The organism is Mesorhizobium sp. WSM4306, assembly GCF_007003975.1.
Taxonomy (GTDB): domain Bacteria; phylum Pseudomonadota; class Alphaproteobacteria; order Rhizobiales; family Rhizobiaceae; genus Mesorhizobium.
The window spans coordinates 109,882-165,251 of record NZ_VFTC01000010.1 but is presented as its reverse complement, the minus strand read 5'-3'; the positions used below and the strand labels follow the sequence as shown (position 1 = coordinate 165,251).

The following is a 55,370-nucleotide window of genomic DNA, read 5'->3' as shown; positions in this document are numbered from 1 at the left end:
GGCCCCGCTCACCCGACAAAGCAGAGACCAGAAAGCCTTTCGTCTCGTTGAGTAGCTCCACATGCCGCAACCGCGACGGCAGGATATCGCCGGCATCGCCAATCGCTGCGGCAGCACGGCCTCCGATGTCAGCCAGCAGTTCAGCCAAACCTGTCCCATCCATGGTCGAGATCGTAGCGTCATAGGCACCAGGCGGCGGTCCACCTTTCAGCAGATCGACCTTGGTTCCGATTCTCAAAGCCGGGATGTCGGCCGGGATGTCGCCGATCGCGGCCGGGTTCGCCAGATCTTCCAGCAGCAACACCAGGTCCGCCGTATGCGCCTTGGCCCGCGCCTTTTCGATGCCGATGGCTTCGACCTTGCCAGCCGCTTCCCGCAGGCCTGCCGTGTCAGTCACCCTGACCCGTACGCCGTTGAGATCCAGTACCACCTCCAGGAGGTCGCGTGTCGTTCCGGGCTCATCGGTGACGATTGCCGCCTCGCGCCGTGCCAGCGCGTTGAACAGGCTGGATTTGCCGGCATTCGGTGCACCGAGGATGACGACCTCGAAACCGTCGCGAATGATTTCTGCAGCATGGAAGCCGGCGATATGGCGGCTGATCTCATCCACCATGGCTCGGACATCCGACCAGACCGTATCTGAAACGGAGCCCGGCACATCGTCCTCATCGGCAAAGTCGATTTCCGCTTCGATCATTGCCCGCGCATGGATCAGACGCCGGCGCCAGCCGAGATAGAGCGCGCTCTGTTCGCCCTCGGCATTCTGCACCGCAAAGCGGCGCTGCGCTTCGGTTTCGGCGTTGACGAGATCGGCCAGCGCCTCCGTCTCGACCAGATCGAGCTTGCCGTTGAGAAAGGCGCGCCGGGTGAATTCGCCGGGCTCGGCATGCCGCACGCCATCAAAACCGGCGATGGTCTCCAGCATCCTGCCGGCAACAGCGCGGCCGCCATGGACATGGAACTCGGCGACATCCTCGCCGGTAAAACTGTTCGGCCCGGGAAAAAACAGCACCAGGCCGTGGTCGATCAGCGATCCGTCCGCCGCCCGGAGCTTGCGCAACGCGGCAACACGGTCCTTAACCATGCTTCCGGCAATCGTTTCGACAACGAATCGAGTCGTCGGTCCGGAAATGCGAATGACGGCAATGCCGGCGGGGAGGCGGCCGCTGGACAGCGCAACTATCGAATCGCCTGAAATCATTTGCCCGCTCTAGCCAATCGCCCTAGCTTGAAATTAATCCCGACACCGCCAAACCGAGCCAAGCCCGCCCGTGACCTTGCCTGCGCAAAACCTGCTTGCCGAAGAAGCCAGCCCCTATCTGCAGCAGCACAGCGGCAATCCCGTGCATTGGCGGGCCTGGTCGCCGGCGGCACTGGCCGAGGCCAAGGCTTTGCAGCGGCCGATCCTGCTCTCGGTCGGCTACGCCGCCTGCCACTGGTGCCATGTCATGGCGCATGAAAGTTTCGAAAACGACCAAGTCGCAGCCGTCATGAACCGGCTGTTCGTCAATATCAAGGTCGATCGCGAGGAGCGGCCGGACATCGACCAAATCTATATGGCCGCTCTGTCGTCGATGGGCGAGCACGGCGGCTGGCCGCTGACCATGTTCCTCAACCCCGACGGCAAGCCGTTCTGGGGCGGCACCTATTTTCCACGCGAAGCTCGCTATGGCCGTTCTGGCTTCATCCAGGTGATGGAAGCGGTCGACAAGGCCTGGCGCGAAAAGCGGGAAAGCCTTGACCAGAGCGCCGACGGTTTGACCAATCATGTCGAGGCCCGCCTGGCCGGCGTCCACGCCAAGGCGGTGCTCGACAAAGGGACGCTGAGCGATCTCGCCGACCGCATCGACGGCATGATCGACCGCGATCTCGGCGGCTTGCGCGGCGCGCCGAAGTTTCCCAACGCGCCGTTCATGCACACGCTGTGGCTGTCCTGGCTGCGCGACGGCGTCGCATCGCATCGCAACGCCGTTCTCATCAGCCTGGAGAAGATGCTGGCCGGCGGCATTTACGATCATGTCGGCGGCGGGCTGAGCCGCTATTCCACCGATGCCGAGTGGCTGGTGCCGCATTTCGAAAAGATGCTCTACGACAATGCCCAGCTGATCCGCCTGTGCAACTGGGCCTATGCCGCGACCGGCAACGATTTGTTCCGGATACGAATCGAAGACACGGTCGCCTGGCTGCTGCGCGAAATGCGCGTCGATGGCGGCGCTTTTGCTGCCAGCCTCGATGCCGACAGCGACGGCGAAGAGGGGCTTTTCTACACCTGGAGCAGGGATGAGATCGAAACCGTACTCGGCGACGATTCGGCATTGTTTTTCAAATACTTCACGCTCTCCGCGCCACCTAGCTGGGAGGGCAAACCAATTGTCCATCAGACGGATATTCAGCAAAGCCAGAGTGTGCCCGACCGGGACCTGCTGGTCCCACTCAAGACAAAATTGCTGGCGGCAAGGGAGCAGCGCGTTCGTCCGGGCCAGGACGGCAAGGCGCTGACCGATTGGAACGGCTTGATGATCGTGGCGCTCGCCGAAGCCGGCCGCTCGCTGGACCGGCGCGAGTGGATCGACGCGGCCGCAAAGGCATTCAGCCACATTGGCGAGGCCAGCCAGGACGGCCGCCTGCCGCACTCCATGCTCGGCGCCAAGAAACTGTTTCCGGCGCTGTCCAGCGACTATGCCGCGATGACCAATGCAGCGATCGCGCTATTCGAAGCGACCGGCGATTCGACCTATGTCGATCGGGCGAGGCAGTTCATCGACCAGTTGGATCGCTGGCACCGGGACAGCGACGGGACCGGTTACTACCTGACCGCGTCCGACAGCACCGATGTTCCGATCCGCATCCGCGGTGATGTCGACGAGGCGATCTCTTCGGCTACCAGCCAGATCATCGAAGCGCTGGTTCGGCTGGCTTCGGTTACCGGCGATCTCGATCTGCAGGACAGAGCGTGGCGCGTCGCCGAACACGCCATGGGCCGGGCAGGGCACCAGTCTTATGGCCAGGCTGGGATTGTTAACGCCTGTGCCCTGGTGCTCGAGCCCTTGAAGCTAGTTCTGGTCGACTCACCAGAGAGCCCAAGCCTCGTTCCGGTTGCGAATCGGAATCCTGACCCACGCCGTATCGATATTGTCGTGTCGATCGGAACGGAGGCGAATCGACCGACTTTGCCAGGTGGCATCCTGCCGCCGACCGATCGACCGGGCGCCTGGCTATGCACCGGGCAGGTTTGTCTGCCGGTCATTGCCAGCATCGAAGAACTCGAACGCCATTTGCGCCCAGAGCGTTAGATTCCGGCAAGCAGCCATGCTTGCTGGAGGCTGATTGGCGCGGTTGTCGCCTCAAAGAAAAACCCCATCCGGTTTCCCGGAATGGGGTTTCGATGCCTGGACCAGATAGGTCCGACGAACTGCTTACGTATTCATCGAATCGAAGAAATCGGCATTCGTCTTGGTCTGCTTCAGCTTGTCGATGAGGAACTCGATCGCGTCGGTGGTTCCCATCGGGGCCAGGATGCGGCGCAGCACGAAAATCTTTTGCAGGTCCTGCTTGGAGACCAGCAGGTCTTCCTTGCGGGTGCCGGACTTCAGGATGTCCATGGCCGGATAGATGCGCTTGTCCGCCACCTTGCGGTCGAGCTGGATTTCGCAGTTGCCGGTACCCTTGAACTCTTCGAAGATGACTTCGTCCATGCGGCTGCCTGTGTCGATCAGTGCGGTGGCGATGATGGTCAGCGAGCCGCCTTCCTCGATGTTACGGGCCGCACCGAAGAAGCGCTTCGGCCGCTGCAGCGCATTGGCGTCGACACCGCCGGTCAGCACCTTGCCGGATGACGGCACAACGGTGTTGTAGGCGCGGCCGAGGCGGGTGATCGAATCCAGCAGGATGACGACGTCGCGGCCATGTTCGACCAGGCGCTTGGCCTTCTCGATGACCATTTCGGCGACCTGGACGTGACGCACCGCCGGTTCATCGAAGGTCGAAGAGATCACCTCGCCCTTCACCGAGCGCTGCATGTCGGTCACTTCCTCCGGCCGCTCGTCGATCAGCAGCACGATCAGATAGCATTCCGGATGATTGGCCGTGATCGAATGCGCGATGTTCTGCATCAGCACGGTTTTACCGGTGCGCGGCTGCGCGTTGATCAGCGCGCGCTGCCCTTTGCCGATCGGCGCCACCAGGTCGATGACGCGTGGCGAGATGTCCTTGCTGGTCGGATTGTCGATCTCCATCTTCAGCCGCTTGGTCGGATAGAGCGGCGTCAGATTGTCGAAGTGGATCTTGTGACGGATCTTTTCGGGATCGTCGAAATTGATGGTGTTGACCTTGAGCAGCGCAAAATAGCGCTCGCCTTCCTTCGGGCTGCGGATCGGCCCTTCGACCGTATCGCCGGTCTTCAGCGAAAAGCGCCGGATCTGCGACGGCGAGATGTAGATGTCGTCGGGACCTGGCAGGTAGTTGGCATTGGCGGAGCGCAGGAAGCCGAAGCCGTCCTGCAGCACTTCGACCACACCGTCGCCGATGATCTCGATATCCTGTGCGGCCAGCTTCTTCAGGATCGCGAACATCAGCTCTTGCTTGCGCATGACGCTGGCGTTCTCGACCTCGAGCGATTCGGCATAAGCGATCAGCTCTGGCGGCTTCTTGTTCTTGAATTCGGTAAGTTTCATTTCTTGCATAGACGGACTCTGGGTGAGCTTTGGGAGAAAAATATCGGCGGGATGCGACAAATGCCGGGCGCGGCCGAAAATAATGAGGGGCGGCGCATGACGGGAAGGAAGACCCGTCTTTTATCGTCGGTCGGATCAAAGAGCAAGCAGCGTTTTAAGAGGCCTGATCGGCCTCAGAACGGCTTGACGACAACCAGGATCACGATGGCGATCATCAGCAATGTGGGGATCTCGTTGACGATCCGCCAGTGCCTCGCCGGTTTTTCGTTGCGATCTTCGGCGAATTTCCGCACCGCGCCGGCCAGATAGCCGTGAACGGCGGACAACAGCAGCACCAGGCCGATCTTGGCGTGAAGCCAGCCGCCCTGGAAGCCGAAGATTTTCCAGGCGAGCCAGAGGCCGAACACCCAGGTAACGATCATCGCCGGATTGATGATGCCGCGCAGCAGGCGCCGCTCCATCACCTTGAAGGTCTCCGACTGCACCGACCCTTTCTCGGCATCGACGTGATAGACGAACAGCCGCGGCAGATAGAGCATGCCTGCCATCCAGGAAATGACGGCAAGGATATGGATCGCCTTTGCCCAGGGATAGAAACCCTCAGGCGCGACAAAAAACAGAAGTGCGGTGAGAACCACCAGGACAACAATGCCGATGGTCATGCGCACCATTGCCTGACCCGTGCTGCTGACCGCTTTGCCCCTATTGTTCGACTGAGCCATCAGCGTGTCGCGCCCCGCACCTGCTTCACCATTGCCTCGACATGCGCCACCGGCGTCTCCGGCGTGATGCCATGGCCGAGATTGAAGATCAGCGGTCCGTCGCCCAGCGTCTTGAGGATCGCATCGACGCCATCGGACAGGGCTTTGCCGCCAGCCACGAGCCGCAAGGGATCGAGGTTGCCTTGCACGGCGCCACCGGCCTGCAATGCCTTCGCTGCTGCCAGGGGCACGGTCCAGTCGATCCCCAGCCCCGTTACGCCGGTCTTCTCGCGATAGCTCTCATAGCGGGTGCCGGCGCCTTTGGGAAAACCGATGATCGGAACATCAGGGTGGACGGCACGAACCTGCCGGACGATCTCCGCCACCGGCTGGACGCAGAACAGGTCGAACGACGCATCGTCGAGCACGCCGGACCAGGAATCGAAAATCTGCACCACGTCGGCGCCGGCTTCGATCTGGCGGATCAGATAGGCCGCTGAATGATCGGCCAGCACTTTCAGAAGCTGCAGGAACGCGGCCGGCTCGCGATAGGCAAACAGCCTCGCCGGCGCCTGGTCTGGCGTGCCGTGGCCGGCAATCATGTAAGTCGCCACCGTCCACGGCGCACCGCAAAACCCGATCAGCGTCGTCTTCTCAGGCAGTTTTGCCCGCAGCCGCCGAACCGTCTCATAGACCGGTTCGAGATTCACGTGAAACGTTTCGCTGTTGAGAGTCAAAATCTCCGTCGCCGTGATCGGCGTCAGCAACGGCCCGCGGCCCTCTTCGAAGCGGACGTCACGGCCCAGCGCATGGGGCACGACAAGGATATCCGAAAACAGGATCGAGGCATCGAAGCCAAAGCGTTCGATCGGCTGCAGCGACACTTCGACGGCAAGGTCAGGATTGTAGCAGAGATCGAGGAAGGATCCGGCGCGCTTTCGGGTCTCGCGATACTCCGGCAGATAGCGCCCGGCCTGACGCATCATCCAGAGTGGCGGCGGAAACGCTGCCTTGCCCTTCAATACGTCCAGCATGATCCGCCGCATCGAGCGTTCGCCTCTCCCAGGCCTCTTTCTAAATCAAATATCTTATTTCTAAGAATCTTCTGATTCTAAGAGTCTGTTGGTTGTGGTGGTTGTCACCTGTCCCGCTTCGCCTCTGAAAAGGCCAGCCAGCATATTGTCGCGCACTTCCCATTCGGGATTGCAGGAGAATGTGGATGACCGGGATTCGTTTACTGGAGTCAATGGCTTGACGTTCGCCTCGAGAAACGCGCTCTGTGGATGAAGCGCGGGCAACATCGTCCGTCCCCAAAATTGTCCCCAGCCGCCCGACGAAGCCGACAGCGCATCGAATTGTGGACAACCCGCCTTCTGATACAGTCGCTTCCAGGCGGTCGCCTTTCCGGTCCGCGTTTATCCACACAAGCCCACAGCCCCAGGTGCCCCCTGTGAACAAACCCCAAAGCTTCTTCCACCTGCACCTGATTTCCGACGCCACCGGCGAAACGCTGCTGGCGGCCGGCCGGGCAGCCTCGGCGCAATACAAGGATGCGCGCGCCATCGAGCACATCTACCCGCTCATCCGCACCGAAAAGCAGGTGGCGAAAGTGTTCGAGGACATCGAGGAGGAGCCGGGCATCATTCTTTATACGGTTGTCGACCAGAAGCTGGCGCGCGGCATAGACGAGCGTTGTGCCGCCATGGGCCTGCCTTGCGTCTCGGTGCTGGAGCCGGTGCTGACCGTGTTCCAGTCCTATCTCGGCACGCCGGCCGGCCGCCGCGTCGGCGCCCAGCATGTGCTCGACGCCGACTATTTCCGCCGCATCGATGCGCTCAACTTCACCATGGAGCATGATGACGGCCAGCTGCCGCTCAATATGGACGATGCCGACATCGTGCTGGTCGGCATTTCCAGGACATCGAAGACGCCGACCAGCATCTATCTCGCCAACCGCGGCATCAAGACCGCCAACATTCCGATCGTGCTCGGCGTACCGGTGCCCGAAAGCCTGGTCGCCGCCAGCAAGCCACTGATCGTCGGCCTGATCGCCACCGCCGAGCGCATCTCGCATGTCCGCCAGAACCGTATCCTGGGCAATAGCAGCACCTATGAAGCGTCGGATTATGTCGACCGCGCCCTGATCACCGAAGAGCTCGCTTATGCCCGCCAGATCTGCACAAGGCACAACTGGCCGATGATCGACGTTAGCCGCCGCTCGATCGAGGAGACCGCGGCGGCCATCGTTGCCCTCAGGGGGAAGAATAGGTAATTGGAATGGAATGCTGCGTTGGTGATGTCCACCGCTGCGGCGCACGAAACTCACGGCATGGATCCTAGGGTCTGCGCCGCGTCGCTTCGCTCCTGCTCCGCCCTAGGATGACGAATGAGAGGACCGATTCTGCCAATCTCCAACGCTTGTAATTAGCGTCACCCCAGCGTGCCTTCGTCATCCTAGGGCGGAGCAAGGAGCGAAGCGACGCGGCGCAGACCCTAGGATCCATGCCGTTACGCTAGCCGACGAGTGCAACGGTTTTCTACTTGGGTGAATATCTCGGCGGCAGACGGTAATCAGGCAAAAAACAATGACCGAAAAAATCATCCTCGCCTCCGGCAGTCCGTTCCGCAAAGCCATGCTCGTCAATGCCGGGCTCGACATCGAGGCGGTCCCGGCCGATGTCGACGAGCGCGCGCTCGAGGCGCCGTTGCAGGACAGCGACGTGTCGCCGGAGGACGTCGCGCTGATCCTCGCCGAGGCTAAGGCCACCGAGGTCAGCGAGCGCCGGCCCGGCGCGCTGGTTCTCGGCTGCGACCAGACTTTGTCACTGGGAGATGAAGTGTTCCACAAGCCGGCCGACATGGAAGGCGCCCGCCGCCATCTGCTGGCGCTGTCGGGCAAGACCCATCAGCTGAACAGCGCCGCCGTGCTCTGCCGAAACGGCGCTGTGCTGTGGCGCCATGTCGGTGTCGCCAGCCTCACCATGCGCAAGCTCGATCCTGCTTTCATCGGCCGTCATCTGGCCCGTGTCGGCGCCAAGGCGCTGGCGAGCGTCGGCGCCTACCAGATCGAAGGCGAAGGCATCCAGCTGTTCGAAAAGATCGAAGGCGACTATTTCACCATTGTCGGCCTGCCGCTGTTGCCGGTGCTGAAGGAATTGCGGGCGCTCGGAGCCATCGATGGTTGAGAAAAAAGCTTTTGTCACCGGCCATCCGATCGCGCATTCGCGCTCGCCGAAGATCCATGGCTATTGGCTGAAGAAATACGACATCGACGGCAGCTACCGCGCCATCGATGTCGCGCCGGCCGATTTTCCCGCATTCCTGACATCGCTGCAGGCCAATGACTACCAGGGCGGCAACGTCACCATCCCGCACAAGGAGGTGGCCTTTGCCAGGGTCGAGCGCCGCGACGAAGCGGCGGAGATGATCGGCGCCGTCAACATGCTGTGGCTGGAAGACGGCCTGCTGTGGGGCGGCAATTCGGACTGGATCGGCTTTGCCGGCAATCTCGACGAGCATGCGCAGGGCTGGGACAAAAACGGCCCGGCCGTGGTGCTCGGCGCCGGCGGGGCGTCGCGTGCAGTCATCCACGCGCTGAAAGTGCGTGGCGTCAGGGATATCCGCATCGTCAACCGCACCTTGGCGCGGGCGCAGGAATTGGCGGACCGTTTCGGCACCGGCGTCTCGGCGCATGGCGCGGTCGGCGATCTGCTTGCCGATGCCGGCCTGCTCGTCAACACCACGGCGCTCGGCATGCATGGCGATGCCACGCTGGCCGCCGATCCCGCTGGCCTGCCGGGCCACGCCATCGTTTCCGACATTGTCTATGTGCCCTTGGAAACGCCGCTGCTCGCCGCGGCGCGGGCACGCAATTTGAAGACGGTCGATGGTCTCGGCATGCTGCTGCATCAGGCCGTGCCCGGCTTCGAGCGCTGGTTCGGCGAGAAGCCGGACGTCACGCCGGAATTGCGGCAGATGATTGTCGCCGACATTGTTGCGAAATGATGGGCGCCAAACGATGATCGTGCTCGGCCTCACCGGATCGATCGGCATGGGCAAGTCGACGACGGCGAAGATGTTCGCCGACGCCGGCGTGCCTGTGCATGATTCCGACGAGACCGTGCATCGGCTTTATTCCGGCAAGGCTGCGCCCTTGGTCGAAGTAGCCTTTCCCGGCACCACCGTGTCCGGCGTCGTAGACCGTGCGAAATTAGGCGCGCGGGTGCTGGGTGACGCCGCGGCGCTGAAGACTTTGGAGACAATCATCCATCCGCTGGTGCGTGCCGACGCCGATGCCTTTCTGACAAGACACCGCGCGGCCGGCGCGCCGCTGGTCGTGCTCGACATTCCGCTGCTGTTCGAGACCGGCGGGCGCGCCCGGGTCGACAAGGTCGTCGTCGTCACCGCGCCGGCCGACATCCAGCGCGCCCGCGTGCTGGCGCGGCCCGGCATGAGCGAGGAGAAGCTGTCGGCGATCCTGGCCAAGCAGGTGCCCGACGCCGAAAAACGCCGTCAGGCAGATTTCGTCATCGACACGGGTGAAGGGATGGAGGCGGCACGTGCCGCGGTCAAGGCCATCATCGCCGAACTCTCTGGGCGCTGACGCTTTCCCTTCTCCCCTTGTGGGGTGAGAAGCGGTTCGCGCAGCGAACGAAAAGCCAATTGCTTGGCTTTTCGAGCTTCGAACGCCCTGAGCTTGCGAAGGGCCGGGCGGTGGCCAATCCACCCTGCCGGGTCCCCGCTGCTTCGCAGCGTCCCGGCGTTCGCCGGCCTTTCATCGTGCCACTGGCACGAAGAATTCGCCTTCGGCGAACCGGCCGCTCACCCCACAAGGGGAGAAGGGAAAAAGGGCATTACCCATTGCCATTTTGTTCCGCTCTATGATTCTACTCCCTTAGGAGTGAGCTGATTCTATGCGTGAGATCATCTTCGATACCGAAACCACCGGCCTCGACATGCGCGACGACCGCATCATCGAGCTTGGCGGCGTCGAATTGGTCAACCGCTTCCCGACCGGCCGCACCTTCCACAAGTTCATCAATCCGCAAGGGCGCGCGGTCCACCACGAGGCGCAGGCCGTGCACGGCATCAGCGCCGCCGACCTGGTCGGCAAGCCGACCTTCGCCGAAATCGCCGAGGAATGGCTATCCTTCACCGACGGCGCCAAGCTCGTCGCCCACAACGCCAATTTCGACATCGGCTTCCTCAACACCGAGTTCGGCCGGCTCGGCCAGCCGGTCATCGATACGGGGCGCGTCGTCGATACGTTGGCGCTGGCTCGACGCAAGCACCCCATGGGTCCCAATTCGCTCGACGCGCTCTGCCGCCGCTACGGCATCGACAACGGCCACCGCACCAAGCACGGCGCGCTGCTCGATTCCGAACTTCTCGCCGAAGTCTATATCGAGCTCATCGGCGGCAAACAGGCGGCGCTGATCCTCGAAACGGTGGCGGTGCAGGTCAATGCCAATGGTGACGTCGCCGACATCGACATCTCGATCGCCGCCAGGCCGATCGGCCTGCCCTCGCGGCTGACCGAGTCCGAGCGCGCAGCGCACGCCGGGCTGGTCGCAACGCTGGGCGAAAAGGCGCTGTGGCTGAAGGTGGCGGCGGGGTGATTTTCCGCGGGATTAACATCAACCCGTAGCGCCCCTTCGCGCCCCCCTCTGTCCTACCGGACATCTCCCCCACAAGGGGGGAGATCAGACGTCACACCGGCCTTCGCCAATCTCGAGAGTTGTATGGACAGGCGCGGCCGTCGAAGCTGCTGATCTCCCCCCATGTGGGGGAGATGCCTGGCAAGGCAGAGGGGGCGCTGTGCAGTCCTCTCGGCACGAATCCAACAAAAAGCCCGGCACAAGCCGGGCTTTTCAATCCATAGTGGCGAACCCTCAGCTCACCTTGACCTTCGACGCCGCCTGGTCTTCAGCCAGCTTCTGCTGGAACATCTGGGCGAAATCGATCGGGTCGAGCATCAGCGGCGGGAAGCCGCCATTGCGGGTGGCTTCGGCGATGATCTGGCGGGCGAAGGGGAACAAGAGCCGCGGGCATTCGATGAACAGGATCGGCAGCATGTGCTCCTGCGGGAAGCCGGAGATGGCAAAGACGCCACCATAGACGAGCTCGACATTGAACAGCACTTCCTGGTCGAAGGAGGCCTTGGCGTTCAACGTCAGATTGACGTCGAACTGCTTGTCGGAGAGCGGATTGGCGTTGACATTGACGTTGATGGCGATGCCGGGGGCCTTGTCGCGGCCGCGCAGCGAGTTCGGCGCGCCGGGGCTTTCGAAGGACAGGTCCTTCACATACTGGGCAAGCACGTTGAGCGACGGCTGTGCCGTTTCGCCGTTGCCGTTTGCGGCGCCGACCGGCGCGTCATCTTTGCTGGCCATGAGCCTTGATCCTTTTGCCTGGGCAGCAGAGCTGACCGAATTGAAATCGGGCGTTGGCTAGCATGGTCGGCATGACAAGACAAGGTTTGCCGCCTTGTGACCGGAAGGATCAAAACTGTGTTGAGTTTCAGGTCAGACCGGCATCACCTGAATAGCCTCAGTCGTCCTTCAGCCGCCGCCACGGCGAATTATGGTCGGGGCCGCGCTTGAAATCGTCTTCGCGCGAATAATCGCCGTCGTCGAGATCGATGACCTTGTCGCGCGACCTGCCCCGAAAACCGCCGGCGGTGAAATCGGTGGCGACGACGATGCGGCCCTTGAGCCTGCGCCAGGCAAGGTCGCGCACCGGCGGCAGGAACAGAAGCAGGCCGATAATGTCGGTGATGAAGCCGGGAATGATCAAAAGGATCGCGGCGACCACGATCATGGCGCCATGCGCGAGCTGGCGGCTGGGGTCGCCGCCGCCGGCCATCTCGGCGCGCACCCGCGCCATGACACCAAAGCCCTGGTGGCGGAGCAGAAGCACGCCGGCAAGGCTGGAAGCCAGCACCAGGCCGACCGTCGCCAGCGCCCCGATCTCGCGGCCGACAATGACGAAACCGGCGATTTCCAGCAGCGGGAGTGCAAGCACGAACAAAGGGAGGAAGGAAATGCGCAAGTCTTGACCGATCGTTTCCATGTTTTGCCGGACGGCGTACAATCGCCGCTGGCACTGAGGCCGTTAGATAGGTATGCCTGCCTTTGATTTGAATGATTGCGCCATGCGTTCTATATGCTTTGCATGTTGAACGCTATGCGATCGCGGCCCGGATTGGCCGGCGGTCCGGCCAGGTCAGGGATTGATTGGCGAAAGATATGGGATTCTTCGACTTCGGCACCATTTTCTTTCTGATTGCCGCAGTGGTGATCTTTTTCCAGCTGCGCAACGTCCTCGGCCGCCGCACGGGCAGCGAACGCCCGCCCTTCGATCCCTATACGGCCAGCCGCACCGACAAGGACGCGACCCAAAAGCCCGAAAATGTGGTTTCGCTGCCCCGCAAGCGCCTGCCGGGCGAAACGGCTGCCGAAACCTATGCGGCCATCGACGCCTTCGCCAAGCCCGACACCGACCTCAACAAAGGCCTGCGCACGATCAAGGACAATGATCCGTCCTTCGACCCGAAGGGTTTCGTCGACGGCGCCAAGATGGCCTATGAGATGATCGTCATGGCCTATGCCGATGGCGATCGCAAAACGCTGAAGAACCTTTTGTCGCGTGAGGTTTTCGATGGTTTCGTCGCCGCAATAGGCGACCGCGAGGCGAAAGCCGAAAAGATCCAGTCCTCCTTCGTCGGCATCGACAAGGCCGACATCGTCTCGGCCGAGATGAAGGGTGGCGAGGCGCACATCACGCTGCGCATCGTCAGCGAGCTGATTTCGGCGACCCGCGACAAGGCGGGTGCTGTCATCGATGGCGATCCCGAGACAGTGGCCGAGGTCAAGGATGTCTGGACCTTCGCCCGCGACACACGCTCGCGCGATCCGAACTGGAAGCTGGTCGCCACCGAGGAAGAAGACTGAATCTTTGCATGTCGCCCAAAAGTGGGCAGCGGTTTTTGGGATATCGACATGCAGGCAAACATGGCCAGTGGCGGGGCCGCGGTGTCGCTATCGTCCCTTTTCGTCGAGAAATCCTTTGATGATCTTCCCGGCTGGGCTGCGGACGATCACCTTGCCGCCTTCGAAGCCTTCCGCCGTTCGGCCTTTCATGTCCTGACCAAGCCTTATCGCACCGGTTCGCTCGGCGTCCGGTTCGATGCCTTTGCCGGCGCCTATGACGAGGCGCGTTCCGTTTCGCCGGCGAATCGGTCGGCAGCCAAGGATTTCTTCGAGCGTCATTTCGTTCCAGCCAAGGTTCAGGCTGAAAATGCGGGTCTGGTCACCGGCTTCTACGAACCGGAGGTCGAGGCTTCGCCGGTGCGCACGGAAGAATTCACGGTGCCGCTTATGGCGCGGCCGGGCGATCTGATCGACATCGACGGCGCCAACCGTCCCGAGGGCATGGACGAGTATCTGGCCTTCGCCCGTGACACGCCGCAGGGGCCGGTCGAGTATTTCGACCGTGGCCAGATCGAGCGCGGCGCGCTGGCCGGCAAAGGCCTGGAAATCGCCTGGCTTGCGGAAAAAGTCGATGCCTTCTTCATCCATGTGCAGGGCGCGGCGCGGCTGAAGATGACCGATGGTCGGTCTTGCCGCGTCACCTATGCCGCCAAATCCGGCCAGCGTTTTACCGGGCCAGGCAAGATCCTCGCCGATCTCGGCGAGATCCCGCTTGAAAAAGTGACGATGCAGTCGATCCGTGCCTGGTTCAGGGCGCATCCCGATCGCATCGACGAGATCCTCTGGCAGAACCGCTCCTACATCTTCTTTCGCGAAGCAGCGGTCGGCGACGCGACGCTCGGTCCGATCGCCGCCGCCAAGGTGCCGCTGACGCCGGGCCGCTCGGTCGCCGTCGACCGGCTGCTGCACACATTCGGCACGCCGTTCTACATCGATGCACCGACGCTGATGGCCTTCGAGCAAAAACCGTTCCGGCGGCTGATGATCGCGCAGGATACCGGCTCGGCCATCACCGGACCGGCGCGCGGCGATCTCTTCGCCGGTTCAGGCGATGCCGCCGGCGAGATCGCCGGGGTCGTGCGCAACAAGGCGGATTTCTATGCGCTGGTGCCAAGAGTTCTCGTTTCGGAGACGAATCGATGAGCAACCGCCCCGATAGGCTCAGCGAGGACGACCGGGTGTTGTGGAACCTGGTGGCGCGGACCGCCCGGCCGCTGAAGGACAGGATGGCGGTCGACATCCGCGACATCATCGCCGACCCCAAGCCGTCGCAGGCGCCGGTTGCAATCGCGCCGGCCGTCGCCGCCAAGCCGAAGGCGCAACATGTTTCGCACGCGTTGGACGAGCCGACGCTGGACAAGCTGAAGAACGGCCGGCTGCCGATCGAGGGCCGTGTCGATTTGCACGGCATGACCCAGGACGAGGCCTATTCGTTGTTGTTTTCGTTCCTGCACCGGGCGCATGCCGGCGGCATCCGCTATGTCCTGATCATCACGGGAAAAGGTTCGTCGTCGGGCGGCGACGGCGTCTTGCGGCGTGCCGTGCCGGCCTGGCTGTCGACCCCCGCCTTCCGGCCACTGGTCTCCAGCCACGACCACGCCGCCCGCAACCATGGCGGTTCGGGCGCGCTCTATGTGCGTCTCAGGCGGGTCAGCAGATGACGCCGTTCGGCGAAAAGATTCGCGCGCTGAGAATCGAGCGCGGTGTCCGTCAGAAGGATATGGCGCAGGCGATCGGTGTTTCCGCCGCCTATCTGTCGGCGCTGGAACATGGCCGCCGCGGCGCGCCGACCTGGACCCTGATCCAGAAGATCATCGGCTATTTCAACGTCATCTGGGACGACGCTGAGGAACTGGCGCGGCTGGCCGAGGCCTCGCATCCGCGCGTGAAACTCGATACGTCGGGGCTCAGCCCGGCGGCCACCGAACTTGCCAATCTCCTGGCCGAGAACATCGAGAAGCTGGATGAAGCCGAGCTTCGCCGCATCACGGCATCGATCCGGGCGGCGCTTGGACGCACCGGATAGGATGGCATGAGGCGCTTGCCGGCGTTCGCCTTGATTGGAGAGGCGATCGCCGGCGAGACGTTGCATCAGTTCTTGCCGGCAGTGCTGCCACGGCCGCCATTGTCGTGATGGTCGTGGCCATGGCCCTCGTGACCAAGGCAGCTCGAGTCGCCGGCGCCGCAACAACGGCCGGCCCACCAGTCGTTGGTCTGGGTGTTGGAACAGGTGATGGTCTGATCTGCCATGGCCGATCCGGCCAGGGACGACACCGCGACGGCGGCGAGGAAGGCAGTACGCAGGAAAGAAGTCATTGGAAGTCTCCGTGATTGGGTTCTGGTTACGGCTGTGTGTCGCCGCAGGAGACGGTTTGGTTCACGGGAGACTGCAACAAATTTTGGGCAGGCGGTTTGGGAGGCTCAGACTTTCGTCATCCACGGGCGGAGCGGAAGCGAAGCGAACGCGCAGACCCGAGGATCCATGCCGTGAACGACGAGCGCCACGGCGGTGCAGAAGATCCAGTGCCAGACAGGAAATCGCGCTCGGCTATTTCTGCGCTGCAGCGGTCTTGGTCGATGTCACGGCATGGAAGTGATGGATCAGGCCGTCCGTTACTTGATCCTACTGGACCGCGCCGACCAGCAGCTGCTGGCCACCGCGGATTGAGACCCAGCGGCCGGTGTTGTCGATTGCCTGCCGCTTGAGGAAGCGGTAGCCGGTGGCGTCCCAGATCTTCACCTTGTCGGTGAGATTGTCGAGAACGTAGTCGCCCTTGTCGGTGCGCACCGTCAGCACCGCATGGCCTTCGCCGTCCGGCTTGCGCACGACGGTGATCAGGAGATCGGCCAGCGACACGCCGAACCGGTAGAGCTGGCGGCGCTTTTCCAGCACATAGTCCTCGCAATCGCCGACGCCCTTGTCGGGATAGGCCCAGACTTCATCCTTGCCGTAAATGTCGTAATCGCTCATCGGCTTGACGGCGGCGTTGACCCTGGATGTCACGCTGATCAGCTTGCGCATGAAGGCGTCGGTCATCGCAGCCGGGTTAAGATTGCTTGGCCGGATCAAGCATTCGCCCGGATTGGACTTGCAGAAATCATAATGGCCGATCGGCTGCGAGGTCATGCCGCCGGTCGCCATGGCGCCGCCCGCCGATGCCGGCGCCGCCCAGCATCCCAAAACCGCAAGCCCTGTTGCCGCGCACAAGCGCAGCGTCCGTGCCATCGCTGAGGAAGTCATTGTCCCCGTTCACCCTTGTTGTTAACGAAAGGTTAAAGGGGATTTACAGTCCGTGTCAATTATGGGGGGAGGCAGATTTTCCGGCATGGTTACCCGCGCCCGCCCGACAGCGTCTATTGTGCAACAGAACGCCTGCGGCGTGCGAAGTCGCCCCGCTTCTGCAGGCAATGCACGCCACAGCTGTATCGAGCCTCAACCCTTGGCGGAGCGGACCAGCCTCGGTTTCACCGCAACGCGGTTCTGCCGGCCGTAGCTGGCGATGAAATCGACGATGCGCGGCACGATTTCCGAGCGGAAACGCGAGCCGTTGAAAACGCCGTAATGGCCGACGGCCGGCTGCATGTAGTGGGCATGCCGGTCGGCCGGAATGTTGGGGCAGAGGTCGTGCGCGGCCTGGGTCTGGCCGAGACCGGAAATATCGTCGTTCTCGCCCTCGACCGTGAACAGCGCGACGTTGCGGATCGCCTTGGTGTCAACGATTTCGCCGCGATGCATCATCTCGCCCTTGGGCAGGGCATGGCGCACGAACACCGTGTCGACGGTCTGCAGATAAAACTCCGCCGTCAGGTCCATCACCGCCAGATATTCGTCGTAGAAGTCGCGGTGCTTCTCGGCATTGTCGCCGTCATGCTTGACCAGGTGCATGAAGAAGTCCTTGTGGGCGATGATGTGGCGGTCGAGGTTCATGCTCATGAAGCCCGACAGCTGCAGGAAGCCCGGATAGACCTCGCGGCCGAAACCCGGCACCGGCCAGGGCGCGTTCATGATGACGTTGTCGCGGAACCAGTCGATGCCCTTTTCCTTGGCCAGAAGGTTGACCGCGGTCGGGTTGCGGCGGGTGTCGATCGGCCCGCCCATCAGCGTCATGGTCGAGGGCACGAAGGGATCGCCACGCTTTTCCATCAGCGCCACCGCCGCCAGCACCGGCACCGAAGGCTGGCACACCGCCATCACATGGGTGTCAGGTCCCAGCGCATGCAGCATGTCGATGATGTAGTCGATGTAGTCGTCGAGGTCGAAATGGCCGTCGGTCAGCGGCACCATGCGGGCATCGACCCAGTCGGTGATGTGCACGTCGGCATAAGGCAGCATCGCCTCGACCGTGCCGCGCAGCAGCGTCGCATAATGGCCCGACATCGGCGCCACGATCAAAAGCTTCGGGTCGGCCTTGCGCCCGGCAGACACGGACCGTTCGAAGCGGGTGAGATTGCAGAACGGCTTCGACCACACCGTCTTTTCTGAGACCTCGACACTCTTCCAGTCGACCACGGTCTTGGTCAGGTCGAAATGCGGCTTGCTGTAGCGGCGCGTCGTGCGCTCGAACAATTCAGCGGACGCAGCCACCGAGCGACCCCATGGCGTGTGCGAAAACGGATTAAGCGGGTTGCGGTAGAACAGCCGCACCGCATCGGCGTAGAGCCGCGCAGGCTGCAGGGCGGCATGGTTCATTTCGTAGAGCTGGTAGAACATCAGGTACTCCGCAGCTGCCGTGACCGAAGGGACGACGAGCAGCGCCGATCCTTGAATGTCTCGCGCGGAGGTTAACAAGATATTGCTGCGACGCAATACGTCACGTGGCGTGACATATGCAATTCTTTGGTCCAAGGCCTTGAGAATCCGCTTCGAACGGGGCCAGCCGGCTCAATGTGCAGCTGCGAAAGCGCGGCCGTCGGATATAGGATGCGTCCGGCCCGAATGGGCCGGACCTGGACAGATCAGACGCGCGCCATGCAGACGGAGGTATGGCCGGAGCCGATGAAGCCGAGCTGGCCGGCGGCGCCCTTCGACAGGTCGAGCACGCGGCCCTTGATGAACGGGCCGCGGTCGTTGATGCGCACGACGACGCTGCGGCCATTGTTCTGGTTGGTCACCTTCAGCCTGGTGCCGAAGGGCAGGCTGCGATGCGCGGCGGTCATTGCCGACGGGTTCATGCGCTCGCCATTGGCGGTCCGGGAGTGCAGTGCGTACCAGGAAGCACGGCCGCATTGGCCGGCGGCGGAGGAGGCGGATGCGCCGACCATCAGGCCAGCCGCGATCGTTACCGCGACAAGCGCGGTTTGGTTCTTCTTGTTCACTTGGGAGGCTCCTTTTACAGACCTCAGCCGGTAAGTGCTGAATAAGGCAGGAAATGCGGCAGGTATCTGGCGGTTCCGTGGCACTGGCACACGTTTGGAGTCACTGGGAAACAGTTTGTCAGGGGGTTATCGCGATGTGCCGGGGGTATTTCAGGCGGCTTTCGCGCGATCGTGCAGATACCTTCAGCAAGATAAGGTTTTAATATACAAGTAAGAACACGTGCGACTGGACCTCTTCCTTTCGCTCTTTCATCACTGCCATGACGCAGTTGACGATCGACTTGGGAAAGGAATCTCGGCCATGAGACTGTTCAGATATCTGCTGGCCTTGATCGTTTTGGCCATCGGCGCGCTGTGGACGCTGCAAGGCCTCGGCGTGGTCGGCGGCAGCTTCATGACGGGCCAGTCGCAATGGCTCTATATCGGCATCGTCACCATACTGGTTGGCCTGGTCGGGATGGTGTGGGCGAGCCGCTCGCGCAGTTAAGCCGAGTCTATGACGAAGCCTGCAGGCGGCTGGCGCCGTGGAAGCCGACCGCGAATTCATTGGCGATGTTTTCATGCGCCTGCGCCCGTTTGGTCCCTAGCCCAAGCCGCGGGAACAGAAGCTCGGCGACGCGGTAGGCTTCCTCGAGATGCGGGTAGCCGGAGCCGATGATGGTGTCGATGCCGATCGACTGATACTCGCGTATGCGCTCGACGATTTGCTCCGGCGAACCGACCAGCGCGGTGCCGGCCCCACCGCGCACCAGGCCGACGCCGGCCCACAGATTGGGCGAAACCACGAGCCTGTCGCGGCGGCCGCCATGCAGTTCGGCCATGCGCCGCTGGCCGACGGAATCCATCTCCTTGGTGAAGCGAGCCTGGGCGTTTTCGATCTGCGCGTCGGTGACATGGCTGATCAGCCGGTCGGCGGCGCGCCAGGCTTCGTCCTCGGTTTCGCGGACGATGAAATGCAGCCGGATGCCGAAACGCAGTTTCCGGCCGCGCCGTTCGGCCTTCTTGCGCGCCGCGCTGAGCTTTTCGGCCACCTGAGCCGGCGGTTCGCCCCACGTCAGGTACATGTCGACCAGATCGGCGGCGAGCTCCTGGCCGGCATCCGACGAACCGCCGAAATAGAGCGGCGGCCGCTCCTGGCTGGGCAAAAGATCGAGCCGGCCATTGTCGACACGGTAGTATTTACCGTTGAAATTGACACGCTCCCCCGACACCAGCGCGCGCCAGATGGTCAGGAATTCATGTGCCTGGGCATAGCGTTCGTCATGCGGCAGGAAGACGCCGTCGCCGGCCAGCTCCGTCGGGTTGCCGCCGACCACGACATTGAGCAGCAGGCGGCCATTGCTCAGCCGATCAAGCGCCGCCGTCTGGCGCGCCGCGAAGGTCGGCAGCGTCACTCCGGGCCGCAGCGCCACCAGGAATTTGAGCTTTTCGGTCAGCGCCGCAAGGCCAGAGGCGGTGATCCAGGAATCCTCGCAATTTTGCCCGGTCGGCAGCAGCACGCCTGGAAAGCCGAGCCGGTCGACCGCTTGCGCGATCTCCTTGAAATACGCGAACTCCGGCGGCCGCTGCTGCTGTTCAGAACCGAGATAGGAGCCATCGCCATGCGTCGGAATGAACCAGAAGAAATCGAGCGGCTTGGCTTGCGGGCTGATTTGGGCGGCCATGATGAAATCCTCAAAAACTAGAAACGGCAAAGACGCCGGGTGTTTCGCGCCCGGCGCTGCACGATAAATTTTCCGCCAGGCTCACTGCGACCAATACTGCCAGGCCCAGTAGAAACCCTCGTCGCGTGGCGGCAGGCGGTCGCGGTCGGCGTCGAGCTGCACCGGCGCCGGTGATTTTGGCTGCAGCTCCAGCCGAGGCTTCTCCCGCCAAGCGAGCAGCCAGTTGCCGAGATGGGCGAACAGCACGGCGGTGGATTGGGTCATCGTCATTCTCCTTCTGCTCCCGGTCAGTCCTTTCCCGCCCACGGAACCAGCTGACGCTCAATCCGGCGGATGATGAATTCCAGCACAAAGGCTATGGTCGCGATCACCAGAATGCCCATCACCACGACATCGGTGACCAGGAACTGGGCGGCCGACTGGATCATGAAGCCGAGGCCGCGCGTCGCCGCCACCAGCTCGGCCGCGACCAGCGTCGACCAGCCGGCGCCGAGCGCGATGCGCAGGCCGGTCAGGATCGACGGCAGCGCGCTAGGCACGATGACGTGACGCACCACCTGGACCCGTGTTGCGCCGAGCGAGCGCGCCGCATTAATACGCTCCTGCGACACGCCGCGCACGCCCGATGCGGTCGACAGCGCCACCGGCGCCAGCATGGCAATGGCGATGACCAGGATCTTTGACGGTTCGCCGATACCAAACCAGATGATGACCAGCGGCAGATAGGCGAGCGGCGGGATCGGCCGCAGGAATTCGAGCAGCGGATCGAAGATGCCGCGCCCGACCGTCGAAATGCCGATGGCGAGGCCGACGGGGACGCCGATGACGATGGCCGCGACCAGTGCCGCGAACACACGGCCGAGGCTGGCGACAATATGTTGTAGCAGAGTGGCGTCGACGAAGCCGTCGCGGGCGACGACAATGAATTTGGTCCACACGGCGGCGGGCGAGGGCAAAAACACCGGCGACACCAGCTGCAGGCGGGCCGACAGCGCCCAGGCCGCCAGCACGACCAGAATGGTAACGGCGCTGACCGCGCGGGAAGAGATCCAGCTGCGTTTAGGCCGCGGCCGCGACCACGGCACCGAGATGGTATCGGTTTCGCCGGCCTTGATGGTCGGCCGCTCATTGTACGAGGTGACGCTCATGCCGGCTCTCCTTCGAAGATCGCATCGGTCAGTTCGCCGCGCGCCGCGGCAAAGGCAGGGTCGGCCTTGATGGAGCGGATGGGCTCGCCTGAGGCATAGCGCCGGCTGAAACCGGTCTCGAATGTCCGCACCACGCGTCCCGGTCCGGGCGCCAGCACAATGATGCGGGTGGCCAGCACCAGCGCCTCCTCGATGCCGTGGGTCACCATCAACACGCCGACCTGGGCGGCGGTCCACAAATCGAGGAGCGTCGTCTGCATGCGCTCGCGTGTCAGTGCATCGAGCGCGCCGAGCGGCTCATCGAGCAGCAGGAATTCCGGTTCGGCGGCGAGCGCGCGGGCCAACCCCACGCGCTGGCGCATGCCGCCCGACAATTCCCAGATGTGCTTGTCGCCGACGCCCTCGAGTTTCACCAGCTTGAGCAGGTCGTCGGCACGGCGTCCTCGCTCCGCCTGCGGCACGCCGCGCAGCCGTAGCGCAAAGGCGACGTTTTCACGCGCCGTCAGCCAGGGAAACAAAGCATCGTTTTGGAACACCACGGCGCGGTCCGGGCCTGGACCGGTGATCGGTGAGCCGCCGATGGTGGCTACACCACGCGCGGGCTCGACCAGGCCGGCGGCGACATTGAGCAGCGAGGTCTTGCCGCAACCGGAGCGGCCGACCAGCACGACGAAATCGCCCTTGGCGACATCGATCGATACCCGCTCGACGGCCGGCTGGCCGTCATAGTGAACCGAGACCTTGTCTAGGACGAGATGGGGCATGGAACAGGCTCCGAAAGAGATCAGCCTGCCCCGAAACCGCTCCTCGTTTAGCGGCTCCGGGACAGGCAACACGCGGCGTCAGGGAAGAAGAAACCGCGCGTGTCACGAGAGCGCCGCGTGTCCGCCAGGGCACGCAAAGGACGCTTTAAAACTCAGGTGTCAGTTCGAAGCCAGGGCTTCGGTGACGTATTTCGACGACACGTATTTCGAATAGTCGGGCAGCACGGCGTCGATCTTGCCCTGCTCCTTGAGGAAGGCCGACGCCGCCTCGATCGCCTTGACCGTGCCGCCGCCGAGGAATTTTTCCGACGCCTGCTCTTCCAGCGTCGGGAAGACGTAGCCTTTGAGCAGCTGTGGCACTTCTTCCAGCCTGGCGCCGGTAAGCTTGGCGATCTTTGCAGCCTCCGGCGACGACACCGACCAGGCGTCCGGCTTGGCCAGGAACTGGGCATAGGATTCGCCGGTCACCTTGACGAAGTCGCGCACGGCTTCCGGGTTCTTTTCGGCAAAGTCGGTGCGCACGATCCAGGCGTCGAAGGTCGGCGCGCCCCAGGCGGCAACCTGCGAGGAGTCCAGCACCACCTTGCCGGAGGTCTTGATCTGGCCGAGCGCCGGATCCCAGACATAGGCGGCGTCGATGTCGCCGCGGGCGAAGGCGGCGGCGATTTCCGGCGGCCTGAGATTGAGGATCTCGACCGACTTCGGATCGACGTTTTCATGCTTCAGCGCCGCGAGCAGGCTGTAATGCGTGGTCGACACGAACGGCACCGCCACCTTCTTGCCGGCGAGGTCGGCGATCTTCTCGATGCCGGAGCCGTTGCGGGCAACCAGCGCTTCGGATTCGCCGATCAGGCCGACGACGAAGATGGTCTGGATCGGCAGTTCTCGGCTGGCGGCAGCGGCCAGCGGGCTCGAGCCGACATAGCCGATATCGACCGAGCCGGAGGCGACGGCGGCGATGACATCGGCGCCGGAATCGAATTTGCGCCAGTCGATCGTGGCCTTGGTCGCCTTTTCATAGGCGCCGTCAGCCTGCGCTACTTTCGAAGGTTCCACCACCGTCTGGTAGCCGATGGTGATCTTGAGGTCCTGCGCCTGGGCCGGGCCGAGGAAGGCCGCACCCGCCAAGGCTGCCGACGACAGGAGAATAATGCGTCGCGAAATGCTGGACATGAAAGGCTCCATGAAATGAGAAAAACCGGATGCCTGTTCATAGTCAGCTAATTCTATCGTTGTTGTAGAGTTAAATCCTTCCAAGCAAGACGCGCTTGTTAGAAAAAAGCCACCGGCCGATACCCGTCAATGAACCGTGATACTCTACACGCGACCGTGTAGAGCCGGCGCAAACCATCAATCCGCCGGCCCGGCTGGCCGGAAAGAGGCAGCTTTTCATGCTGGTACGCCTGACCCTGATCTGCAGCGGCGCAACGCCCGCCATGCGCAAGGGGTCGTTCCCCCTCGACGAGGCGCTGGAGCCGCGATCTTTGGCGCTGGCGGCAACGATGACCCTGCGCGGTGCCGACCGGGTCTGGACCGGCCCGGCGCTGCGCGCCCGCCAGACCGCCGAGGCGATGGGGCTCAAACCGTCGGTCGAGCCGCTGCTGGCCGAGCAGGATTTTGGCAGCTGGGCCGGCAAGGGTTTCGCGGAGGTGCAGGCGCTTGATCCCAACGGCGTCGCCGCCTGGCTCGGCGATGCCGAGGCCGCTCCGCATGGCGGCGAGTCGCTGGCCGATGTGGCGCGTCGCACCGCGAGCTTCTTAGACGACCTGATTCGGACGAGCGGCCACACCGTCGCGGTCACACATGCCAGCGTCATCCGTGCGGCCATCGTTCACGTCCTCGGTGCGCCCCTTGCGGCCTGCCGCAGGATCGATGTCGAGCCGCTCAGCCTGACCGATTTGCGCAGCGACGGCCACCGCTGGATGCTGCGCTCGAGCGGCATACCGGTGGCCAAACCCGCCAAGTCTGACAAGGTGCAACGCGACGGCGCCCAGTCCTGAGCGGAGGGTTGGGCCCCGCCCATACCGATCTTGGTCGCCCACAGCGAACGAGATTGCGCGCAGCGCCTTGGCTGAGCAAATCCATGCTGCAAATAGCCGCCGATTTGAAAACACGTTCCGACGGTTCGGGGGTAAGTATAGTAATCTTATCGACATTGAGGAATGGAGGAGACGATGCGCGGCCACTCTGCCACCATGATCGCTCGCGGCATCCGCCTGCCTTTGCGGCCCAGTCTGTGACCTTAACGGCACAAAGCCCCGCTAAAGTCCCCTCTGCGGCGTGAAAACGAAGCAAAATCAAGGTTTCTCGACTTGTATATCATGTCACTAGAATTTATGTCTCGAAGCAGCTTGCACGCGGAGGGGAGGCACGTCAGGCGTTTCGCAACCGATGGTTTCGAGCCATCGCCTGACAGGGAAACGTTCACTCTATGCTCACCAAAAAAGGCAAGTACGGGCTCAAGGCGCTGGTCCATCTGGCGCAACTGCCGGCCGGTCAGCTCGCCTTCGTCGGCGACATCGCCAGCGGCAACAACATCCCGAAGAAATTCCTCGACGCCATTCTCGGCGAATTGCGCAATGCCGGCTTCGTCCAGAGCCGCAAGGGCAAGGAAGGCGGCTATCGCCTGGCGCGCCCGGCCGACGAGATCAAGGTCGGCCATGTCGTGCGCGTGCTCGACGGACCGCTGGCACCCATCCCGTGCGCCAGCCGCACCCAGTATCAGCGCTGCGAAGACTGCAATGAGGCGACATGCCAAGTCCGACATCTGATGCTCGAGGTCCGGCAGGCGATCGCCGAGGTGCTCGACCAGCGCACGCTGGCCGAGATGCGCGACATCGTCCTCGACGACCTTACGGTCGCGAGGGGCATCGACGGCCTGCCGCTGACGCAAAAGGTCCTCGCCTGAATCTGAGCGTGCGCGCATGAGTGTCGGGCGCACCAATTCGATCATTGTAGTCGGCGGCGGCGCCAGCGGCGTCGTGCTTGCCGCGCATCTCCTCAAATCGCCCCACCCCGATCTGCGCGTGACGCTGATCGAAAAACGTCCGCATTTCGGCCAGGGCATCGCCTATTCGACGCTCTTGTCGGCACATGTGCTCAATGTCAGCGCGGCAGGGATGAGCGCCTATGCCGACGATCCCGGCAATTTCTGGCGCTGGCTGCAGGCGCGCGGCCTGGTGAGCCAGGAGCAGACGCCGCAGACACCATTCTACGCGCCGCGCAGCGTCTATGCCCGCTATCTCAAGGAACTTTTGGACGAACTCGAAGTGCGGGAAAAGGGAACCGGCCGCCTGCGCCTGATCCGCGAGGAGAGCCTGTCGATCTCGCCGACCTCTTCCGGCGTCGAGGTGACGCTGGCCAACGGCACCAGCGTGGTGGCGCATCTGGCGGTGCTTGCCACCGGCCATGACGAACAGCCCGGCGCCGGCCAGGGCCACGCCATCCGCATGGGCACCGAGGCCGACACCGCGCTCGATCCTGAAGCCCGCGTGCTGGTGCTGGGCACCGGGCTGAGTATGGTCGACGCCTTCCTGTCGCTCGAGCAGCGTGGCCACAAGGGCGAGATCGTCGCCGTGTCGCGGCGCGGCCTGCTGCCGTCGCCGCACCGCAAGGGCAACCCGATCAAGCTCGACGTCGCCGACATTCCGTTCGGCACCCAGCTGTCCTATTTCGTCGGCTGGTTCCGCGACCTGATCCGCGAAAACCAGAAAGCCGGCATCGACTGGCGCGACGTCGTCGATGGTCTGCGGCCCTTCAACCAGAAGATCTGGCAGAACTGGCCATCCTCGGCCAAGCGTCGCTTCGTCGAGCACACCAAAGCCTGGTGGGATATCCACCGCCACCGCCTGGCGCCGGAGGTGCATGCCCGTGTCACCGAGGCGGTGCGCACCGGCCGCATCCGGCCCGTCGCCGGCCGTGTCGTCGGCATCGAGGCGGGCGATGGCTTCTCCATCGACATCCAGTCACGCCACACGCAGGCGCTCGAGACGCTCCAGGTCGCCCGCATCTACGATTGCACGGGCATCGCCAGGGACATCTCGACGACATCGAACAGTGTCGTGCGCTCGCTGGTCGACCGCGGCCTGGCGCGGCCCGACCCGCTGCGGCTTGGCCTCGATGTCTCGGCCAAATGCGAAATCATCGCCGGCGACGGTTCGGTTTCAGCCAAGATCCTCGCCGTCGGACCGCTGACCCGGGGAACCTTCTTCGAGATCGATGCCATTCCGGATATTCGCGTGCAATGCGCGCGGCTGAGCAAGCAATTGCTGGGCTAAAGCAATTCCCGGAAAGACTATGAATCTGACAGATCCGTATTCGGCTCGACTGGAGAGTGCTTTCCGCGATCGCCCTATGGGCTACCCGGCGGCAGGCAAAAGAATGGCCGGTGCGGAGGATGCTTGGGTTGAAAGCGTGCCGCACCGGCCATTGCGGGATTAGGCTTGGATTTTGGGATCGTCGCCCCGCACTGGCAAAGCTACATATATATTAGCTGTATCTCAATTAAGACTGAAGTCCCTGCCGTAATGGGACGTCTGGACACCATTTCTGGGAAAAGTGTGAGCGCATACCCAGGGAAGTGCGTCAAAACCAAAGAGAGAGCGTTCAGCCGCCCAATGCCTCACACACCAGGCGCGCGGTCTCTGTGCCGGAAAAATTCTGCTGGCCGGTGATCAGATTGCCGTCGCGCACGGCAAAGCCGCGCCACGGCCCGCCTGGATGTAGTTGGCGCCGATCGCTTTTAGTTCATCCTCGATCCGCCATGGCATCAGATGCTTGCCGCGTTCCAGCGCGCCCATCGCCCAGGTCGCGCCCCGCGCCGACGAGGCCGTGTTCGACAAGCTGACCATGTCGGCTTTCGATTCCACGTCGCTCTGCTTTGCACTCCGCGATTGCGGCGGCAACGAACGAGATGGTGCGTTGGGGCGGGGGGTTGCAGCTGTCGAGATAACCAACGAGGTCGCACCCTACGACGCCCCCCTCTGTCCTGCCGGACATCTCCCCCACAAGGAGGGAGATTGGCAGCTTCGACCTTGGCGCCTTCTTTCGACGTCGAAAATTAGCGAAAGCCGCCGCGACATCCGATCTCCCCCCAAGTGGGGGAGATGGCCGGCAGGCCAGAGGGGGGCGCTGTCCCGCGACCTTGCAGCGACTTTGCGCAGCGGCACGGCTGGAATTTCATTCCGCATCTGGCCAGTTGATTGGCACGATCTATCTTCTTTCCAACTGTAAACGGCTGGAAAAGAGGCTACGTTTGCCGCTCTGCCGGCTGAATCAAAGAAGTAGAGCATGATGTCGTCCGAAATCCGCTCCGCACTTTTCGGCATCATGCTCTTGGCGGTTGCTTGATCAGGGAGCTTCGATATGAGCGAGCACAAGATCGCTGCTTCAGGCAGCACCCCCTCGGACGGCCAATCACGCCTGCGTCCGCCCTATGCCTCGGTGCTCGACCTCATCGGCCAGACGCCGGTGGTCGAACTGACCAAATTCGACACCGGAAAATGCCGGCTGTTCATCAAGCTTGAAAGCCAGAATCCCGGCGGCTCGATCAAGGACCGCATCGCGCTGTCGATGATTGCCGCGGCCGAGAAACAGGGCAAGCTGAAGCGCGGCGGCACCATCGTCGAGGCGACCGCCGGCAACACCGGCCTCGGGCTTGCCCAGGTCGGCATCCCCAAGGGCTACCGCATCATCCTCGTCGTTCCCGACAAGATGTCGCGCGAGAAGATCCAGCATCTGCGCGCGCTGGGTGCGGAAGTACGCATGACGCGTTCCGATGTCGGCAAGGGCCACCCCGAATATTACCAGGACATGGCCGAAAAGATCGCCGCCGAAACCCCCGGCGCTTTCTACGCCAACCAGTTCGCCAATCCGGCCAACCCGCTCGCGCATGAGACCACCACCGGCCCGGAAATCTTTGCCCAGCTCGACGGCAATCTCGACGCCGTGGTCGTCGGCGTCGGCTCCGGCGGCACGCTGACCGGGCTTGGCCGCTACTTCGCGAAAGTCTCGCCGAAGACCGAAATGGTGCTGGCCGATCCTGTGGGATCGGTGCTGGCGCCGCTGATCAAGACCGGCAAGATGGAAGAGGCCGGCAGCTGGACCGTCGAAGGCATAGGCGAGGATTTCGTGCCGCCCAACGCCGATCTGTCGCTGGTCAAGAAGGCCTATTCCATCCCCGACAAGCAGAGCATGCTGGCCGTGCGCGACCTGCTTTCCAAGGAAGGCATTCTTGCCGGCTCGTCCTCCGGCACGCTGTTGTCGGCGGCCCTGCGCTATTGCCGCGAGCAGACGAGCGCGAAGCGCGTCGTCACCTTCGTCTGCGACAGCGGCAACAAATATCTTTCGAAGGTGTTCGACGATTTCTGGCTGGCCGAGCAAGGCCTGGCCGAACAGGAGCAGCATGGCGATCTGCGCGATCTCGTCCTGCGCTCGCACCGCACCGGCGACACCGTCTATGTCGGCCCCGACGAAAGCCTGCTCAACGCCTATGGCCGCATGCGCCGCTCCGATGTCTCGCAGCTGCCGGTGCTCGACAATGGCAAGCTCGTCGGCATTGTCGACGAAAGCGATATTCTGGCCAAGGTCGACGGTCCCTATGACGGCCGCTGGGACCGTTTCAACGGCCCGGTGCGCACGGCCATGACCTCCAATCTGCACACGCTGCAGGCCAGCCAGACACTGGATGCGCTTTTGCCGGTGTTTGACCGCAACGAGGTCGCCATCATCTTCGATGGCGACGAGTTCGTCGGCCTGATAACCCGTATCGACCTGATCAACCATTTGAGGCGCGCACGATGACCGCTCACACCCCGACGGGCAAGAACCGCCTGGCTTTCTCGACTCGCACCATCCATGGCGGCCAGAGCCACGACCCGCTGACCGGCGCCGTCATGGTGCCGATCTATGCGACGTCGACCTACGGCCAGCAATCGCCCGGCGTGCACAAGGGCTTTGAGTACGCCCGCAGCCAGAACCCGACGCGCTTCGCCTTTGAGCGCGCGGTGGCCGATCTCGAAAGCGGCAGCAATGCCTTCGCCTTCGCCTCCGGCCTGGCGGCGATCTCGACCGTGCTGGAACTTCTCGACAGCGGCGCGCATATCGTCGCCACCGACGACATCTATGGCGGTTCGTTCCGGCTAATGGAGCGGGTGCGCAAGCGCTCGGCCAATCTGCAGGTGAGTTTCGTCGACTTCACCGACCTCGCCGCCGTCGAAGCCGCGATCCGCCCGGAGACAAAACTGCTCTGGGTCGAAACGCCGACCAACCCGCTGCTGCGCATCGTCGACCTCGAAGGCGTTGCAGCACTTGCCAAGCGCAAGGGCGTTCTGACGGTCGCCGACAACACGTTCTGCAGCCCCTATATCCAGCGGCCGTTGGAACTCGGCATCGACATCGTCGTCCACTCGACGACAAAGTATCTCAACGGCCATTCCGACATGGTCGGCGGCGTCGCCATCGTCGGCGACAACAAGGATCTCGCCGCCCAGCTGAAATTCCTGCAGAACGCCATCGGCGCCATCTCAGGCCCGTTCGACAGTTTTCTGGCGCTGCGCGGTATCAAGACGCTGGCGCTCAGGATGGAGCGGCACTCGGCGAACGGCCTTAAGATCGCGCAATGGTTGGAAGCGCGAAAAGACGTGCGCCGCGTTGTCTATCCCGGCCTCGCCAGCCATCCGCAGCACGCCATTGCCAAAAAGCAGATGCACGCCTTCGGCGGCATGATTTCGGTCGACCTCGACCGCGACCTCGCCGGCACCAAACGCTTCCTCGAACGCACGCAATTGTTCACGCTGGCCGAAAGCCTCGGCGGCGTCGAAAGCCTGATCGAACATCCGGCGCTGATGACGCATGGCTCGATCCCGGCCGAGAAGCGGGCAGCCATCGGCATCTCGGATTCGCTGGTGCGGTTGTCCGCCGGCATAGAGGATGGCGATGATCTGATCGCCGATCTGGATCAGGCGCTGCGGGCCTAAGGCCCAGCGATCGCAAGATGCAGATCGGCCAAAGAGACCATCAGCGTCATCGGATCGAGCGGTGAGGGATTGAACCCGAGCTTTGTGTAGAAGAGCCGCGCATCCTCGGAAAGTGCATGGACCAGGATGCCTCGAATGCCGAGCGTGTCAGCAGCATTCATGATGCGCCGCGCAGCATCTTGAACAAGCGCCATGCCTAAGCCCTGACGCTGATGAGACACGTCGAGAGCAAGCCTGGCGAGAATGGCGACGGGGATAGGATCGGGCATGTTGCGCCTGAAACGACCGGGCGCATGGCTGGCGGCGACCCCTCCGGACGCCAACGCATAGTAGGCCACAACAGAACCGTCATTCAGGCAGGCGACAAACGTACGTGTGGCGCCGCTGTCCTGATTGGCCAGCGCCCGACGTTTTAGCCAATCGTCCAGAACCGGAACGCCGGACGAAAACGATGACACGTTGTGGGTGCGGTCCAAAGGCACCGGCGGTCGCAGCGTCATTACTGCGTCACGCATCCCTTTGATTTTGGAAAATCGATCCGGATCTTAGGGCTCATTCGCCCGTCTCCCATGGCGCGCGCACGTTCATCAGCTTGGACAGGCGCTTGTCGGGCTTGGCCGGCGCATCCAACAGGGCGAGGAATTCCGCATAGGCCTCCGGCGAGACTTTGATGAGGGTACGGTCGAGCAGCGTATCCTCGGCCATGCGCCGCGCTGCATCGAGGATAAAATCCGTCCGCGTCTTTCCGAGCGCGCGCGCTGCCTCGTCGATCAGGCCACGCTCTTCGGGCTTAATGCGGATATTCAGCGTGCTTCGCTTGGAAGCTTCGGTCGGGGATTCGTGCTTCATGATTTTAGCCATAGCCGACTGTAATGACATTGTCATTATATTTTGAACCGCGCTGTCGTTAACACAATTTGAAGGGCTTGCTTAACCCTTCGCCGCTATGTCCCGCCCGGGGAGGCGTGACAGAGTGAGTGTGATGGACAACAGCCCGGAAAAGCGCAGCGAATGGCGCGCGATTTTTTATGTGCAGGCCCGCGTCGCCATCCTGTTTGTCCCGGTCGTCGTCAGCCTGCTGATCATCGCCACGCTTGCCGGCAACGGGCGCGATGCCGATGCCATCGACCGCACCGTCACCGGCTCCGTGCGATAGGCGCGTTCATAGCCTGGATAGCCATAGGACTCTCATGGGACGGACCCGGCGGTCTGTGCTAGGCTATTTGTCGCCTTCGGACGTTGCCAGATACCCAATTGAGGTCGTCATGAACGAAGCCGACTATGCGCTTGGCTATGCGGAGGCAGAATTGCGCCGCCTGACGACGCAAGCCCAACTGATCGATCCGATAACGCGACGGTTCCTCGATGCTGCCGGAATAGGAAAGGGGATGCGCGTTCTCGACATCGGCAGCGGGGCGGGCGATGTCGCGTTTCTCTGTCGGGAAATGGTAGGGGCGACCGGAGAGGTTGTCGGCACCGATGTTGCGGTTTCCTCTGTCGAACGGGCTGCGTTACGAGCCAAGGAGGCCAACACAAGCCGGGTCTCATTCAGGCATGGCGATGCGGCCGAATTGAATTTTGAACAGCCGTTCGACGCCGTGGTCGGCCGTTATGTTCTCCAGTTCATGCCTGACCCGGCACGTTCGCTCAGGCGCATCGTGCGCCATTTGCGACCCGGAGGGATCATCGCATTCCACGAACTGGATTGGGATGGCGCCCGATCGTCTCCATCGTCGCCGACCTACGATCGAGTTTGCAACTGGCTTGGCCGGACAATCGAAGCAGCGGGCGCCCAAGTACGCCTTGGCACACGTCTCGCGTCAGTGTTCGAGGATGCTGGGTTGCCTCCACCGAACCTGAGGCTGGAGGCAGTCATCGGTTCTGGGCCAGGGGCGCTGGAGGTCGCGCATCTCGTGACCGATCTTGTTGAGACGCAATTGCCGACCATGGAAAGGCTCGGGATTGCCGCATCCTCCGAAATCGACCATGCGACGCTATTAGACCGCATTCTTTCCGAGGCTGGTCGGAGCGGCACATTGATGGGCCGATCCGAGGTGGGGGCTTGGACCACCAAACCGGATTAGTCCGAGCGAGCCTCGACAGGCGCGGTGCGACGATGCACCTGGGCGCCGCCTCAGAAAAACTTCGGGATCGGGCCGTTCTGCGGCGTCACGTCGCCCTCAAGGTCGATGAACACCTCGTCGACAAAGCACCAGGCCCAGCCTTCCGGCGGGTCGTAGCCTTCGATGACCGGATGCTTGGTGGCATGAAAGTGCTTGGTGGCGTGGCGGTTGGGCGAGTCGTCGCAGCAGCCGACATGGCCGCAAGTCCGGCAGAGCCTGAGATGCACCCACATCGAGCCGCTCTTCAGGCATTCTTCGCAGCCGAGCGCGCTCGGCGTCACCGCCTTGATGCCTGTCGTGTGTCTGCATTCATCCATCATGCTCTCCTGGCCAGTTCGGGCGCTGCTGCGTTGGTTCGCGCGAGATAGGCATGCAAGGCCGCCACCACCTGGGCGCCTTCGCCAACGGCGGCGGCGACCCGTTTGACCGAGCCGGAGCGCACATCGCCGATGGCGAACACGCCGCTGCGGCTCGTCTCCATCAGCCCCGCGGCGACGTCGGCGCCGGTGCGCACGAAACCCTTGGCGTCCAGCGCCACATTGCACTCAGCCAGCCAGTCGGTGTTCGGGTCGGCGCCGATGAACAGGAAGAGATGCTGGATCGGGCGGGTCTCGACATCGCCGGTCGCCTGGTTGCGCCAGCTGAGCGCGGTGAGATTGCCGCCTTCGCCTTCCAGCGCCTCGATCTCGGTCTCGCCCAGCACCTCGATGTTGGGCTGCGCCTCGATGCGCTCGACCAGATAGCGCGACATGGTTTCCCTGAGGCCGCCACGGCGCGCCAGCATCGTCACCTTGCGCACCTGGCTGGCGAGATAGACTGCCGCCTGGCCTGCCGAATTGCCGGCGCCGACTAACGCCACCTCTTGGCCCGCGCACAGCCGCGCCTCGATCGGCGAGGCCCAGTAATGCACCGAGGTGCCCTCGAATTCGGCCAGATTGGCGATGTCGAGCCGGCGGTAGCGCGCGCCGCTGGCGATCACCACGGCGCGTGCCCGCAGGCTTTCGCCGTCGCCGACGGCGAGCGTGTAGCCGTCGCTCGCTGCGCCGAGCAGCTTCGCCTCGTCGGGAATGACCATTTCGACGCCGAATTTCTGCGCCTGGTTGTAGGCGCGCGCCATCAGCGCCATGCCGGTAATGCCTGTGGGGAAACCGAGATAGTTTTCGATGCGCGAGGAGGCGCCGGCCTGGCCGCCAAAGGCGCGGCAATCGAGCACGATGGTGGACAGCCCTTCGGACGCCGCATAGACCGCCGCCGCCAGCCCCGCCGGCCCGGCGCCGACAATGGCGACGTCATAGACTATGTCTGAGTCGATGGGCCGCAGCAGGCCGAGGCAGCGGGCGAGTTCGGTTTCGCCGGGATTGTGCATCAGCTTACCGTTGGGACAGAGCACGATCGGCAGATGGTGCTGGTCGACATGAAAATGCTCGATCAGTGTTTTGGCGCACGGGTCGCTGTCGGAATCCAGCGCCCGGTGCGGCTGGCCGCTGCGCCGGAGAAACCCCTGCAGCCGCAGCGTGTCGCCATTGCCGGCGGGGCCGATGACGACCGGCCCGCTGCTGCCGCTTTCGAGCAGACCGACGCGGCGCAGGATCAGCGCGCGCATGATCCGCTCGCCGAGGCTGGCCTCCTGCACCATCAGGTCGCGCAGCCGCTGCGAGGGAATGACGAAGGCCTCGACCGGCTCCCTGGCTTCGGCATTGACCAGCGACGGCCGGCTGGAAAGCTGCGCCAGTTCTCCGATGAAATTGCCGGGACCATGGGTGACAATGGTCTCGCGCCGGCCGGGCCTGATATCCTGGGTGATGTCGACCGCGCCCGACAGGATGACGATCAGCCCCGGCGCCACGGAGCCGGCGGTGACAATATGCTCGCCGGCGGCATAGGAACTCGCCTCGCCGAACCGGCGCATGCGCTCGATATCGGCGTCGCCCAGGATGGGAAACATCTGGTCGCGGCGGGTGACGGTGATCGGCTGGGCGGATGGGGCCATGGTTCGGAGCGTAGCGTCATGGGCGCCGGGTTTGAAGCAGTTTGTTGGCAGCCTGACCGGAAGGGCAGGGTTGGCCCCGCGACTTCGTCTGCAGGAGGAGCAACGCTCCTTCTGAGGCCAAATAGACCGGCCGCCTAGGCAGCGTGAGCAGGTGAAGCGTCTACGACAAGCTCAACCTTCTGGGCGTGCTCGGCAGCTATGTTGACCAAAGCGGCAGCCGTTTCCTGGGGTGTCCACCCTTGAGCCAATGCCGCCGCCACCAGCTCTCCAAATGCCGCCTCCAATGCGACTTCACAATTGATCTCCCGATCTTTGCACGTCTCGGACAGGAGCGGCGCTTGCACGGATTGCGTCATAAGTTTGCACCTCGAATGCCGGTCTTACCGGAGCCCCAAAAAACTCAGTATGGCGATGATGATAACGACAGCCCCAACGGCCCATATGATCCTGTTCACGACGGCTCTCCCTGTTCAATCCGCGATCTCAAACAACAGCCAGACGTGCTCCCTGTTCCCAAAAGGCCTGCCCATACGACCATTGCGCGCTTTGTCGGACTTAAGTCCTATGCGCCGAACGAGGCTTGGACTGTCTGGTGACCGGCAGACGCGGGTGGCGCTGGCTTCCCTGGCCAACCGGACACGGAGACGCATTCGTCTCGAAGCCGCTCCGTTCAGACTGAAGTCCTAAGCCACTACGACTGAATACCCCGAGCAGGAACAAAGGCTTACAGCCGCCGTTGCCCCTTGAGAACTTAAAAGGAGGAAGACATGGCTGACGGACCAACTGTTGTGAATTCTGGAGGGGGCGCAGGAACGGCGGTAGCGGTTGTTGTTGCCATCGTCGCCATCCTTGCCCTGCTCTTCGTCACCGGCGTCATCAATCTCAATGGCGGCGGTGGGGGACAAGACATCAACGTGAAAGTCGACGTGCCTAAGGTTGAGGCGCCCGCCTCTGCTCCCAAGGCCGAGGCGCCTGCCTCAGCGCCCAAGGTTGAGGCACCTGCGCCCGCGCCGGCGGCTCCAGCCCCGGCTCCTGCCTCCGGCGGTTGAGCCGATAGGCTGCGGCTCCAGCGCGGGAGGAGCGCTGGAGCCAGCTTTTCACCGGGGAACAAGACAATGGATGATCCACACAACAGCGTATTGGAAGCTCGGTGGCTTCTTGCCGTGCCGGCTTCGGTGCTCTTCGCGGTCTTGTTGGCCGGCCTGATCCTGACCTGAAACACTTCCGCGCGAAATGGCGCGGCTGGCAACTTACCGCTAGCTGATGCGGACACGTCGCATGGCACTGCGCCTGAGGGTAAACAGAACGCCGACCAGTGCGACGTTGATCAGCGCAAGGCCGAGCAGTACGCTCAGCAATCCGCGCTCACCTGTGTGCTGCAAGAGCAGCGCGCCAATCGAAGGCGCAGCCGCTTGAGCGATCAAGCTCGGCATGGCGAGCCGGCCCATCAGCTTCGCATAGCCGCCGGCGCCAAACAGGGCGAGCGGCAGCGTGCCGCGCGCGATCGATTCCAGGCCGATGCCGGCGCTGTAGAACACCAGGGCGACCGGCAGAACCGGCAGGCCGGTCCAGAGCGTCGCCACACCGATGGCCACAAAGGTCACCGATGCGAGTTTGGTCCAGACCGGATGGTGATAGCGGGCGATCGTCATCTCGATGGCGCGGGCGCCGACCTGGGCAGGACCGACCAGCGCGCCGAGGCCGACCGCGGCGCCGAGCGCCAGGCCGGTCGATTGCAACACGGTCAGCAAATGCACCGACAAGGTCGACGATATGACCGCCGACAGCGTGATGCTTGCCGCCAGCGTCGCCATCAGGGGCAGGCTGCGCGGCGCCAGGCCGGTTTCCGGCGCGGCAGTCGCCTGGGCAGACGCTTCGGCGGGAACGCCGCGCGGCAGGATGAGCAGATAGGCGGGCAACGCCACCACAAGCTGGAGTGCCGCATAGACCAGGCACACGCCGCGCCAGCCGAACGCATCGAGCAGAAACGCCGAAATCGGCCAGCACACCGTGCTGGCAAAACCGCCAAACAGCGTCAGGCTGGTGATGGTCGAGCGGGCGCTGCGCCCATACATCCGTCCGAGCGTGCTGAAGGCGGCGTCATAGAGGCCGGCGCCCATGCCGAAACCCATGATCAGCCAGCCGGCGACGAAGACGGCCAGCGTCGGCGACACGGCCACCACCGCCTGGCCAATGCCAAGGCAAACGGCGCTGAAGGCGAGCGTCATGCGCCCGCCATGGCGTTCGATTGCCGCACCGACATGCGGCGATATCAGGCCCGCGACCAAGAGCCCGAGCGACAGGCTGCCGATCACCCAGGGAAAGGGCCAGCGGGTCTCAGCCGACACGGCAGGGCCAATGACGGCCGGCAGATAGTAGGAGGAGCCCCATGCCATGATCTGCGTGAGGCCGAGCGTCGTGACGATGACAGGACGACTTGGGATTCCAGGCGATTCCACTCAGGCATGCTCCCGGGAAGCGAGCAAAGCGGCTATCGTCGGTGCCTTCACGCGCCCGTAAAAGCCCGCTATTTCTGACCATTCAAGAGGAAGGACCTGATGCGCATCGCCGTGTTTGATGAGAATGAGGCAAGGCTTCATGTGAACGCCCTGGTCGAGATGCTGACCCAGAGCGTCGAAGACGGCGCGCTCGTCGGCTTCGTGCTTCCTTTCGATGAGCCTCAGGCACTGGCGCATTGGGAGGATATTTTTCGTTCGGTGAGGGAAGGCGAACGGCTGCTCATCTGTGCCGATATAGACGGCCGTGTCGTCGGCACGGTTCAACTTTATCTTTCGCCGGAGCCGAACGCGCCACACCGGGCCGAAGTCTACAAACTCCTCGTTCATCGCGACTTCCGGCGGCAAGGCATCGGTCTCGCTCTCATGCAGGCTGTCGAGCGTGAGGCCATAAGCAGAAAACGGTCCTTGCTCCTCCTCGATACGGTCGAGGGCGGAGCCAGCGAGCGGCTTTACAGGCGGCTCGACTGGCACGAGGTCGGCTCTGTCCCGCATCACTTCGTCGACCCGCATGGCCAGCCGAAAGTCTCCATCTATTTCATGAAGCATCTGCCGCTTTAGGCTTCGGCTGCGCATGCCGGCCGTCGATAGTGGCAGCGGGCTCACGCGGCAACGCCGCAACCGCACCCACCTTTGCCGACAGCTTTCGCCTCGACATCGGCGACGCAGCAGCCATCCGCCTCCTTTGCTGCCGGGCCGCCGCAACAGCCTTTTGAGGCATCGCCAAGTGAAGAAGACGGCACCGTACAGACGCCGGTTTCCGGCAGCACCAGTTGCACTGCGTCGGCGGAAACCATGTCGCCGGCAAGAGCGGCAGCAACAGAGCGGACCTGTTCATAACCCGTCAGCAGCAGGAAGGTTGGCGCCCTGCCATAGCTCTTGATGCCGACCGTGTAGAAATCGGGCTCGGGATGGCTGAGCTCACGGTGGCCATGCGGCGGCACATCACCGCAGGAATGCTCGTTAGGATCGATGAGTGGCCCCAGTGCCTTGACGCCTTCAAGCCACGGATCGAGGTCGAGCCGAAGCTCCCTGGTCAGCGAGAGATCGGGCCGTTGCCCGGTTGCGGCGATGATGCGGTCGACAGGGCCGATCTGGCGCAAACCGCGAGCGGTCTCGCCCTCGACGATCAGACGATTTTCCTGCGCACGGATGGCGACGGTCGCAAATCCTGTCACCAGCGAGACGCGGCCGCTTTCCGCCAGTTCGCGAACATCGGCGCCAAGCTCGCCGCGCGCCGGCAAAGCATCGGCATCGCCGCCGCCATAGATGCGCACCAGGTCGGTGCCGCGCGTCACCCAGATGGACGCGGTGCCGGCCTCGGCATCGGCCAGTCTGGCGAGGTCGAGCAACGCATTGGCGGCCGAATGCCCCGAACCGGCAACCAGCGTCGTGCGTCCGGCATAAAGAGCGCGGTCACGGCCGAGAATGTCAGGGATGCCATAGGCGATACGGTCGGCATTCTCTGCCTCGCCCTCGGCCGCGATCCCGCCCGCGCCGAGCGGATTGGGCATCTGCCAGGTGCCGGAGGCATCGATGACGGCGCGGGCGCTGTCTCGCCTTGTGCCATTGGCCGTTTCGACCACCAGCATGAAGGGCCGCGTCTCGCGTGCTTTACTCAGCACCTTGTCGGCGCCCCAGCGCGAGATACCAACGACGCGAGCGCCGGTTTCGATCACCGGCGCCAGTTCCGGCAGCCCGGCAAGCGGTTCCAGGTAATGCTCGACAAGCTCGCCGGCGGTGGGGAATGCGTCGGGCTCCGGCATGTGCCAGCCGTGGGCCTCGAGCAATTTTCTCGCCGCGTGATCGATGCAATAGCGCCAGGGCGTGAACACTCTGACATGGCCCCAATCCCGCAGGTTGGACGCAACACCGCTGCCGGTCTCATAGACTTTCACCGGCAGGCCCTGTTCCAAAAGATGGACCGCTGCCGCCAACCCAACCGGACCGGCGCCGATGACGGCAATGGGTAGATCGCTTTGCGGGGTCATTTCTATACCTTCCATCATTCCGGGATTATCGAAATAACAAGCAAAAAAATTATGCGGCCACTTCTCCGGTGGCGGGAGTGCAGGCGGCATCGGCACAGCATTCGTTGGCGAGGAAACCGATCAGATCTTGCATGATAGGATAGTCGGCGCGGCAGATCAGCGTCGTCGCCTGCCGTTCCTGAGTCACCAGGCCGGTCAGGATCAGCCGATGCAGATGATGCGACAAGGTCGAGGCAGCGATGCCGAGACTGTCCTGCAAATAACCGACCGGCCTGCCGGCTGCACCGGCCCTGACCAGCGTGCGATAGAGGTTCAGCCGCGTCGGGTTGCCGAGCGCTTCAAGCTGCTTTGCTGCTTGTTCGAGTTTCATGGAAATACAATATGCCAGTGACCGAGGCCGTCAAGTGTTATTTCGACTGCCATCGAAATAACACGCTGCTCAGATGACGCGCTTGCCCTCGGCATCGATGACGACCTCACCGTCCTCCTTTGTGAAGGCGCCGATCTGCGGATTTGGAAGGATGTCGAGAACCGCTTCCGACGGCCGCGCCAGCACGACGCCGAGCGGTGTCACCACGATCGGCCGGTTGATCAGGATCGGATGCGCCAGCATGAAATCGACAATCTCGTCGTCGCTCCATTTGGGATCGCCGAGGTTGAGCTCGGCATAGGGGGTACCCTTCTCGCGCAGCAAGTCGCGCGGTGTCATTCCCATCGCCGCAATCAGCTCGACGAGCTTTTCGCGCGACGGCGGCGTCTTGAGATATTCGATCACCTCCGGTTCTTCGCCGGACTGACGGATGATCGCCAGGGTGTTGCGTGAGGTGCCGCAATCGGGATTGTGATAGATGGTGATGGTCATTGCGCAGCTTTCATCTCTGGCTCGGGTTTGGGTTCTGAAAGCAGCCAGCCGGCCAGCGCCATGGCGAGTAGCGCGCCAAGCAGTTCGGCGCCGATGAAGGCCGGGACATCGAGCGGCCGGATGCCAGCAAAAGTGTTGGACAAGGCACGCGCGATGGCGACGGCCGGATTGGCAAACGAGGTCGAGGCGGTGAACCAATAGGCCGATGTGATGTAGAGCCCGACCAGCCACGGAATGGCGTCGCTTCGAAAACGCAGGCCGGCAAGAATAGTGAAGACAAGGCCAAAGGCGGCCGCGATCTCCGCGATCCACTGGCCGCTTCCGGCCCTCACGGTCTGGGAGATTTGCAGGATCGGCAGGTCGAACATGGCGTGCGCCAGGAATGTACCTGCGATGCCGCCCGTGATTTGGGCGATGACGTAGGCAATAGCCGCCCTTGTCTCGAGTTCCCGCCGCAAGGCAAAGACCAGCGTCACCGCCGGATTGAAGTGCGCCCCGGAGATCGGCCCAAGAATGGTGATCAGCACCACTAGCATAGCGCCGGTCGGGATCGTGTTGCCGAGCAGCGAAAGCGCCACGTCGTCGGTCAGGCGATCGGCCATGATGCCCGAACCGACAACCGCGGCAACCAGCATGGCGGTGCCGAGCGCTTCGGCGACAAGGCGTCGTGACAAATCAGTGGCCATGCTGTTCAGCCTGCCTTGGGATGATTGCGACCGATCTCATCCAGCCGCTTCTGCAAGGCAAGCTTGTCGACTGTATTCATCGGCAGACTGACGAAGATTGAAATCCTGTTATTGAGCATGCGGTAGGCATCGGCGAATGCCAGGTGCTTTTCAGCATCCGTGCCCTCGACGGCTGCGGGATCGGGCACTCCCCAATGCGCCGTCATCGGCTGACCGGGCCATACGGGACAGGATTCATTGGCTGCGTTGTCGCATACAGTGAAAACGAAATTCATCTCAGGTGCGCCCGGCATCGCAAATTCCTCCCAGTCCTTCGAACGGGCAAAGGAGGTATCGTGGTTGAGGGTCTTTAGAAGCTGCAGCGTATAGGGATGGACCGCACCCTTCGGATGGGAACCGGCGGAAAAGGCCTTGAACCGGCCGGCGCCGACACGGTTCAGGATCGCCTCCGCGAGGATCGACCGCGCCGAATTACCGGTGCACAGAAACAACACGTTGTAGATATGATCGCTCATTGCTTCCTCCCCTGCCATTTGCCGGCCTAACACTTGCAAGTCACCGCCTGGATTGCCGGCTGGCAAAGCTCCGGGGCACCGTTGCAGCAATCCTCCATGAGGTAAGCAAGCAAGTCGCGAAAACCGGTCATGTCGGCGACATAGCGAATGGTGCGCCCCTCGCGCTCGGCGCGGACCAGCCCGGCATGGCCAAGTATCTTCAGATGCGCCGACATGGTGTTCTGGACGATGCTTAGGCGCGATGCGACCTCGCCGGCGGGCACGCCTTCAGCGCCGGCCCGAACCAGCAGCCGGAAAACCTCCAGCCTTGTATCCTGGCCAAGCGCAGCAAGCGCGAGAAGGGCGGTCTCTTTGTTCACGTATCCATAAATCCAGATTTATCGTCATATAGCCAAGGCGTATGACATTTGGATGACATTCAGGAAGCTGGATCGATCGTTGGCTAGACAGCTCTTGGCGAGGACAGGCTATATCTGCGACGGCAAGGAGTGCGCCTGCGAACTGGATCACCAAAGCAACAAAAAGCCCGGGCGAACCGGGCTTTCTCCGGATGTCTCTATAGCGGGCTAAACTGGCCTTTTAATTACTGAGCGCCTGTATTGGTCCTCGACCCACGCATGCCGACAGCAGTCTCCAATTGCTGGGCGATCAGCATCGTAGAAAAGAGGAAATTTGAGCCGATTGATTTGTTGGGAGTGGATAGCCAACCTTCCCTGTCGCCTGTAGATTGTTTACGCAGAAAGTCCAACTTTGTGGAGACAGACATCGTGGATTGGAACCAGCTTTCCGGACCCCAGCGCATGCTTTTACGCAAAGCTCTGCTTTCTGCATACCCCAGATCACAAAGCTTCGACATCTTCCTTGGAGACAGGCTAGACAAAGGTACTTTGAACAACATTGTCGGTCCTGGCGGCTATGAGGCTCAAATCTTTGAGTTCCTCCCCGAGGCCGAGGCCGGAGGGTGGACAGACAGGCTGGTGGATGCGCTTCAGCAGGACAGGCCCGACAATCTTCTCGTCCGGAATCTTCCCAACGCCGTCAGGGCGGCTGGTGCCGAGCCACCCGGACGCCTGACGTCGTCATCGTTCACGTTGGAGAAGATCGTTCAGGGTGGAGGCTTTTCAGACGTCCGGTTATGGGCTCAGTCGTTGGCACTGATCAGCGAGGCCACCTGCCGCGTCGAATCTCCGTCCGGAACAGCGCGGGGGACGGGTATCCTCATCGAACCGGATCTGGTGCTGACCAATTTCCACGTCGTGGAGGAATTGTCGCTCGGGCAAGACGACGTGGTCTGCCGGTTCAACTATGCCAACGATACGTCGGGGCTCAGCGAGGGAACTCCCTACGGACTTGCCGGCGGCGAACAAAGCGAAGTCGCGGAGAGCCCCTACGATCGGGTAGCCGATATAACAGGCAAGGGCCTTGCCAGCCTGGACTGCCTCGACTACGCGTTGCTTCGCCTCAAGGCACCCGTCGAAGGCACGCAGCCAATTCCCATAAAGGCCGGCATAGCTCCGTCGAGCAAGGACCTGCCGGTTCTCATCGTTCAGCACCCGAGGGGAAGGCCGCAGGCGTTGGCGATCGGCAAGTCATTGGGCATCACGGAGAACGGTTCGCGGTTCCGGTACGATGCGGATACGTTGGCCGGCTCGTCCGGCTCCGGCGTGTTCAACCAAAAGCTGGAGCTGATTGCCCTTCACCACGCCGGCGACCCGACAGCCGCTATCGTGGCCGAATTCAACCAAGGCATTCCGATCGGCCTGATCGCTGCGTCGATCTCGCAAAAGAGGGGGGCTAAGGCAATTCCAGGAAAAGTGTGAACCGGTTAAGCTCCGCGACTTCCGTGAAACGCTTTAAGGGCTGATCTTGTCTAAGGCTGCCGTCGCAGGCGCTCGCTCGAACCGCGGCATGCGACCCTCCAGGTCGGCCAGAACCGCGTCGGCCACGGCCTGGTGCGACATCCGGCAATGCATGGTTTCTGTGCTGTTGAAAGATCCGTTCTCGGCAAGCTTGTTCGATGGCGCGCCGCCCAGGCAGATGTCGAAATAGAGACAGCTTTCGCGACACAGCTTCACGCCGGCCTCGATCTCGGGCCACATCGCCCTGAAGGCCGGAGATACGAGGATTTGATCGACTGACGCGCCGGGCAACTGCCCGACACCGAAATCTCCGAACCGCTCGTGGGTCGTGCCGGCCAGTTCGGGGGAGAAGGTGAACAACTCGCCGCGCACCGACACCGTAACGATGCCAAATGGCACGTTCTGCGAGTTATGGCCGAATGTTCCAAACCCTGGACTTTCCAGGCAAGCGAGCAAATCCTCGCGTTCGCGCAGGCGTATGACCGGCATCGCCTGCGATGCGCGTTCGATCACGCGCGCGAAAAACGTTTGAAAGGCCTGCTGGGAACCATCCGCTTCGAGGGTCGAAGTATGAACTGGCCCCTCTATTTCCTCGATGTTGAGGCCGATGTTGGAAATTCCATGCGACTGGAAGAAATCCATGAATTCGTCCGCTGCCTCAAGCGTCGGCCGTCCAACAACGGAGATGACGTGGAACGGAACGCCGCGCCGCTGAAGCTGCTCGATGCCCCGCATGACCCGGCCGTGAGTGCCCTGGCCGGATCGTGTCTTGCGCCTGGCGTTGTGGAGCCGGGCCGGTCCATCCAGACTGACGCCGACGCGCATGCCCGTTTCCAGGAAAAAATCGCACCATTCCTCATCGATGAGCATGCCGTTGGTCTGGATGGCATGCGGAAGCCCCAGACCCTGGGGAGCGACCTCCTGCATTGCGGCCATTGCAAGCCGATACCATTGCGGTTGGACAACCAGCGGCTCGCCGGCGTGCCACACCACCGTGAAATCCGGCGCGTTCAGACTTGCATCGAAAATGAAACGAGCCGCCTCGCGGGCCGTCTCGACGGGCATCGTGGTGCGGTCGGTGCGATTGGGCAGATAGCAATAGTCGCAATCGATGTTGCAGAATGCCGTCGGCTGCATGACCAGCAGCCGCGTGACGCCCCGGAGGGCCGTAGGGTTCAAAAATTCCGCCATCCGTTGAGCCAGTTGTTCCAGTTCGCCCAATTTGGAAAATTGGGAAAATTGCCCCAGTATTGGGCAGTTTCAACGTCACCCTGGATCGCCCACCCTTTCTGCTCAATCGATTCGATATAGGCGCGACGAATTTCGTGCAGCCGATGGATCGGGCTCTCTTCCTGCGACGAAACGGCGGCTTGCGTCCCTTGCACGTCCAGCGCGAGGGCCAGGGCGTTGAAACCGGCAACAGCGACTAGTGAGGCTTTTCGGCGCATTTCTTCAATCCCTTCGGCTTGCCCTCGTCAGGCTTGGGTCTTGCTGGCCAGTCACCTTCCGTATCTTGCTGATCGATATACGCTTGGCACTGCGGGTCCCCGCTACACGATTTTGGTATTCGGATGTCGGTACCGGATTCGTCAGCAGAATCCTCGCAGCTCTGCCTCTTCCACTTCATGCCCAACCATCTTGATCTCAGCATCCTTCGCATAGGCTCCATACCAACAAGGTACCGTTTAACTTTGGACTCTCCGTTCACGTTATATTTGAGCCAAAGCCACCCATCCGCGATCTTCGCGCTCAATATTTGCGGCCCAAAGTCCAATATCTTCGCTCGCACCAAGGGGTTCGGCTCATCTTCGTTTTGACCGTCGTACTGGATCTCAATATTATTTTCGCATGGATTACCAAGTTTGTCGCTTTCGAGCTCGCTGCTACAACGCATCGGGTCGCGAAAAATAAAAATCCTTTTCTTGTCAGCGTCCAACAGTACGGCACCCGTTATACACCTCTGGAGTGTTAGGTTCTCTCTATCCCGGGCTGGAACGTCTCTATATACGCACTCGTCCCCCGAATCCCAATCTACCTTCACTCCAGGGCCGATCTCGTCAGGGTCACTGAATCCAGTAGTCGTCCACATGATGACATCTTGAGAAGAAGCGGTCTTCCTATAGACATCGTCATCTTTGCATTCGCCCGTCGAAATGGTTGTCACCCAGAAGCCAACAACGCCTTCCGATGAAAAGAAATAAGCACATGGCTTGTCTTGCCCGGCTACTCTCACCAGAAGGCCAGTTTTCTTCTGCATTTGCTCCAATCGGGCAAGATTTTCAGCAGACAGTGCCACTCGTTGAGAAAACATTTCGTTAGTACGTTGATTTCGACGCCAAATCTGCACTGTATTCGCGTCTGTGCTGAGCCGCAGCTGCCACTCCCGATTCTTCGACTGGCATAGCCAGCCCTTGCCCAGGGTATCGCGAAAGCCGTTCCTCTGCTCACTTCCGGCCGATGAATTTGGCACCTGATCGCACCGCGCCGGTTCGTCCTTTCGATCAAAGGTGCCAACCTTTTCGCCAAATTCGTCAGGAAATCGGATATTCATGTCTCTGCCATATATTTTTCTCGCCCCTTCGTCGATGCTACCTATGGTTTGACTAAGTATATCGGAGAAAAATAACGCTGAATTATATTCACCATAAGCTTTTCCTATAACATAATCATACATTCGATCGTATACGGCGGTACGATCGACACTACTTGCCTCGTTAACTTGAAGCGAAAGAAGGGTATAGCGGCTCTTTTCAATCTGTGTGAACAAGAGCGCGGCCAAGACCACCATGACCGCTGCCGCTGCGATCCTCGTTAGGACCGTCGCGGTGTCCTTCAATCGCTTGCCTCGATCCTTCCACCAGTTGGCCCATAACCTAGCCTGCTTGATACCCGATATATCTGACGCATTGCTCCCGAGCACCGCCTCCGCCCAGCTCTGGCTATAGGGCGCATCATCGGCGAATATTTCATCCAGAGCACTGGCGCTCACAGCTGGAATCGCGCTCGAGGCCTTCGCCGCCAGCCCGAAATTTCGCCACGTCGATCTGGACCAGTCCTGCGGCCCCAAATCGCTAACGCTCCTCGCCGTATTCCGCAGCCCAGTCTCAATGTTCTTCTTCTCGTCCAACCATCCCAGATACGAACTCCAGTTGCGGATGAAGGCCTCATGGGTGACGTTGTACTTCGGGAGCGAGTCCGGCATTTGGGAAGGAAGCACCTCGACCATGCCGGCGGTTTCAAACCTCCCCAGCGCCCTGGTCAAGCGGAACCTGAGTTCGTCCAACGCGTCGTCCGTCTTGCCCAATCGCTCGGCGCCTCCCGAAGCTTCCAGCATGTTGTTGACGGTGATGAAGCGCCGCACCGGCTTGCCATTGTCGTCGAGCTGGGCAAGCGAGCTGAACGCCACCTTCAGGATGCCTTTTGCCTCTGCGGCGAGGTCCTTGGGTGAGATTGTCTGATTTGGCGATGAGCCGCTGGCGAACTCGTCCCTTGCCTTCGTGAAGACGTCGTCGGCATCGGCGTTGAGGCAACGCTGCAATTGGCTCCTGTTGTCTACGCCCTGCTCTTCGACCCACCCTGGTACCGTCTCAAGATGCCGTTTTCCGATCTCGAACGGCGCCCTGGGGTCGCTGGCGCGCCGCGGAATCCACTCCTCGACAGCGCGTCCCCACACCAGCGGCAGCGCGTGCTGTAGCAAGGGCAGCCGGTCGGCGGTGTGGACTGCCGCATCGCCTGCCTGCCAGTACGCCTTCTGCAACAAGCGCACCGTTTCCTGGGTGTAAGGGGCGAAGGACCTGCCTGACGCGCTGTCGAGCGGCAACTGCCACAGCCTAGCAAGCCGCTGGGCCGGGTCGACGATAACCGATTCGATCTCCTCGCCGGCGACCAGATCGACGAGATACATCGACGAATTGATGACCTGCGACATACCTGCATATTCGGAGAAACGGTGAATCTCCTCGCTGCGCATGGTGGCGACAGCGAACAGCCGCTCCGGCCTGTAGTCGTGGATATCGCGGACTAGCTTGATCAGCGCCTCGCGTCCACGCGCGTCACATTCATCCCGGAAAACCTCCTCAAATTGGTCGACATGCAGGAACAGCAGTGGCGAAACATTGCGTTCCGCGCCGAAGCTCGCCGCGCCATCGAAGGCCTTCAGCGCGCCGTCGACGAAGTCGAACAGCGCCGAAGCCGAAATCGTACCGAGCCGCGGAGATATTTTACGCGTCAACCAACGTCGGACACCTTCTTCTGCGGCCTTCTTGTTATCGGCCCATTCGATGCCGAGAGCCCCGGCTACCGCTCCGATCCTCTCGCTTGCCTGCTCTACCGAGGCGGCCTTCTCTTCAGGCTTCCTTTCGGGGAAATCGCCCTTGCGGTCGGAAGCAGTGCTGGTTCCGGCGAAAGCCAGGTCCACGAAGCGACGAAGCGACAGCCAAAGCGAGTCGAGAAGCTGCTTGATTGGGTCGGTCCCGGGCCGCGTATCGACCACGTACCAGGCGCCCCACTGACCCTTGATCGGAATGCTGTTCAGCTCGGCAATAAGCCCGGCCCGGGTGAGGGACGACTTGCCGCTGCCAGAGCCGCCCACGACGACCGTCATCCTCCTCGGCTTGTCCGACTCCCTACCGCCTCGATCGGCAAAGAACTTCTTCAAATCCTGCTTTTGATTCTCTCGGCCGCAGAAGAACCGGTTCATATCCACTCTGAAGCTGCGCAGGCCCGGATAGGGAACGGTGGTAAGAATGCCCGGCGGTTGAGGCACGCAATATATGTCTCCGCCCTGCCAGCGTCGCACGAACGTTTCGACCTGGTTTTCAGGACGCGGGGCCACTTCGGCGGGGTTGGCAATTTCCATCGACCGCCCCTTTAGGCTTGCAACATCTCTACGACCGTATCTTTCAGATGCTTCACATTTTCGCCGTCGAAGGTCCACTCACCGGGGCCGCCCCGAAGCTTGAGCAAGTTCCAGCGGTTGACCGTCAGCCCCTCGGCGAAGCGAAGTCCGTCGAACTCGTCGAAATTCTGGAAAAGCACCGCAATGCGCAGGACTTTGGGCTCACGTCCGGGAAAAAAGGTGGCGAGTTGCTGGTCGATCGTCGCATCCCAATCCTCAAAATGGCCTATCGTGCTCCGCTTGTCATGAGGAGCCGCCCTCTGGTCGTGAGCGGCCACAATATTGAGCTTCGCACGGTCGAATTTGCAGATACTTTCAGACAGGATTTCGAGAGACACCGGCTCCGTATCGTCCTCTTGTTGATCGGTGTCCTCCCTCAGTTGCTGAAGACTGGAAGAAAGCAGGGTCCTCTTGGGATCGTCAGCCGGCATATCCTCGAAACGAGTGCTTATCGTGTTTCCCTGAATGTCGATAAAATCAGCAAGGCTCAGCAGCTTTGTGCCAATCGAGTTCAGCGGCCCGACGAATGGGTAGTCGATCTCGTCCTTCGCTTCGGTTACGTCCGGCCAATTGCCTTCGGGTCGCCAATAGACACGGCGGAATTTGCCGACCGTTTCCCATGCCGTTCCGATTTCCTCCGGCGTGTAGCCGAGCGCCGAGACCAAAGGGACCATCATCGCTGCCTTGATCCCTGTTATGGTAGCGTCCCTGCTAGCTGTCGGCCGGACGAAGATCGGCAGCGACTTGAAAAGCTCCTCCCGATCCTTAGGGTTCAACTTCTTTGTGGACGCCCAGCCGTCTTGCCAGTACTGGACGAAATGCGGATTGCGCCTGCTGAGGTAGGGGACGAGACCTAAACCATCTGCCGCGGCGCCTGCCGCGTCATCGGAAGCGGCGGTTGGTTCGCCCAAGACCACAACGCCGAACGGCCCCCTGACGACTGGATTCGACAGAAACCTGGTGATCGCATTCTTTTCCTTGGACAAATCCTCGCTGACGTCCGGCAGTTTCAGCACGAAGAGCGATCTATCATCGAATGGCGAATTGGCGGTGCCGAAATTGTCACGCATCCGCCGTTTGTCCCACCACGACTCCGCCTTTCGACCGAAGAGTAACACGACGAAACGCTTGCGCCTGAAACCATGCTCATCGGCGGAGGTCTGCCAGTCCTCGAAGGCATGGACAAAGGCCCCCTGGTCGGAGTCGCGCGCGTCGACGTCGTCCTGCGTTATGACCGCAACAAAGTGGCCCGATGCCCCCATCTGTTCCTTCGTGCGTTCGCTCGGCTCACCCCATACTTCGGAAGAAAAGGGATGATAGTCGTCGAAGAACTCAAACAAGCCGGATTTCACGCTTTTGTCGTAGGCAGGGCCGGGAGTATACAAGCGAAACCATTTCGGCCCCGTCACGTCGCCGGGCCGCAACAAAGACAAGACCGTCATCAACGGGTCATCTTCAAGGTAATTTCGAATATCAGCGTTGTCCTGCTTAAATTTTTCCGCCAATGATTCCAGAAAAAGAAGCGATTTCGCCTCGTCGAGCTCATTCAAATACTCAAATACAATGTCCTCAAACGGCGCATTTCTATCCACTTGCTCAAATCCAGGGAGTCCCCCTGTATCTGAGATAAACATCTCAAACTTGGTGATGTTTGGGAATCTTCCTCTGGGGGGAACTATAACGGATCTAAGTTCCGCCAACTCAGGTCCAGTCAAATATGCCATGGCAACATCGCCTCGATACGCGTCTCGACTTTCAGAAACTGTACATTGTACGGCAACGTCGCTGCGGATGCATATGAAGCAGCATCGGCATGTTTCGAATCGATGCCGCGCGCCCGATCAGGTGCTCCTGAACCAGATTCGGTCCAACGACACCCCATGAGCCTACCCAGCCTGACATTGTTAACACCCACGCCAACAGCTTAGTTTGCGCCGCAATTTAGCGGCTTGCAAGTCGTTGCTTAAATGAATGCAGAAGAGGTCGTGTCAAACCTGACCAGCCTACTAGCTCGCTTGGCGAAGTCAGCTATTTCGCTCGAAGGCAAGAGCGCTGAAGGCAATTACAAGTCAACCAATGCTCACGCCACGAACCACGGCAGAATAGTGAGTAGCTACTCAAAATCTGCGAGGAGTTAAGAAATCCTAACAGCTTACCAACAGCTTGAAGGACGCCAACAGACAGTTGCATTGGATACCCAATAAACAAAAAGCCCGGCGAACCGGGCTTTCTGTCAGGCGTTTGAACCATATCGAATGGTTCGAAACGGGAATTTGGTGCCCAGAAGAGGACTCGAACCTCCACTCCTTGCGGAACACGGACCTGAACCGTGCGCGTCTACCAATTCCGCCATCTGGGCTGGTGCGGGCTCATGTAAGCGGGCAAGCGACAGGTGTCAACGCGCTTTTTTCAAACCCGCCCGCACGGCGCCGGCTCAATTCCCACGGCTGGCGCTGCCCCTCACCTGCCTGCTGGCATCCTCTCCCCGTAAACGGGGCGAGGAAGGCTGTGGTCACCCCTCCAGCACGTCCTTCGACGCCACGGTGGAATCGGCGTTGAGCTTGTAGATCACCGGCACGCCGGTGCCGAGTTCGAGCTTGACGATCTCCTCGCCGCTCTTGCCGTCCAGCGCCATGATCAGCGCGCGCAGCGAATTGCCATGCGCGGCGACCAGCACGGTGCCGCCCCTCAGCACATGCGACTGCATGTCGTGTAGATAATAGGGCCAGACGCGGGCGCCGGTGTCCTTCAGGCTTTCGCCGCCGGGCGGCGCCACGTCGTAGGAGCGGCGCCAGATGTGCACCTGCTCTTCGCCCCACTTCTTGCGCGCGTCGTCCTTGTTGAGGCCGGAGAGGTCGCCATAGTCGCGCTCGTTCAGCGCCTGATCGCGGATCGTCTTCAAATCGCTCTGGCCGACGGCGTCGAGGATGTGCTGGCAGGTCTTCTGCGCCCGGATCAGCGCCGAGGTGAAGGCGATGTCGAATTTCAGCCCTCGCGCCTTCAGCTTTGCACCCGCCTCTTTGGCCTCCTTGTGACCCAGTTCGGTCAGGTCGACATCGCGCCAGCCGGTGAACAGGTTCTTCAGGTTCCATTCGCTCTGGCCGTGGCGCACGAGCACGAGAGTTCCCGACATGTTTGCTCCTTCGAGTTGTGGGGTGGGTCCGAGCAATTCCAGGAAAAGTGTGTAGCGGTTTTCCGTCCGGAATTGCGTAAGAAAAATAGATGCCTCAGCTCAGGCCGAGCACGTCCCGCATCGAATACAGTCCAGGCTTCTTCGCGCGAGCCCAAAGCGCGGCCTTCACAGCACCGCGGGCAAAGATCGCGCGGTCCTCGGCATGGTGCGACAGCGTGATGCGCTCGCCGGTGCCGGCCAGGATCACGCTGTGGTCGCCGACCACCGACCCGCCGCGCAAGCTGGCAAAGCCGATCGTTCCAGGCTTGCGCACGCCGGTATGGCCGTCGCGCGCGCGCGCATCGTTGCCGGCAAGCGCAATCCCGCGTCCCGCCGCCGCCGCTTCGCCGAGCAGCAAGGCCGTGCCTGACGGCGCGTCGACCTTGTGCTTGTGGTGCATTTCGAGGATCTCGATGTCGAAATCGTCGGCGTCGAGCGCGCGCGCCGCTTGCTCGACCAGCACCGCCAGCAGATTGACGCCGAGGCTCATATTGCCGGATTTGACGATCGTCGCGTGGCGCGCCGCCGCTTCTATCCTGGCGTTGTCTTCCGCCGAGCAGCCGGTGGTGCCGATGACATGGGCAATGCGAGCCTGCGCGGCGTAGCCGGCGAATTCGACGGTAGCGGCCGGAGCGGTGAAATCGAGCACGCCGTCGGCCTTGGCGAACACCGGCAGCGGGTCGTCTGAGATCGTCACATTGATGATGCCGATGCCGGCGAGCTCGCCTGCATCCTTGCCGAGATAGGGCGATCCGGCGCGTTCGACCGCGCCGACCACGCGCGCGCCGGGGATCGAATGGATGGCGCGGATCAGCGTCTGGCCCATGCGGCCGGCCGCCCCTACCACCACCAGGCCCATATCGCCGGATTCGCTCATACGGTCCTCCCCATCACCTTCTTTCCGCGCGAGCGCGGCAGCGGAGTTTGGATCGGCTTGGCGTCGTCGACAAGCCCCAGCCCCTTCTTGCCCTGCACGCGGTGGAAGCGGGCGTAGACGCTGTGTGGATCGGCCATCAGCGAGGCGTGCGTGCCTTCCTCGACCAGCCGGCCCTGCTCCATGACGATGATGTGGTCGGCATTGACCACGGTCGACAGGCGGTGCGCAATCACGATGGTGGTGCGGTCGGCCATGACGTGGGTGAGCGCTTCCTGGACGCGGGCTTCGGCCTCGTTGTCGAGCGCCGAGGTCGCCTCGTCGAGCAGCAGTATCGGTGCGTTGCGCACGATGGCGCGGGCAATCGAGACGCGCTGGCGCTGCCCGCCGGAGAGCGTCGCGCCGCCTTCGCCGACCGGCGTGTCGTAGCCCTGCGGCTGCTGGCGGATGAACTCGTCGGCCGCAGCCTGGATTGCCGCCTGTTCGATCTCGGCGTCGGTGGCCGATAGCCGGCCATACCTGATGTTGTCGCGAATGGTGCCTTCGAACAGATAGGGCGACTGCGAGACATAGGCGATCGAGCCGCGCAGCGAGTGTTTGGTGACTTTGGAAATGTCCTGGCCGTCGATCTCGATCGTGCCTGCATCAACATCGTAAAAACGCTGCAGCAGCGCCACCAGCGTCGTCTTGCCGGCGCCCGAGGCGCCGACAATGGCCGTCATCTTGCCGGCGGCGGCGGTGAAGCTCAGCTCCTGCAGCACCGGCACTTCCTCGACATAGCGGAACGACACGTTGTTGAACCGCACCGCGCCGGTGGTGAAATGCGCCTCTGTGGCGCCTGGCGCGTCGCCCTGCTTCGGCTCGCGGTCGAGCAGCTCGTAAATCATGCGCGCATTGACCAGCGCCCGCTCCATCGAGACCTGCATGCGCGCCAGCCGCCGGGCCGGGTCATAGGCCAGGATCAGCGCGGTGATGAACGAAAACACCGCGCCCGGTGGCTGGCCGAGGACCAGTGCCCGATAGCCGGAATAACCGATGACCGCGGTCACCGCGAGGCCAGCCAGCATGTCGGAGATCGGCGACAGCCGCTCCGACACGCGGGCGATCTTGTTGCTGCGCTGTTCGGCGCTGGCGGCGAGGTCGCCGATGCGGCGCGACAGCTCCTCCTCCATGGTGAAGGCCTTGACGATGGCGATGCCTTGCGTGGCCTCCTGCACGGCCCCGATCAGCCGGGAATTGATCAGCACCGACTCCCGGTTGATCTTGCGTACCCGGCGCGTGATGTAGACGACGGCCCAGATCAGCGGCGGTCCGATCAGAAGTGAACTCAGCGACAGCACCGGATCCTGGTAAATCATGACGCCGACAAGGCCGACCAGCGTGACGGCGTCGCGGGTGATCGAGACCAGGGTCAACGACAACAGGTCGCGAATGCCGCCGACATTCTCGTTGACCTGCGCCGCCAGCCGGCCCGAACGCGTGTCGTTGAAGAAGTCGACGCCGAGCTTCATCAGATGATCGAAGATGCGTCTCTGGTAGCGCGCCACCAGATTGTTGCCGATGGTGGCCAGCGCCACCGCCTGGCCGTAGCCGGCGAAACCACGGATCATGAAGGCGCCCATGAAACCGGCGCAGATCCAGATAACGGCGCCGCCCTGCCGTTCGTAGAATATCTGGTTGACCATCGGCGCCATGATCCAGGCGCTGAAGGCCGTCGTGCCGGAAACCAGCAGCGAGCAGATGATGGCGACGGCATAGTACCAGTGATAGTCGCGGCTGTTTTCAGCCAGGATGCGGCGCAGCACCGCCGTGACCTCGGCCGGTCTCGCCTTCACTCTTTTTGGGCTTTGAAGTGTCAAATCTGCAGCGCTTCGTCGGTTTCCGCAGGGTAGAGCGGGCTGGAATTCGGCCCCCCTCTTAACGCCCCGGCCGTGGCTTGCCTATGGCCAAGGCGGCGAAACTTCGTCGCGGCTCAGTTCGCGATTGAGAGTTGATTGCCAGTTTTTGCGGTGCGGATCATGCCCGCCAGCGCCGACCTGCGGTCTGGACACCGAACAGCGAGGGGTTGCGGGCATAGGCAGCGAGCCCGAGAAGGGCTGCCAGCGGGTGGGTGATGACATAGACCGGCATCGAGCCCATCAGCGCGCTGTGCGGCGCCTTGTCCTCGAAGGCGGCGCGGAAATTGCCCTCCTTCAACGCCGGCACGATCTTTTGCGCGATGCCGCCGGTCAAAAACACGCCGCCGCGGCTCATGAACACCAGCGCGAGATCCCCTGCGGTGCGGCCGAGACAGGTGACGAACAGCGCCAGCGCTTCCTCGGCGACCGCATCGGTCTTGGCCAGCGCTGCCCCGGTGATCTCGGCCGGCGTGGTGAAGGGGGACGGCTTGCCATCGGCCTTGGCCACCGCACGGTAGACATTGACCAGGCCGCGCCCGCACAGGATCTGCTCGCCCGAAATACGGCCTTCGAGCTTCTCGATGTGCGGGAACACCTCGAAATCACGCGGTGTGCGCGGGCCGATGTCCATATGGCCGCCCTCGCCCGGCACCGGTATCCAATGGTTGAGCGCATGCACCAGCCCGGCGACGCCGAGCCCGGTGCCGGGGCCGAGCACGACGCGCCCGGCATTCTCCTCCGGCGTGCCGCCGCCGATCTTTTCCATATGCTCTTCGCCGAGCGCCACGACGGCCAGCGCCTGCGCCTCGAAATCGTTGAGCACGACAATGTCGCTCAGGCCCAGATTGGAAAACATCTGCTTCGGCTTCACCACCCAGGGACAGTTGGTGAGCGGGATCTCGTCGCCATCGACCGGCCCGGCGATCGCCAGCACCGCCGAATTCGGCCGCACCGACGAGCGGTCGAGCACCGCCGCCTGAATCGCCTCGTCGATGGTGTTGAAATTGGCCGTCTGCACGATCTGCGGCTCGCCGGCTTCCGAATTCGCATCGAGCACGATCGAAAAGCGCGCATTGGTGCCGCCGATGTCGCCGATCAGCACTGGAAACCGCAACGCTGCGTCGTCGTCGCCTGACATGCTCTTGGTCGTCCCCTTTGCGACGCCGTTGCGCCTGTTTCAATCGATTGACTAGCGCATGACCCAGGAAAGGGGAAGCGTCAGTTCGCCTTTACTGTCCGACGTTTGCTGGCGGCCGTCGCCTCGGCAAGGGAATGCCGATCTCCGGCGTCGCGGTGAAGGCGTTGGCAGCGCTTGGTAGGCCCGCCGCGTTGCCGATGATGGGCGGCAAAGGCGCGTCGGGTTCCGGCGCCCTGGCCGCGATCGCCACGCCGCCGCCGCGATAGGTGACGGCTTCAACCGAGTCGGCATCGGGCTGATCGAGCACGAACTGGCATTGTTTCGGCAGGTTCGCCATCGTCATCACGTCGCGCGCCTTGGGCGCGTCCGGGTTCTTGTTGGGCCTCCACGGCTCCTCGGTGAACCACCAGGCCAGCGGCTTGCCGCAGCCGTCATCGTCGGGCGTCGCTTCCTGCCCCTTGCAATTGGGCGAACCCGGCTGGCAGCCGATGCGGATGTGGAAGTGATAGTCATGGCCCCAGAACGGCCGGATCTTGCGCAGCCAGGTGCGGTCGCCGGTGACGGTGTCGCACAGCTTCTTCTTGATGCCGGGATTGACCAGGATGCGTTCGACCTC

General features: G+C 62.3%; 57 protein-coding genes and 1 tRNA gene (2 of these 58 only partly in view). 21 read left to right on the top strand and 37 right to left on the bottom strand.

Annotation, left to right across the window (positions count from 1 at the left end; genetic code table 11):
- Positions 1-1,201 carry the 5' portion of a tRNA uridine-5-carboxymethylaminomethyl(34) synthesis GTPase MnmE gene (mnmE, locus tag FJV77_RS14735; RefSeq protein WP_142867514.1) on the bottom strand. 119 nt of this gene lie to the left of the window's left edge, so the window shows 1,201 of its 1,320 coding nt (coding positions 1-1,201); it begins with the start codon at positions 1,199-1,201; its stop codon lies off the left edge, out of view.
- Positions 1,202-1,271: 70 nt separating this feature from the next.
- On the opposite strand from mnmE, the gene FJV77_RS14730 reads away from it, so the two are divergent.
- Entirely contained in the window at positions 1,272-3,293 is a 2,022-nt protein-coding gene (locus tag FJV77_RS14730) for a thioredoxin domain-containing protein (RefSeq protein ID WP_142867513.1), read from the top strand.
- Positions 3,294-3,416: 123 nt separating this feature from the next.
- Here the strand turns inward: FJV77_RS14730 and rho are convergent, their stop codons facing one another.
- The 3 genes from rho to hemE all read right to left on the bottom strand — a co-directional run bounded on the left by rho (position 3,417) and on the right by hemE (position 6,420).
- Positions 3,417-4,682: a transcription termination factor Rho gene (gene rho / locus FJV77_RS14725; RefSeq protein WP_142867512.1), complete on the bottom strand. Its 1,266-nt coding sequence runs from the start codon at positions 4,680-4,682 to the stop codon at positions 3,417-3,419.
- 164 nt (positions 4,683-4,846) lie between these two features.
- Positions 4,847-5,395 (bottom strand): protoporphyrinogen oxidase HemJ, encoded by a 549-nt coding sequence (gene hemJ / locus FJV77_RS14720; RefSeq protein WP_142867511.1) that lies wholly within the window; start codon positions 5,393-5,395, stop codon positions 4,847-4,849.
- Positions 5,395-6,420, bottom strand: a complete 1,026-nt coding sequence (gene hemE, locus FJV77_RS14715; RefSeq protein WP_142867510.1) for a uroporphyrinogen decarboxylase — start codon at positions 6,418-6,420, stop codon at positions 5,395-5,397. The genes hemJ and hemE overlap by 1 nt, the downstream gene beginning before the upstream one ends.
- A gap of 404 nt (positions 6,421-6,824) precedes the next feature.
- Between hemE and FJV77_RS14710 the strand changes: the two genes are divergently transcribed.
- The 5 genes from FJV77_RS14710 to dnaQ all read left to right on the top strand — a co-directional run bounded on the left by FJV77_RS14710 (position 6,825) and on the right by dnaQ (position 10,992).
- Entirely contained in the window at positions 6,825-7,646 is an 822-nt protein-coding gene (locus FJV77_RS14710; RefSeq protein WP_142867509.1) for a pyruvate, water dikinase regulatory protein, read from the top strand.
- 313 nt (positions 7,647-7,959) lie between these two features.
- Entirely contained in the window at positions 7,960-8,559 is a 600-nt protein-coding gene (locus FJV77_RS14705; protein ID WP_142867508.1) for a Maf-like protein, read from the top strand.
- A complete protein-coding gene (locus FJV77_RS14700) occupies positions 8,552-9,379 on the top strand; it encodes a shikimate dehydrogenase (protein ID WP_142867507.1) in 828 nt (275 codons plus the stop codon). The genes FJV77_RS14705 and FJV77_RS14700 overlap by 8 nt, the downstream gene beginning before the upstream one ends.
- A 13-nt stretch (positions 9,380-9,392) precedes the next feature.
- Positions 9,393-9,977, top strand: coding sequence for a dephospho-CoA kinase (gene coaE / locus FJV77_RS14695; protein ID WP_142867506.1), 585 nt, complete (start codon positions 9,393-9,395; stop codon positions 9,975-9,977).
- A 310-nt stretch (positions 9,978-10,287) separates the two neighbouring features.
- A complete protein-coding gene (gene dnaQ, locus FJV77_RS14690) occupies positions 10,288-10,992 on the top strand; it encodes a DNA polymerase III subunit epsilon (protein ID WP_142867505.1) in 705 nt (234 codons plus the stop codon).
- Between the two features lie 273 nt (positions 10,993-11,265).
- On the opposite strand, the gene secB is transcribed toward dnaQ, so the two are convergent.
- Both secB and FJV77_RS14680 read right to left on the bottom strand, forming a co-directional pair.
- Positions 11,266-11,766, bottom strand: a complete 501-nt coding sequence (gene secB, locus FJV77_RS14685; RefSeq protein WP_142867504.1) for a protein-export chaperone SecB — start codon at positions 11,764-11,766, stop codon at positions 11,266-11,268.
- Positions 11,767-11,923: 157 nt separating this feature from the next.
- A complete protein-coding gene (locus tag FJV77_RS14680) occupies positions 11,924-12,424 on the bottom strand; it encodes an FxsA family protein (RefSeq protein ID WP_142867544.1) in 501 nt (166 codons plus the stop codon).
- A gap of 197 nt (positions 12,425-12,621) precedes the next feature.
- On the opposite strand from FJV77_RS14680, the gene FJV77_RS14675 reads away from it, so the two are divergent.
- The 4 genes from FJV77_RS14675 to FJV77_RS14660 all read left to right on the top strand — a co-directional run bounded on the left by FJV77_RS14675 (position 12,622) and on the right by FJV77_RS14660 (position 15,391).
- The gene (locus tag FJV77_RS14675; RefSeq protein WP_142867503.1) at positions 12,622-13,326 is read left to right on the top strand and encodes a Tim44/TimA family putative adaptor protein; all 705 of its coding nucleotides are present in this window, start codon (positions 12,622-12,624) and stop codon (positions 13,324-13,326) included.
- 81 nt (positions 13,327-13,407) lie between these two features.
- Entirely contained in the window at positions 13,408-14,508 is a 1,101-nt protein-coding gene (locus tag FJV77_RS14670) for a murein transglycosylase A (protein ID WP_142867543.1), read from the top strand.
- On the top strand, positions 14,505-15,026 hold the full coding sequence (locus FJV77_RS14665; protein WP_142867502.1) for a Smr/MutS family protein: 522 nt from the start codon (positions 14,505-14,507) through the stop codon (positions 15,024-15,026). Before FJV77_RS14670 ends, FJV77_RS14665 begins: the two co-directional genes overlap by 4 nt.
- Positions 15,023-15,391 (top strand): helix-turn-helix transcriptional regulator, encoded by a 369-nt coding sequence (locus tag FJV77_RS14660; protein ID WP_142867501.1) that lies wholly within the window; start codon positions 15,023-15,025, stop codon positions 15,389-15,391. The genes FJV77_RS14665 and FJV77_RS14660 overlap by 4 nt, the downstream gene beginning before the upstream one ends.
- 65 nt (positions 15,392-15,456) lie before the next feature.
- On the opposite strand, the gene FJV77_RS14655 is transcribed toward FJV77_RS14660, so the two are convergent.
- From FJV77_RS14655 to FJV77_RS14640, 4 genes are all read right to left on the bottom strand, one after another.
- Positions 15,457-15,681 (bottom strand): hypothetical protein, encoded by a 225-nt coding sequence (locus tag FJV77_RS14655; RefSeq protein WP_142867500.1) that lies wholly within the window; start codon positions 15,679-15,681, stop codon positions 15,457-15,459.
- Positions 15,682-15,988: 307 nt separating this feature from the next.
- On the bottom strand, positions 15,989-16,606 hold the full coding sequence (locus tag FJV77_RS14650) for a transglutaminase-like cysteine peptidase (RefSeq protein WP_142867499.1): 618 nt from the start codon (positions 16,604-16,606) through the stop codon (positions 15,989-15,991).
- Between the two features lie 192 nt (positions 16,607-16,798).
- Positions 16,799-18,076: a polyhydroxyalkanoate depolymerase gene (locus FJV77_RS14645; protein ID WP_142867498.1), complete on the bottom strand. Its 1,278-nt coding sequence runs from the start codon at positions 18,074-18,076 to the stop codon at positions 16,799-16,801.
- A 245-nt stretch (positions 18,077-18,321) separates the two neighbouring features.
- Positions 18,322-18,681, bottom strand: a complete 360-nt coding sequence (locus FJV77_RS14640; RefSeq protein WP_246691261.1) for a septal ring lytic transglycosylase RlpA family protein — start codon at positions 18,679-18,681, stop codon at positions 18,322-18,324.
- Positions 18,682-18,982: 301 nt separating this feature from the next.
- Here FJV77_RS14640 and FJV77_RS32365 point away from each other — a divergent pair, with 301 nt between their 5' ends.
- A complete protein-coding gene (locus tag FJV77_RS32365) occupies positions 18,983-19,168 on the top strand; it encodes a hypothetical protein (protein ID WP_185970320.1) in 186 nt (61 codons plus the stop codon).
- A gap of 7 nt (positions 19,169-19,175) precedes the next feature.
- Here the strand turns inward: FJV77_RS32365 and ssuD are convergent, their stop codons facing one another.
- The 5 genes from ssuD to tauA all read right to left on the bottom strand — a co-directional run bounded on the left by ssuD (position 19,176) and on the right by tauA (position 23,430).
- A complete protein-coding gene (gene ssuD / locus FJV77_RS14630; protein WP_142867497.1) occupies positions 19,176-20,345 on the bottom strand; it encodes an FMNH2-dependent alkanesulfonate monooxygenase in 1,170 nt (389 codons plus the stop codon).
- Between the two features lie 81 nt (positions 20,346-20,426).
- Entirely contained in the window at positions 20,427-20,609 is a 183-nt protein-coding gene (locus FJV77_RS14625) for a hypothetical protein (protein ID WP_142867496.1), read from the bottom strand.
- A 23-nt stretch (positions 20,610-20,632) separates the two neighbouring features.
- A complete protein-coding gene (locus tag FJV77_RS14620; protein WP_142867495.1) occupies positions 20,633-21,493 on the bottom strand; it encodes an ABC transporter permease subunit in 861 nt (286 codons plus the stop codon).
- Positions 21,490-22,257: a taurine ABC transporter ATP-binding protein gene (locus FJV77_RS14615; RefSeq protein WP_142867494.1), complete on the bottom strand. Its 768-nt coding sequence runs from the start codon at positions 22,255-22,257 to the stop codon at positions 21,490-21,492. Before FJV77_RS14615 ends, FJV77_RS14620 begins: the two co-directional genes overlap by 4 nt.
- A gap of 159 nt (positions 22,258-22,416) precedes the next feature.
- Positions 22,417-23,430, bottom strand: a complete 1,014-nt coding sequence (tauA, locus tag FJV77_RS14610) for a taurine ABC transporter substrate-binding protein (protein WP_142867493.1) — start codon at positions 23,428-23,430, stop codon at positions 22,417-22,419.
- A gap of 218 nt (positions 23,431-23,648) precedes the next feature.
- On the opposite strand from tauA, the gene FJV77_RS14605 reads away from it, so the two are divergent.
- From FJV77_RS14605 to FJV77_RS14595, 3 genes are all read left to right on the top strand, one after another.
- Positions 23,649-24,257, top strand: a complete 609-nt coding sequence (locus FJV77_RS14605) for a histidine phosphatase family protein (protein WP_142867492.1) — start codon at positions 23,649-23,651, stop codon at positions 24,255-24,257.
- A 431-nt stretch (positions 24,258-24,688) separates the two neighbouring features.
- Positions 24,689-25,165 carry an Rrf2 family transcriptional regulator gene (locus tag FJV77_RS14600; RefSeq protein WP_142867491.1) on the top strand — a complete coding sequence of 159 codons (477 nt, stop codon included), beginning with the start codon at positions 24,689-24,691 and terminating at the stop codon, positions 25,163-25,165.
- A gap of 16 nt (positions 25,166-25,181) precedes the next feature.
- Positions 25,182-26,534 (top strand): FAD/NAD(P)-binding protein, encoded by a 1,353-nt coding sequence (locus tag FJV77_RS14595; protein ID WP_142867490.1) that lies wholly within the window; start codon positions 25,182-25,184, stop codon positions 26,532-26,534.
- A 396-nt stretch (positions 26,535-26,930) separates the two neighbouring features.
- Here the strand turns inward: FJV77_RS14595 and FJV77_RS14590 are convergent, their stop codons facing one another.
- Positions 26,931-27,125 (bottom strand): hypothetical protein, encoded by a 195-nt coding sequence (locus FJV77_RS14590; RefSeq protein WP_246691260.1) that lies wholly within the window; start codon positions 27,123-27,125, stop codon positions 26,931-26,933.
- A 496-nt stretch (positions 27,126-27,621) separates the two neighbouring features.
- Between FJV77_RS14590 and FJV77_RS14580 the strand changes: the two genes are divergently transcribed.
- Positions 27,622-29,058, top strand: a complete 1,437-nt coding sequence (locus FJV77_RS14580) for a pyridoxal-phosphate dependent enzyme (protein WP_142867489.1) — start codon at positions 27,622-27,624, stop codon at positions 29,056-29,058.
- Entirely contained in the window at positions 29,055-30,233 is a 1,179-nt protein-coding gene (locus tag FJV77_RS14575) for a PLP-dependent aspartate aminotransferase family protein (protein WP_142867488.1), read from the top strand. Before FJV77_RS14580 ends, FJV77_RS14575 begins: the two co-directional genes overlap by 4 nt.
- Here the strand turns inward: FJV77_RS14575 and FJV77_RS14570 are convergent.
- On the bottom strand, positions 30,230-30,733 hold the full coding sequence (locus FJV77_RS14570; RefSeq protein ID WP_142867487.1) for a GNAT family N-acetyltransferase: 504 nt from the start codon (positions 30,731-30,733) through the stop codon (positions 30,230-30,232). The two genes, FJV77_RS14575 and FJV77_RS14570, sit on opposite strands and share 4 nt — an antisense overlap.
- Positions 30,734-30,785: 52 nt before the next feature.
- Entirely contained in the window at positions 30,786-31,082 is a 297-nt protein-coding gene (locus tag FJV77_RS14565) for a DUF1778 domain-containing protein (protein WP_246691259.1), read from the bottom strand.
- A 124-nt stretch (positions 31,083-31,206) separates the two neighbouring features.
- Between FJV77_RS14565 and FJV77_RS14560 the strand changes: the two genes are divergently transcribed.
- Both FJV77_RS14560 and FJV77_RS14555 read left to right on the top strand, forming a co-directional pair.
- Entirely contained in the window at positions 31,207-31,389 is a 183-nt protein-coding gene (locus FJV77_RS14560) for a hypothetical protein (RefSeq protein ID WP_185970322.1), read from the top strand.
- A 109-nt stretch (positions 31,390-31,498) separates the two neighbouring features.
- Positions 31,499-32,317, top strand: a complete 819-nt coding sequence (locus FJV77_RS14555) for a methyltransferase domain-containing protein (RefSeq protein WP_185970319.1) — start codon at positions 31,499-31,501, stop codon at positions 32,315-32,317.
- Positions 32,318-32,367: 50 nt separating this feature from the next.
- On the opposite strand, the gene FJV77_RS14550 is transcribed toward FJV77_RS14555, so the two are convergent.
- Complete coding sequence (locus tag FJV77_RS14550; RefSeq protein ID WP_185970318.1) at positions 32,368-32,676, bottom strand: UBP-type zinc finger domain-containing protein; 309 nt, start codon at positions 32,674-32,676, stop codon at positions 32,368-32,370.
- Positions 32,673-34,346, bottom strand: coding sequence for a cyclic nucleotide-binding domain-containing thioredoxin-disulfide reductase (locus FJV77_RS14545; RefSeq protein WP_142867483.1), 1,674 nt, complete (start codon positions 34,344-34,346; stop codon positions 32,673-32,675). Before FJV77_RS14545 ends, FJV77_RS14550 begins: the two co-directional genes overlap by 4 nt.
- 767 nt (positions 34,347-35,113) lie before the next feature.
- On the opposite strand from FJV77_RS14545, the gene FJV77_RS14535 reads away from it, so the two are divergent.
- Positions 35,114-35,395 (top strand): hypothetical protein, encoded by a 282-nt coding sequence (locus FJV77_RS14535; RefSeq protein ID WP_185970317.1) that lies wholly within the window; start codon positions 35,114-35,116, stop codon positions 35,393-35,395.
- A gap of 207 nt (positions 35,396-35,602) precedes the next feature.
- Here FJV77_RS14535 and FJV77_RS14530 read toward each other — a convergent pair whose 3' ends face one another.
- On the bottom strand, positions 35,603-36,742 hold the full coding sequence (locus FJV77_RS14530; RefSeq protein ID WP_142867538.1) for an MFS transporter: 1,140 nt from the start codon (positions 36,740-36,742) through the stop codon (positions 35,603-35,605).
- Positions 36,743-36,904: 162 nt separating this feature from the next.
- On the opposite strand from FJV77_RS14530, the gene FJV77_RS14525 reads away from it, so the two are divergent.
- Complete coding sequence (locus FJV77_RS14525) at positions 36,905-37,423, top strand: GNAT family N-acetyltransferase (protein WP_142867481.1); 519 nt, start codon at positions 36,905-36,907, stop codon at positions 37,421-37,423.
- Positions 37,424-37,464: 41 nt separating this feature from the next.
- On the opposite strand, the gene FJV77_RS14520 is transcribed toward FJV77_RS14525, so the two are convergent.
- The 6 genes from FJV77_RS14520 to FJV77_RS14495 all read right to left on the bottom strand — a co-directional run bounded on the left by FJV77_RS14520 (position 37,465) and on the right by FJV77_RS14495 (position 41,275).
- Positions 37,465-38,853, bottom strand: coding sequence for an NAD(P)-binding protein (locus tag FJV77_RS14520; RefSeq protein WP_142867480.1), 1,389 nt, complete (start codon positions 38,851-38,853; stop codon positions 37,465-37,467).
- 49 nt (positions 38,854-38,902) lie between these two features.
- Positions 38,903-39,223 (bottom strand): metalloregulator ArsR/SmtB family transcription factor, encoded by a 321-nt coding sequence (locus tag FJV77_RS14515; protein WP_142867479.1) that lies wholly within the window; start codon positions 39,221-39,223, stop codon positions 38,903-38,905.
- Between the two features lie 69 nt (positions 39,224-39,292).
- Positions 39,293-39,715, bottom strand: a complete 423-nt coding sequence (arsC, locus tag FJV77_RS14510) for an arsenate reductase (glutaredoxin) (RefSeq protein WP_142867478.1) — start codon at positions 39,713-39,715, stop codon at positions 39,293-39,295.
- Positions 39,712-40,401, bottom strand: coding sequence for an MIP/aquaporin family protein (locus FJV77_RS14505; RefSeq protein WP_142867477.1), 690 nt, complete (start codon positions 40,399-40,401; stop codon positions 39,712-39,714). The genes arsC and FJV77_RS14505 overlap by 4 nt, the downstream gene beginning before the upstream one ends.
- A 5-nt stretch (positions 40,402-40,406) precedes the next feature.
- Positions 40,407-40,916 (bottom strand): arsenate reductase ArsC, encoded by a 510-nt coding sequence (locus tag FJV77_RS14500; protein WP_142867476.1) that lies wholly within the window; start codon positions 40,914-40,916, stop codon positions 40,407-40,409.
- A 26-nt stretch (positions 40,917-40,942) separates the two neighbouring features.
- On the bottom strand, positions 40,943-41,275 hold the full coding sequence (locus FJV77_RS14495; protein WP_142867475.1) for a metalloregulator ArsR/SmtB family transcription factor: 333 nt from the start codon (positions 41,273-41,275) through the stop codon (positions 40,943-40,945).
- A 258-nt stretch (positions 41,276-41,533) separates the two neighbouring features.
- Between FJV77_RS14495 and FJV77_RS14490 the strand changes: the two genes are divergently transcribed.
- Positions 41,534-42,736: a trypsin-like peptidase domain-containing protein gene (locus tag FJV77_RS14490; protein WP_142867474.1), complete on the top strand. Its 1,203-nt coding sequence runs from the start codon at positions 41,534-41,536 to the stop codon at positions 42,734-42,736.
- Positions 42,737-42,769: 33 nt separating this feature from the next.
- Here FJV77_RS14490 and grrM read toward each other — a convergent pair whose 3' ends face one another.
- The 10 genes from grrM to mepA form a co-directional block, all read right to left on the bottom strand.
- Entirely contained in the window at positions 42,770-43,996 is a 1,227-nt protein-coding gene (gene grrM, locus FJV77_RS14485) for a cyclophane-forming radical SAM/SPASM peptide maturase GrrM/OscB (protein WP_246691258.1), read from the bottom strand.
- A complete protein-coding gene (locus tag FJV77_RS14480; RefSeq protein WP_142867473.1) occupies positions 43,951-44,223 on the bottom strand; it encodes a hypothetical protein in 273 nt (90 codons plus the stop codon). Before FJV77_RS14480 ends, grrM begins: the two co-directional genes overlap by 46 nt.
- Positions 44,202-47,633, bottom strand: a complete 3,432-nt coding sequence (locus tag FJV77_RS14475) for a hypothetical protein (RefSeq protein WP_142867472.1) — start codon at positions 47,631-47,633, stop codon at positions 44,202-44,204. The genes FJV77_RS14480 and FJV77_RS14475 overlap by 22 nt, the downstream gene beginning before the upstream one ends.
- Before the next feature lie 11 nt (positions 47,634-47,644).
- A complete protein-coding gene (locus FJV77_RS14470; RefSeq protein WP_142867471.1) occupies positions 47,645-49,264 on the bottom strand; it encodes a hypothetical protein in 1,620 nt (539 codons plus the stop codon).
- A gap of 682 nt (positions 49,265-49,946) precedes the next feature.
- Positions 49,947-50,031, bottom strand: a tRNA-Leu gene (locus FJV77_RS14465).
- A 153-nt stretch (positions 50,032-50,184) separates the two neighbouring features.
- Positions 50,185-50,805, bottom strand: coding sequence for a 2,3-bisphosphoglycerate-dependent phosphoglycerate mutase (locus tag FJV77_RS14460; protein WP_142867470.1), 621 nt, complete (start codon positions 50,803-50,805; stop codon positions 50,185-50,187).
- A 94-nt stretch (positions 50,806-50,899) separates the two neighbouring features.
- On the bottom strand, positions 50,900-51,721 hold the full coding sequence (dapB, locus tag FJV77_RS14455; RefSeq protein WP_142867469.1) for a 4-hydroxy-tetrahydrodipicolinate reductase: 822 nt from the start codon (positions 51,719-51,721) through the stop codon (positions 50,900-50,902).
- Entirely contained in the window at positions 51,718-53,577 is a 1,860-nt protein-coding gene (locus FJV77_RS14450) for an ABC transporter ATP-binding protein (RefSeq protein ID WP_142867468.1), read from the bottom strand. The genes dapB and FJV77_RS14450 overlap by 4 nt, the downstream gene beginning before the upstream one ends.
- A 157-nt stretch (positions 53,578-53,734) precedes the next feature.
- Positions 53,735-54,754: a glucokinase gene (locus FJV77_RS14445; protein ID WP_142867467.1), complete on the bottom strand. Its 1,020-nt coding sequence runs from the start codon at positions 54,752-54,754 to the stop codon at positions 53,735-53,737.
- A gap of 91 nt (positions 54,755-54,845) precedes the next feature.
- Positions 54,846-55,370 carry the final stretch of a penicillin-insensitive murein endopeptidase gene (gene mepA / locus FJV77_RS14440; RefSeq protein ID WP_142867466.1) on the bottom strand. Its footprint extends 573 nt past the window's final position, so 525 of the gene's 1,098 nt are visible here — the last part of the coding sequence; its start codon lies off the right edge, out of view; it ends in the stop codon at positions 54,846-54,848.

Bases quoted from the DNA above. Each gene is read 5' to 3' on its own strand.
- rho (WP_142867512.1), bottom strand. From the start codon at position 4,682: ATGCAAGAAATGAAACTTACCGAATTCAAGAACAAGAAGCCGCCAGAG.
- hemJ (WP_142867511.1), bottom strand. From the start codon at position 5,395: ATGGCTCAGTCGAACAATAGGGGCAAAGCGGTCAGCAGCACGGGTCAG.
- hemE (WP_142867510.1), bottom strand. From the start codon at position 6,420: ATGCGGCGGATCATGCTGGACGTATTGAAGGGCAAGGCAGCGTTTCCG.
- FJV77_RS14705 (WP_142867508.1), top strand. From the start codon at position 7,960: ATGACCGAAAAAATCATCCTCGCCTCCGGCAGTCCGTTCCGCAAAGCC.
- FJV77_RS14700 (WP_142867507.1), top strand. From the start codon at position 8,552: ATGGTTGAGAAAAAAGCTTTTGTCACCGGCCATCCGATCGCGCATTCG.
- coaE (WP_142867506.1), top strand. From the start codon at position 9,393: ATGATCGTGCTCGGCCTCACCGGATCGATCGGCATGGGCAAGTCGACG.
- dnaQ (WP_142867505.1), top strand. From the start codon at position 10,288: ATGCGTGAGATCATCTTCGATACCGAAACCACCGGCCTCGACATGCGC.
- secB (WP_142867504.1), bottom strand. From the start codon at position 11,766: ATGGCCAGCAAAGATGACGCGCCGGTCGGCGCCGCAAACGGCAACGGC.
- FJV77_RS14675 (WP_142867503.1), top strand. From the start codon at position 12,622: ATGGGATTCTTCGACTTCGGCACCATTTTCTTTCTGATTGCCGCAGTG.
- FJV77_RS14665 (WP_142867502.1), top strand. From the start codon at position 14,505: ATGAGCAACCGCCCCGATAGGCTCAGCGAGGACGACCGGGTGTTGTGG.
- FJV77_RS14660 (WP_142867501.1), top strand. From the start codon at position 15,023: ATGACGCCGTTCGGCGAAAAGATTCGCGCGCTGAGAATCGAGCGCGGT.
- FJV77_RS14655 (WP_142867500.1), bottom strand. From the start codon at position 15,681: ATGACTTCTTTCCTGCGTACTGCCTTCCTCGCCGCCGTCGCGGTGTCG.
- FJV77_RS14650 (WP_142867499.1), bottom strand. From the start codon at position 16,606: ATGACTTCCTCAGCGATGGCACGGACGCTGCGCTTGTGCGCGGCAACA.
- FJV77_RS14645 (WP_142867498.1), bottom strand. From the start codon at position 18,076: ATGTTCTACCAGCTCTACGAAATGAACCATGCCGCCCTGCAGCCTGCG.
- FJV77_RS32365 (WP_185970320.1), top strand. From the start codon at position 18,983: ATGAGACTGTTCAGATATCTGCTGGCCTTGATCGTTTTGGCCATCGGC.
- ssuD (WP_142867497.1), bottom strand. From the start codon at position 20,345: ATGGCCGCCCAAATCAGCCCGCAAGCCAAGCCGCTCGATTTCTTCTGG.
- FJV77_RS14625 (WP_142867496.1), bottom strand. From the start codon at position 20,609: ATGACCCAATCCACCGCCGTGCTGTTCGCCCATCTCGGCAACTGGCTG.
- FJV77_RS14620 (WP_142867495.1), bottom strand. From the start codon at position 21,493: ATGAGCGTCACCTCGTACAATGAGCGGCCGACCATCAAGGCCGGCGAA.
- FJV77_RS14615 (WP_142867494.1), bottom strand. From the start codon at position 22,257: ATGCCCCATCTCGTCCTAGACAAGGTCTCGGTTCACTATGACGGCCAG.
- tauA (WP_142867493.1), bottom strand. From the start codon at position 23,430: ATGTCCAGCATTTCGCGACGCATTATTCTCCTGTCGTCGGCAGCCTTG.
- FJV77_RS14605 (WP_142867492.1), top strand. From the start codon at position 23,649: ATGCTGGTACGCCTGACCCTGATCTGCAGCGGCGCAACGCCCGCCATG.
- FJV77_RS14600 (WP_142867491.1), top strand. From the start codon at position 24,689: ATGCTCACCAAAAAAGGCAAGTACGGGCTCAAGGCGCTGGTCCATCTG.
- FJV77_RS14595 (WP_142867490.1), top strand. From the start codon at position 25,182: ATGAGTGTCGGGCGCACCAATTCGATCATTGTAGTCGGCGGCGGCGCC.
- FJV77_RS14580 (WP_142867489.1), top strand. From the start codon at position 27,622: ATGAGCGAGCACAAGATCGCTGCTTCAGGCAGCACCCCCTCGGACGGC.
- FJV77_RS14575 (WP_142867488.1), top strand. From the start codon at position 29,055: ATGACCGCTCACACCCCGACGGGCAAGAACCGCCTGGCTTTCTCGACT.
- FJV77_RS14570 (WP_142867487.1), bottom strand. From the start codon at position 30,733: ATGACGCTGCGACCGCCGGTGCCTTTGGACCGCACCCACAACGTGTCA.
- FJV77_RS14565 (WP_246691259.1), bottom strand. From the start codon at position 31,082: ATGAAGCACGAATCCCCGACCGAAGCTTCCAAGCGAAGCACGCTGAAT.
- FJV77_RS14555 (WP_185970319.1), top strand. From the start codon at position 31,499: ATGAACGAAGCCGACTATGCGCTTGGCTATGCGGAGGCAGAATTGCGC.
- FJV77_RS14550 (WP_185970318.1), bottom strand. From the start codon at position 32,676: ATGATGGATGAATGCAGACACACGACAGGCATCAAGGCGGTGACGCCG.
- FJV77_RS14545 (WP_142867483.1), bottom strand. From the start codon at position 34,346: ATGGCCCCATCCGCCCAGCCGATCACCGTCACCCGCCGCGACCAGATG.
- FJV77_RS14535 (WP_185970317.1), top strand. From the start codon at position 35,114: ATGGCTGACGGACCAACTGTTGTGAATTCTGGAGGGGGCGCAGGAACG.
- FJV77_RS14530 (WP_142867538.1), bottom strand. From the start codon at position 36,742: ATGGCATGGGGCTCCTCCTACTATCTGCCGGCCGTCATTGGCCCTGCC.
- FJV77_RS14525 (WP_142867481.1), top strand. From the start codon at position 36,905: ATGCGCATCGCCGTGTTTGATGAGAATGAGGCAAGGCTTCATGTGAAC.
- FJV77_RS14520 (WP_142867480.1), bottom strand. From the start codon at position 38,853: ATGACCCCGCAAAGCGATCTACCCATTGCCGTCATCGGCGCCGGTCCG.
- FJV77_RS14515 (WP_142867479.1), bottom strand. From the start codon at position 39,223: ATGAAACTCGAACAAGCAGCAAAGCAGCTTGAAGCGCTCGGCAACCCG.
- arsC (WP_142867478.1), bottom strand. From the start codon at position 39,715: ATGACCATCACCATCTATCACAATCCCGATTGCGGCACCTCACGCAAC.
- FJV77_RS14505 (WP_142867477.1), bottom strand. From the start codon at position 40,401: ATGGCCACTGATTTGTCACGACGCCTTGTCGCCGAAGCGCTCGGCACC.
- FJV77_RS14500 (WP_142867476.1), bottom strand. From the start codon at position 40,916: ATGAGCGATCATATCTACAACGTGTTGTTTCTGTGCACCGGTAATTCG.
- FJV77_RS14490 (WP_142867474.1), top strand. From the start codon at position 41,534: ATGCCGACAGCAGTCTCCAATTGCTGGGCGATCAGCATCGTAGAAAAG.
- FJV77_RS14480 (WP_142867473.1), bottom strand. From the start codon at position 44,223: ATGCGCCGAAAAGCCTCACTAGTCGCTGTTGCCGGTTTCAACGCCCTG.
- FJV77_RS14475 (WP_142867472.1), bottom strand. From the start codon at position 47,633: ATGGAAATTGCCAACCCCGCCGAAGTGGCCCCGCGTCCTGAAAACCAG.
- FJV77_RS14460 (WP_142867470.1), bottom strand. From the start codon at position 50,805: ATGTCGGGAACTCTCGTGCTCGTGCGCCACGGCCAGAGCGAATGGAAC.
- dapB (WP_142867469.1), bottom strand. From the start codon at position 51,721: ATGAGCGAATCCGGCGATATGGGCCTGGTGGTGGTAGGGGCGGCCGGC.
- FJV77_RS14445 (WP_142867467.1), bottom strand. From the start codon at position 54,754: ATGTCAGGCGACGACGACGCAGCGTTGCGGTTTCCAGTGCTGATCGGC.